Origin of the sequence: Gordonia sp. YY1, from assembly GCF_009872315.1 — a bacterium.
GTDB lineage: Bacteria > Actinomycetota > Actinomycetes > Mycobacteriales > Mycobacteriaceae > Gordonia > Gordonia amicalis.
The window spans coordinates 147,743-204,675 of the sequence record NZ_WXYI01000007.1 but is presented as its reverse complement, the minus strand read 5'-3'; the positions used below and the strand labels follow the sequence as shown (position 1 = coordinate 204,675).

55 protein-coding genes (1 of these 55 cut by a window edge) are annotated in these 56,933 nt (G+C 67.6%); 23 read left to right on the top strand and 32 right to left on the bottom strand.

All coding sequences use genetic code 11. The features are described from left to right. The 8 genes from BPODLACK_RS12130 to BPODLACK_RS12095 form a co-directional block, all read right to left on the bottom strand. Window positions 1-742: the 5' portion of a vitamin-B12 independent methionine synthase gene (locus BPODLACK_RS12130; protein WP_024500537.1), read on the bottom strand. The gene continues 275 nt to the left of window position 1, outside the view; the window shows 742 of its 1,017 coding nt (coding positions 1-742); its start codon is at window positions 740-742; its stop codon lies off the left edge, out of view. After that, the gene (mnmA, locus tag BPODLACK_RS12125) at window positions 739-1,857 is read right to left on the bottom strand and encodes a tRNA 2-thiouridine(34) synthase MnmA (RefSeq protein ID WP_024500538.1); all 1,119 of its coding nucleotides are present in this window, start codon (window positions 1,855-1,857) and stop codon (window positions 739-741) included. Before mnmA ends, BPODLACK_RS12130 begins: the two co-directional genes overlap by 4 nt. Continuing rightward, window positions 1,857-3,077, bottom strand: coding sequence for a cysteine desulfurase family protein (locus BPODLACK_RS12120; protein ID WP_051349694.1), 1,221 nt, complete (start codon window positions 3,075-3,077; stop codon window positions 1,857-1,859). The genes mnmA and BPODLACK_RS12120 overlap by 1 nt, the downstream gene beginning before the upstream one ends. Before the next feature lie 58 nt (window positions 3,078-3,135). Beyond that, entirely contained in the window at window positions 3,136-3,615 is a 480-nt protein-coding gene (locus BPODLACK_RS12115; RefSeq protein WP_024500540.1) for a DUF4334 domain-containing protein, read from the bottom strand. A gap of 62 nt (window positions 3,616-3,677) precedes the next feature. Beyond that, a complete protein-coding gene (locus BPODLACK_RS12110; RefSeq protein ID WP_024500541.1) occupies window positions 3,678-4,541 on the bottom strand; it encodes a lysophospholipid acyltransferase family protein in 864 nt (287 codons plus the stop codon). Next, window positions 4,538-5,470 carry a GNAT family N-acetyltransferase gene (locus BPODLACK_RS12105; RefSeq protein ID WP_096274975.1) on the bottom strand — a complete coding sequence of 311 codons (933 nt, stop codon included), beginning with the start codon at window positions 5,468-5,470 and terminating at the stop codon, window positions 4,538-4,540. The genes BPODLACK_RS12110 and BPODLACK_RS12105 overlap by 4 nt, the downstream gene beginning before the upstream one ends. Window positions 5,471-5,556: 86 nt before the next feature. Further along, window positions 5,557-6,513, bottom strand: coding sequence for an electron transfer flavoprotein subunit alpha/FixB family protein (locus BPODLACK_RS12100; protein ID WP_006438818.1), 957 nt, complete (start codon window positions 6,511-6,513; stop codon window positions 5,557-5,559). 52 nt (window positions 6,514-6,565) lie between these two features. Further along, a complete protein-coding gene (locus BPODLACK_RS12095) occupies window positions 6,566-7,351 on the bottom strand; it encodes an electron transfer flavoprotein subunit beta/FixA family protein (RefSeq protein ID WP_024500543.1) in 786 nt (261 codons plus the stop codon). A gap of 231 nt (window positions 7,352-7,582) precedes the next feature. Here BPODLACK_RS12095 and BPODLACK_RS12090 point away from each other — a divergent pair, with 231 nt between their 5' ends. The 8 genes from BPODLACK_RS12090 to BPODLACK_RS12055 all read left to right on the top strand — a co-directional run bounded on the left by BPODLACK_RS12090 (window position 7,583) and on the right by BPODLACK_RS12055 (window position 15,249). Further along, window positions 7,583-8,401 carry a class I SAM-dependent methyltransferase gene (locus tag BPODLACK_RS12090; protein WP_024500544.1) on the top strand — a complete coding sequence of 273 codons (819 nt, stop codon included), beginning with the start codon at window positions 7,583-7,585 and terminating at the stop codon, window positions 8,399-8,401. A 3-nt stretch (window positions 8,402-8,404) separates the two neighbouring features. After that, window positions 8,405-9,964 (top strand): 1,4-alpha-glucan branching protein domain-containing protein, encoded by a 1,560-nt coding sequence (locus BPODLACK_RS12085; RefSeq protein WP_024500545.1) that lies wholly within the window; start codon window positions 8,405-8,407, stop codon window positions 9,962-9,964. After that, window positions 9,964-11,247 (top strand): glycosyltransferase family 4 protein, encoded by a 1,284-nt coding sequence (locus tag BPODLACK_RS12080; RefSeq protein WP_024500546.1) that lies wholly within the window; start codon window positions 9,964-9,966, stop codon window positions 11,245-11,247. Before BPODLACK_RS12085 ends, BPODLACK_RS12080 begins: the two co-directional genes overlap by 1 nt. Window positions 11,248-11,392: 145 nt before the next feature. Beyond that, on the top strand, window positions 11,393-11,914 hold the full coding sequence (locus BPODLACK_RS12075) for an alternate-type signal peptide domain-containing protein (RefSeq protein ID WP_024500547.1): 522 nt from the start codon (window positions 11,393-11,395) through the stop codon (window positions 11,912-11,914). 11 nt (window positions 11,915-11,925) lie between these two features. Beyond that, a complete protein-coding gene (locus BPODLACK_RS12070) occupies window positions 11,926-12,498 on the top strand; it encodes a hypothetical protein (RefSeq protein WP_024500548.1) in 573 nt (190 codons plus the stop codon). After that, window positions 12,495-13,163, top strand: a complete 669-nt coding sequence (locus BPODLACK_RS12065) for a signal peptidase I (protein WP_024500549.1) — start codon at window positions 12,495-12,497, stop codon at window positions 13,161-13,163. Before BPODLACK_RS12070 ends, BPODLACK_RS12065 begins: the two co-directional genes overlap by 4 nt. Further along, entirely contained in the window at window positions 13,160-13,717 is a 558-nt protein-coding gene (locus BPODLACK_RS12060; RefSeq protein ID WP_024500550.1) for a hypothetical protein, read from the top strand. The genes BPODLACK_RS12065 and BPODLACK_RS12060 overlap by 4 nt, the downstream gene beginning before the upstream one ends. After that, entirely contained in the window at window positions 13,717-15,249 is a 1,533-nt protein-coding gene (locus BPODLACK_RS12055) for a S24/S26 family peptidase (protein WP_024500551.1), read from the top strand. Before BPODLACK_RS12060 ends, BPODLACK_RS12055 begins: the two co-directional genes overlap by 1 nt. 13 nt (window positions 15,250-15,262) lie before the next feature. Here the strand turns inward: BPODLACK_RS12055 and BPODLACK_RS12050 are convergent, their stop codons facing one another. Beyond that, entirely contained in the window at window positions 15,263-16,030 is a 768-nt protein-coding gene (locus BPODLACK_RS12050; protein ID WP_159405388.1) for an acyltransferase, read from the bottom strand. A 90-nt stretch (window positions 16,031-16,120) separates the two neighbouring features. Here BPODLACK_RS12050 and BPODLACK_RS12045 point away from each other — a divergent pair, with 90 nt between their 5' ends. Next, window positions 16,121-17,458, top strand: coding sequence for an outer membrane protein assembly factor BamB family protein (locus BPODLACK_RS12045; protein ID WP_159405387.1), 1,338 nt, complete (start codon window positions 16,121-16,123; stop codon window positions 17,456-17,458). A 72-nt stretch (window positions 17,459-17,530) separates the two neighbouring features. On the opposite strand, the gene BPODLACK_RS12040 is transcribed toward BPODLACK_RS12045, so the two are convergent. The 4 genes from BPODLACK_RS12040 to BPODLACK_RS12025 form a co-directional block, all read right to left on the bottom strand. Then, the gene (locus BPODLACK_RS12040; RefSeq protein ID WP_159405386.1) at window positions 17,531-18,730 is read right to left on the bottom strand and encodes a THUMP-like domain-containing protein; all 1,200 of its coding nucleotides are present in this window, start codon (window positions 18,728-18,730) and stop codon (window positions 17,531-17,533) included. A 55-nt stretch (window positions 18,731-18,785) separates the two neighbouring features. Continuing rightward, complete coding sequence (locus BPODLACK_RS12035) at window positions 18,786-19,043, bottom strand: hypothetical protein (RefSeq protein ID WP_006436043.1); 258 nt, start codon at window positions 19,041-19,043, stop codon at window positions 18,786-18,788. A gap of 79 nt (window positions 19,044-19,122) precedes the next feature. Next, complete coding sequence (locus BPODLACK_RS12030) at window positions 19,123-20,097, bottom strand: class I SAM-dependent methyltransferase (protein ID WP_040004688.1); 975 nt, start codon at window positions 20,095-20,097, stop codon at window positions 19,123-19,125. 134 nt (window positions 20,098-20,231) lie between these two features. Continuing rightward, window positions 20,232-21,020, bottom strand: a complete 789-nt coding sequence (locus BPODLACK_RS12025; RefSeq protein ID WP_006436041.1) for an enoyl-CoA hydratase-related protein — start codon at window positions 21,018-21,020, stop codon at window positions 20,232-20,234. An 86-nt stretch (window positions 21,021-21,106) separates the two neighbouring features. On the opposite strand from BPODLACK_RS12025, the gene ligD reads away from it, so the two are divergent. After that, window positions 21,107-22,093, top strand: a complete 987-nt coding sequence (gene ligD, locus BPODLACK_RS12020; RefSeq protein WP_159405385.1) for a non-homologous end-joining DNA ligase — start codon at window positions 21,107-21,109, stop codon at window positions 22,091-22,093. A 4-nt stretch (window positions 22,094-22,097) separates the two neighbouring features. Here ligD and BPODLACK_RS12015 read toward each other — a convergent pair whose 3' ends face one another. Both BPODLACK_RS12015 and BPODLACK_RS12010 read right to left on the bottom strand, forming a co-directional pair. Then, entirely contained in the window at window positions 22,098-22,922 is an 825-nt protein-coding gene (locus BPODLACK_RS12015) for an NUDIX hydrolase (RefSeq protein WP_159405384.1), read from the bottom strand. Beyond that, window positions 22,919-23,755, bottom strand: a complete 837-nt coding sequence (locus BPODLACK_RS12010; protein WP_006436038.1) for an ABC transporter ATP-binding protein — start codon at window positions 23,753-23,755, stop codon at window positions 22,919-22,921. Before BPODLACK_RS12010 ends, BPODLACK_RS12015 begins: the two co-directional genes overlap by 4 nt. 103 nt (window positions 23,756-23,858) lie before the next feature. On the opposite strand from BPODLACK_RS12010, the gene BPODLACK_RS12005 reads away from it, so the two are divergent. Both BPODLACK_RS12005 and BPODLACK_RS12000 read left to right on the top strand, forming a co-directional pair. Then, entirely contained in the window at window positions 23,859-24,863 is a 1,005-nt protein-coding gene (locus tag BPODLACK_RS12005) for an LLM class flavin-dependent oxidoreductase (RefSeq protein WP_159405383.1), read from the top strand. 92 nt (window positions 24,864-24,955) lie between these two features. Then, a complete protein-coding gene (locus BPODLACK_RS12000) occupies window positions 24,956-25,843 on the top strand; it encodes a tyrosine-protein phosphatase (RefSeq protein ID WP_159405382.1) in 888 nt (295 codons plus the stop codon). 60 nt (window positions 25,844-25,903) lie between these two features. Here BPODLACK_RS12000 and BPODLACK_RS11995 read toward each other — a convergent pair whose 3' ends face one another. The 6 genes from BPODLACK_RS11995 to ctaD form a co-directional block, all read right to left on the bottom strand. Then, window positions 25,904-27,070 carry a hypothetical protein gene (locus tag BPODLACK_RS11995; RefSeq protein ID WP_159405381.1) on the bottom strand — a complete coding sequence of 389 codons (1,167 nt, stop codon included), beginning with the start codon at window positions 27,068-27,070 and terminating at the stop codon, window positions 25,904-25,906. A 216-nt stretch (window positions 27,071-27,286) separates the two neighbouring features. Continuing rightward, window positions 27,287-27,736 (bottom strand): cupin domain-containing protein, encoded by a 450-nt coding sequence (locus BPODLACK_RS11990; protein WP_159405380.1) that lies wholly within the window; start codon window positions 27,734-27,736, stop codon window positions 27,287-27,289. Beyond that, window positions 27,733-28,566: an aminoacyl-tRNA hydrolase gene (locus BPODLACK_RS11985; protein WP_024500562.1), complete on the bottom strand. Its 834-nt coding sequence runs from the start codon at window positions 28,564-28,566 to the stop codon at window positions 27,733-27,735. The genes BPODLACK_RS11990 and BPODLACK_RS11985 overlap by 4 nt, the downstream gene beginning before the upstream one ends. 3 nt (window positions 28,567-28,569) lie before the next feature. Beyond that, a complete protein-coding gene (locus BPODLACK_RS11980; protein ID WP_006436033.1) occupies window positions 28,570-28,950 on the bottom strand; it encodes a VOC family protein in 381 nt (126 codons plus the stop codon). A gap of 104 nt (window positions 28,951-29,054) precedes the next feature. Continuing rightward, window positions 29,055-30,296 carry a phosphoserine phosphatase SerB gene (gene serB / locus BPODLACK_RS11975; RefSeq protein ID WP_159405379.1) on the bottom strand — a complete coding sequence of 414 codons (1,242 nt, stop codon included), beginning with the start codon at window positions 30,294-30,296 and terminating at the stop codon, window positions 29,055-29,057. A gap of 3 nt (window positions 30,297-30,299) precedes the next feature. After that, complete coding sequence (gene ctaD / locus BPODLACK_RS11970) at window positions 30,300-32,084, bottom strand: aa3-type cytochrome oxidase subunit I (RefSeq protein WP_024500564.1); 1,785 nt, start codon at window positions 32,082-32,084, stop codon at window positions 30,300-30,302. Between the two features lie 334 nt (window positions 32,085-32,418). Between ctaD and BPODLACK_RS11965 the strand changes: the two genes are divergently transcribed. Beyond that, window positions 32,419-33,393, top strand: a complete 975-nt coding sequence (locus BPODLACK_RS11965) for an ABC transporter substrate-binding protein (protein WP_159405407.1) — start codon at window positions 32,419-32,421, stop codon at window positions 33,391-33,393. Window positions 33,394-33,544: 151 nt separating this feature from the next. Then, window positions 33,545-34,033 (top strand): beta-class carbonic anhydrase, encoded by a 489-nt coding sequence (locus BPODLACK_RS11960; RefSeq protein ID WP_159405378.1) that lies wholly within the window; start codon window positions 33,545-33,547, stop codon window positions 34,031-34,033. Window positions 34,034-34,094: 61 nt separating this feature from the next. On the opposite strand, the gene BPODLACK_RS23325 is transcribed toward BPODLACK_RS11960, so the two are convergent. Further along, window positions 34,095-34,259 (bottom strand): hypothetical protein, encoded by a 165-nt coding sequence (locus BPODLACK_RS23325; RefSeq protein ID WP_191834455.1) that lies wholly within the window; start codon window positions 34,257-34,259, stop codon window positions 34,095-34,097. A 126-nt stretch (window positions 34,260-34,385) separates the two neighbouring features. Here BPODLACK_RS23325 and BPODLACK_RS11955 point away from each other — a divergent pair, with 126 nt between their 5' ends. Next, complete coding sequence (locus BPODLACK_RS11955) at window positions 34,386-37,382, top strand: DEAD/DEAH box helicase (protein ID WP_159405377.1); 2,997 nt, start codon at window positions 34,386-34,388, stop codon at window positions 37,380-37,382. Further along, window positions 37,379-38,191 (top strand): SWIM zinc finger family protein, encoded by an 813-nt coding sequence (locus BPODLACK_RS11950; RefSeq protein WP_159405376.1) that lies wholly within the window; start codon window positions 37,379-37,381, stop codon window positions 38,189-38,191. Before BPODLACK_RS11955 ends, BPODLACK_RS11950 begins: the two co-directional genes overlap by 4 nt. Before the next feature lie 47 nt (window positions 38,192-38,238). On the opposite strand, the gene nrdF is transcribed toward BPODLACK_RS11950, so the two are convergent. The 5 genes from nrdF to BPODLACK_RS11925 form a co-directional block, all read right to left on the bottom strand. Next, window positions 38,239-39,243 carry a class 1b ribonucleoside-diphosphate reductase subunit beta gene (gene nrdF, locus BPODLACK_RS11945; RefSeq protein ID WP_024500569.1) on the bottom strand — a complete coding sequence of 335 codons (1,005 nt, stop codon included), beginning with the start codon at window positions 39,241-39,243 and terminating at the stop codon, window positions 38,239-38,241. Between the two features lie 68 nt (window positions 39,244-39,311). Continuing rightward, window positions 39,312-41,504 carry a class 1b ribonucleoside-diphosphate reductase subunit alpha gene (gene nrdE, locus BPODLACK_RS11940; protein ID WP_024500570.1) on the bottom strand — a complete coding sequence of 731 codons (2,193 nt, stop codon included), beginning with the start codon at window positions 41,502-41,504 and terminating at the stop codon, window positions 39,312-39,314. A gap of 100 nt (window positions 41,505-41,604) precedes the next feature. Beyond that, complete coding sequence (gene nrdI, locus BPODLACK_RS11935) at window positions 41,605-42,069, bottom strand: class Ib ribonucleoside-diphosphate reductase assembly flavoprotein NrdI (RefSeq protein WP_024500571.1); 465 nt, start codon at window positions 42,067-42,069, stop codon at window positions 41,605-41,607. Between the two features lie 230 nt (window positions 42,070-42,299). After that, the gene (locus BPODLACK_RS11930) at window positions 42,300-42,536 is read right to left on the bottom strand and encodes a redoxin NrdH (protein WP_006436022.1); all 237 of its coding nucleotides are present in this window, start codon (window positions 42,534-42,536) and stop codon (window positions 42,300-42,302) included. Window positions 42,537-42,929: 393 nt separating this feature from the next. Beyond that, window positions 42,930-43,487 carry an NAD(P)H-dependent oxidoreductase gene (locus BPODLACK_RS11925; protein ID WP_159405375.1) on the bottom strand — a complete coding sequence of 186 codons (558 nt, stop codon included), beginning with the start codon at window positions 43,485-43,487 and terminating at the stop codon, window positions 42,930-42,932. Window positions 43,488-43,598: 111 nt separating this feature from the next. Between BPODLACK_RS11925 and BPODLACK_RS11920 the strand changes: the two genes are divergently transcribed. Further along, entirely contained in the window at window positions 43,599-44,225 is a 627-nt protein-coding gene (locus BPODLACK_RS11920) for a TetR/AcrR family transcriptional regulator (protein WP_159405374.1), read from the top strand. Between the two features lie 132 nt (window positions 44,226-44,357). Next, window positions 44,358-45,518, top strand: coding sequence for an FAD-dependent urate hydroxylase HpxO (gene hpxO / locus BPODLACK_RS11915; protein WP_159405406.1), 1,161 nt, complete (start codon window positions 44,358-44,360; stop codon window positions 45,516-45,518). A 19-nt stretch (window positions 45,519-45,537) separates the two neighbouring features. Here the strand turns inward: hpxO and eccB are convergent, their stop codons facing one another. Next, entirely contained in the window at window positions 45,538-47,016 is a 1,479-nt protein-coding gene (gene eccB / locus BPODLACK_RS11910) for a type VII secretion protein EccB (RefSeq protein WP_159405373.1), read from the bottom strand. A 201-nt stretch (window positions 47,017-47,217) separates the two neighbouring features. Here eccB and eccE point away from each other — a divergent pair, with 201 nt between their 5' ends. Then, window positions 47,218-48,951, top strand: coding sequence for a type VII secretion protein EccE (gene eccE, locus BPODLACK_RS11905; RefSeq protein ID WP_024500576.1), 1,734 nt, complete (start codon window positions 47,218-47,220; stop codon window positions 48,949-48,951). 31 nt (window positions 48,952-48,982) lie between these two features. Here eccE and manA read toward each other — a convergent pair whose 3' ends face one another. The 3 genes from manA to BPODLACK_RS11890 form a co-directional block, all read right to left on the bottom strand. Further along, window positions 48,983-50,278 (bottom strand): mannose-6-phosphate isomerase, class I, encoded by a 1,296-nt coding sequence (manA, locus tag BPODLACK_RS11900; protein WP_024500577.1) that lies wholly within the window; start codon window positions 50,276-50,278, stop codon window positions 48,983-48,985. Next, a complete protein-coding gene (locus tag BPODLACK_RS11895; protein ID WP_024500578.1) occupies window positions 50,275-51,423 on the bottom strand; it encodes a hypothetical protein in 1,149 nt (382 codons plus the stop codon). The genes manA and BPODLACK_RS11895 overlap by 4 nt, the downstream gene beginning before the upstream one ends. A gap of 170 nt (window positions 51,424-51,593) precedes the next feature. Continuing rightward, window positions 51,594-52,154: a DUF3499 domain-containing protein gene (locus BPODLACK_RS11890; RefSeq protein ID WP_191834456.1), complete on the bottom strand. Its 561-nt coding sequence runs from the start codon at window positions 52,152-52,154 to the stop codon at window positions 51,594-51,596. A 103-nt stretch (window positions 52,155-52,257) separates the two neighbouring features. Between BPODLACK_RS11890 and BPODLACK_RS11885 the strand changes: the two genes are divergently transcribed. Next, window positions 52,258-52,779, top strand: a complete 522-nt coding sequence (locus BPODLACK_RS11885; RefSeq protein WP_024500580.1) for a metallopeptidase family protein — start codon at window positions 52,258-52,260, stop codon at window positions 52,777-52,779. 96 nt (window positions 52,780-52,875) lie between these two features. Here the strand turns inward: BPODLACK_RS11885 and BPODLACK_RS11880 are convergent, their stop codons facing one another. Then, window positions 52,876-53,139, bottom strand: a complete 264-nt coding sequence (locus BPODLACK_RS11880; protein WP_232513138.1) for a WhiB family transcriptional regulator — start codon at window positions 53,137-53,139, stop codon at window positions 52,876-52,878. A 716-nt stretch (window positions 53,140-53,855) separates the two neighbouring features. On the opposite strand from BPODLACK_RS11880, the gene cofD reads away from it, so the two are divergent. The 3 genes from cofD to BPODLACK_RS11865 are packed head-to-tail and all read left to right on the top strand — an operon-like array spanning window position 53,856 to window position 56,817. Continuing rightward, the gene (cofD, locus tag BPODLACK_RS11875; protein ID WP_024500581.1) at window positions 53,856-54,890 is read left to right on the top strand and encodes a 2-phospho-L-lactate transferase; all 1,035 of its coding nucleotides are present in this window, start codon (window positions 53,856-53,858) and stop codon (window positions 54,888-54,890) included. Then, window positions 54,887-56,236 carry a coenzyme F420-0:L-glutamate ligase gene (locus BPODLACK_RS11870; protein ID WP_024500582.1) on the top strand — a complete coding sequence of 450 codons (1,350 nt, stop codon included), beginning with the start codon at window positions 54,887-54,889 and terminating at the stop codon, window positions 56,234-56,236. The genes cofD and BPODLACK_RS11870 overlap by 4 nt, the downstream gene beginning before the upstream one ends. Beyond that, window positions 56,233-56,817, top strand: coding sequence for an NUDIX hydrolase (locus BPODLACK_RS11865; protein ID WP_159405372.1), 585 nt, complete (start codon window positions 56,233-56,235; stop codon window positions 56,815-56,817). Before BPODLACK_RS11870 ends, BPODLACK_RS11865 begins: the two co-directional genes overlap by 4 nt. The last annotated feature ends 116 nt before the right edge of the window (window positions 56,818-56,933 follow it).

The window sequence follows — 56,933 nt, the reverse complement described above, 5'->3', positions numbered from 1 at the left end:
CGAGGTCGGCGTCGCCGGGTGCGGTGACGTCTATCGAATACGCCACGCCCCGAAGGTGTTCGAGGAGATCCCAACGGGGACGGCTGCAGTCGTGGAGCACCACCGGGGCGTCGACGTGATCGATCAGCTCGGTGAGGGCCCGCGCCACCTCGACCGCCGGGATCGCCCGGATCGGGTCGAATCGGGTGAGGGGTGTGACGGTTCCGTCGATGACCCGGCCGATCATCGGTTCGTCGATCTGGACCACGACCTGTGCGCCCAGGCGCCGGGTGACCTCGCCGACGTGTTCGCGGATTCCTTCGGCGGTGGACGCGACGATGTCGCGGACCGCGCCCGGATCCTTCAGCACACGATGACCGTTGGGCAGTTCGACCGACGCCGACGTCGTGAACGGACCGGCGACCTGGACCTTGTAGGCTCGGCCGGTACCGACGAATCCCGCTGTCTCCCACAGCTCCTCGGCGACGTCGAGATCCTCTTTGAGGTAGTCACGCGCTCGCCGGGTCAGTTGCGACTCCCGTTGCGCCAACCGGTATCCCCAGGTCGCGGTGTCCATCGGGAGGTCGACGAGGATCGCGGCCATCCGGCCGATCAGGTCCGAGCCCGCTCCGCGACCGGGGAGTTCGACGAGGTGCGCGAGGTCGAGTTCACCGTTGACGACGGCAGCGGCCGCGCGCGGATCGGTGCCGGGCATCGAGCCCACGCCGGTGCCGATACCGGTGGGCAGATCGGGTGTGGTCACCGAGCCGCGACAGCGGTCGGTCGCGACGTGGTCGACGCGATGCGTCCGCATCCGACGACCTGATCGCCGCGCTCCGCGTCGGGCAGGTACAGCACGGCGGCCTGGCCGCGTGCGACGCCGGTCAGCGGTTCGTGCAGGACGATGTCGATCGCGGGTTCGCCGTCGACGGTGGTCGGCGTCGCGGTCACCGGCGCGAGCCCGCCGTGGGCGCGGACCTGGACCACGGCCTCGAACGGCTCGTCGGGGGTGATGCCCGACGTCCACACCGCGCGGGTGGCGGTGATGCCCCAGACCTGCAGATCCTCCGCGGTGCCGACCGTGACGGTGCCCGAGTCCGGGTCGATCTCGGTGACGTAGCGGGGCTTGCCGTCCGCGGCGGGGGCGTCGATGCCGAGCCCCTTGCGCTGTCCGATGGTGAAACCGTGGACACCCTCGTGGTCGGCGAGGCGCTCACCGGACGAGGCGTCGACGACCGCGCCCGGACGGATCCCGATCTTGGCGCCGAGGAAGGCGCGGGTGTCACCGCTGGGGATGAAGCAGATGTCATGCGAGTCGGGCTTGTCGGCGACCGCGAGACCGCGGCGCGCGGCCTCCGCCCGGATCTCGGCCTTCGGGGTGTCCCCGACCGGGAACAGCGCACGGGAGAGCTGCTCGCGGGTGAGGACGGCGAGCACGTAGGACTGGTCCTTGTCGTCGTCGACGGCCCGGCGCAGCTCACCGTCGACGAGCTGGGCGTAGTGACCGGTGGCCAGCGCGTCGAAGCCGAGGGCGATCGCCTTGTCGGCGAGCGCGGCGAACTTGATCTTCTCGTTGCACGTCAGGCACGGGTTGGGGGTGCGTCCGGCGGCGTAGGCCTCGACGAACTCGTCGATGACGTCGTCCTTGAACCGGTCGGCGAAATCCCAGACGTAGAACGGGATTCCGAGCACGTCCGCGGCACGGCGCGCATCCGAGGCGTCCTCCCGGGAGCAGCAGCCGCGGGAGCCGGTACGCAGTGCTCCCGGTGCGGTCGAGAGAGCGAGGTGGACGCCGACGACCTCGTGTCCGGCGTCGACGGCACGCGCGGCCGCGACCGCCGAGTCGACGCCGCCACTCATCGCTGCGAGTACGCGCATCAGGAGACCTTTCCGCCGGGTGCGGAGACGAGGCCGGCGGCGCGAGCACGATCCACGACCTCGTCGATGACCTGGGCCACCGCGTCGATGTCGGCGTCGGTGGTCGTGTGGGAGAGCGAGAACCGCAGCGACGAGCGGGCGTCGGCCATGTCGAGTCCCATCGCGAGCAACACGTGGCTCGCCTGCGCGACACCCGCGGTGCAGGCGGAACCGGTGGAGCACTCGATGCCCTTGGCGTCGAGCAGCATCAGCAGGGAGTCTCCTTCGCAGCCGGCGAAGGAGACATGCACGTTTCCGGGCAGGCGTGCGTCCACATCGGCCCCGTTGCGCACCGTGCCCTCGACGCCGAGCAGGACGTCGGTGAGCCGCGACGCGAGGGCGCGTACGCGGGTCGTGTTCTCCTCCATGTGCTCGACACACCAGGTCAGCGCAGCGGCCATGCCGGCGGCCCCGGCGACGTCCTGGGTGCCCGACCGCACGTCACGTTCGTGGCCTCCACCGTGCTGTAGCGGGACGCAGGCGACCTCACGACCCAGCAGCAACGCACCGACGCCCTGCGGTCCGCCGAACTTGTGGGCGGCGAGGCTCAGCGCGGACAGTCCGCTGGCGGTGAAGTCGATCGGCAGGTGGCCGACGGCCTGGACGGCGTCGGAGTGCACCGGCACGCCGAACTCGGCGCCGAGCGCCACGATCTCGGCGATGGGCTGAATGGAACCGACCTCGTTGTTGGCCCACATGACCGAGATGAGGGCGGTCTGGTCGGCGTGTGCCTCCAGTTCGGCACGGAGATCGGCGGGTGAGACCACGCCGTCGGCGTCGACCGGCAGCACCACCAGCTCGGCTCCGGCGTCGGCCGCGAGCCACTGCGCGGGGTCGAGGACCGCGTGGTGCTCGACCCCCGACACGATGATGCGGCGACGCTGCTCATCGGCCCGGCGACGGGCCCAGTAGATCCCCTTGACCGCGAGATTGTCAGATTCGGTACCGCCCCCGGTGAAGATGACCTCCGACGGCCGCGCACCGACCGCCGCGGCGATCGCCTCGCGCGCCTCCTCGAGGCGGCGTCGGGCGGTGCGGCCGGATCCGTGCAGGGAGGAGGCGTTACCCGGCGTGCTGAAGACAGCGGTCATCGCCTCGACGGCTTCGGGCAGCATCTGCGTCGAAGCGGCGTGGTCGAGGTAGACGGACGTGCGCGGAGGCACTCGGGTTGGCAGGGGCATCGCTAGCAAGGATAAACGCGCGGCCGACGTCGACAAATTCCGCGACCGCGTGCCTGCCTCAGACGCGTTCGAGATAGAAGTACAGGTGGCGTCCGTCGATGACGCCGCCCTTGCCGTTCATGATGCCCATGACGGTGGTGTCGTCGACGCGCTTGAAGTGATCGATGACCGGCTGGCCGTCGTAAACCATCGACGCGGTGATCTCGCCGCGGAACTCGATCGCCCACAGGCTCGCCTCGCCCTTGCCGAGTGCGACGTTGGAGAACAGCTTGCCGTTCTCGTCGCGACAGACCAGCGGCTGCACATCACTGCGCGAGGTGAAGGTCTTGCCGAACCAATTGGCCTTCCCCAGCACCCCGTTGATGGCGTGGCCGGTGGTGAACTCGCCACCCTTCCACGCCCCCAGCATCTCTTCGGGACGCAGCGTCGCGAGCCCCGCCCAGACGGTGTCGAGGACCGCGTCGTCGACGAGCCCTTCCGCTTCCCGCAGCTCGAAGAACTTGGCGCGGGCCGCTTCCCGGGTCAGGGTGGACGTCATCGTCGGACTCCTTCGACATACGGCGATCTTCTCGGCCGCGTGCGCGGCCGCTCCGAAGGAACCTATATCAGAGAACAGTCGATGTCACTTTCCGCCGAACTCAGGACGCGTTCGCAGCGACGCGCCAACTCGCGACGGTCGGTTCCCGGCGCTTCGGCGGGCTCGAGACGGACGACCACGGTCAGTCCGCGGGCCCGCAGCACTCTCCGGAGGGTGTCCAGGGGAGAGTCGTCGCCGATGAAACTCGGGTCGGTCGCGGCGTGTCCGTCCGGCCCGAGAAACCTCAGACGGACCGGGAGCACCGGCACCGCGGCGTCGATCGCGGCCTGGAAGAACGCCGGACGGAACTCACCGCCGGTGCGGCCGCAGAAGGTGGTCCCCTCCGGGAACACGATCACCGAGGAGTCGGCGGCCAGGCGCGCGCAGACCCCGCCCACCGCCGCCGGGAGTCCGCGCAGCGTTCCACGGTCGACGGCGATCACGCCGAATCTGCGCGCGATCCCCGCGACGACCGGCATGTCGACGACGTCCGATTTCGCCACCACATGCGCCGAGCTCACCAGGGCCAGCGCGAGGACGTCGAGGAACGAGATGTGATTGGCGACGATGAGCCCGGTCGCGCGCGGGTCGCGTCGCCGGTCGTCGACGACGACCCGGATACCGAGCGCGGCGAGCAGCGGGCCCGAGGCCCGCGCCCGAAGCGCTCGCCGTGGCCGATGCCGCAGGCGCGCCACCGCCTCGTCGGCGACGAGCATCCCGACGATCCAGCAGACGACGGCGGCGAGGCGGCACAGTCGCTGACCCACGACCACCGCGTCGACGAGCAGTGCGACACGCCTCGTGCCCCGGGGACCGAGGCAACTGTCTCCGCAGGTGCTGACCGGGAACCACGGGTGCCGCGCCGGTTCCGCCGACAGCGGGATCATCGCGACGGGGCGGCCGAGCCGAGGCGCTGGGCGCTCGATCGCAGGCGTTCGAGGTAGCGCCGGTTGGTACCTTCCCGATCGAGCACCGTGAGGAAGTCCGCGACATCGAAGACGTCGTCGACGGCGGGTTCGCCGCAGATACGGGCACCCATCCGCAGGTATCCGCGCATCAGGGGCGGCATGCCGACGGTGTCCGACGGCGTGATGTCCTCGAGCAACCGCCCGCCGATGCGTGGGGGCGTCAGTGGAGAGACATGCAGGACGGGGTCGGTGTAGTCCTCACGCAGCCGGTCACGGACCGCGCGCAAGACCGACCCGGGCATCCACTCCCCCGGGCTGTGCAGGGGCACCGATACACAACCCATCAGATAGCGGTAGCCGGCCTGATCCATGTACTGCAGCAGGGCCGCCCACATGAGCGCGGTGACCGACCCGTCACGATGCTCGGAGTGGACGCAGGCACGACCCAGTTCGACTGTCTCCGCGAAGATGTCGGCCACGGCTCCGAGGTCGAACTCGGTGGACGAATACCAGCCGCCGGCGGCGATCGCGCGTGGCGGGGCCAGCAGCCGTGCGCATCCGATGACGCCGTGGTCGTCGTGCCGCACGACGAGGTGTTCACAGAACTCGTCGAAACGATCGGCGTCGCGTCCGGTGACGGCGTCGCCGATGCGATCGGAGAACCCGGGCTCGTCGGCGAAGACCCGGTAGCGGAGTTGTTGGACGGCAACGATGTCGGCCGGGTCTTCGGACACGAGCACCCGGACCGGGCCGGCGGTCAACAAGGTGGTCGAGACGGCGGAAGCGGTTGCAGCGGACGAGGCGATGGACTGCAGAGCGTTCATGCCCCGAATGAAAGCCAGCGTCTGCGTCGCCACGGCCACGTCGGCGTGACGTGTCGGGGCGAACCGGGTGAACACGAGACGCACCGGGATTCCGGGTGAACGGAACGCGAACGCACGGTGGCCCCCGACGCGAACGTCGGGGGCCACCGGAGTTCTGCGTGATCAGCAGATCACTTGCGCTTCTTGACCTCTTCGGTCAGCTGCGGTGCGACGTTGAACAGGTCGCCCACGACGCCGTAATCGGCGATCTCGAAGATCGGCGCCTCTTCGTCCTTGTTGACCGCGACGATGGTCTTCGAGGTCTGCATACCGGCCCGGTGCTGGATCGCACCCGAGATACCCAGGGCGACGTAGAGCTGCGGCGACACGGTCTTACCGGTCTGACCGACCTGGAACTGACCCGGGTAGTACCCGGAGTCGACCGCGGCACGCGAAGCACCCACGGCGGCACCGAGGGCGTCGGCGAGCTCCTCGACGACCGAGAACTTCTCGGCGCTACCGACACCGCGACCACCGGAGACCACGATCGAGGCCTCGGTGAGCTCGGGACGATCGCCACCGATGTTCGGCTCGACCTTGGTGATCTTGACGGCGTTCTCGGCCGCAGCCGGGACCTCGACATCGACACGCTCGCCGGCACCGGCCTGCGGAGCGGCCTCCACACCACCCGGGCGGATCGAGATGACCGGGGTGTCGCCCTTGGCCTGCGCCTCGACGGTGAACGCACCACCGAAGATGGAGTGGATGCCCACCCCGCCTTCCTTGACGTCGACGACGTCGGCGAGGACACCCGAGCCGAGACGCACGGCGAGACGGCCGGCGATCTCCTTGCCGTCGGCGGTGGCCGCGACCAGGATCGCTGCCGGAGCAGCACTCTCGGCGATCGAGGACAGCACGTCGACCTGCGGGTTGATCAGGTAGGTGGCCGCGTCGTCGGACTCGGCGACGTAGACCTTCTCAGCGCCGGCTTCCTTGAGGCCGTCGATGATCGCATCGGCCGAGCCGGGCTTGCCGACGACGACAGCCGACGGGGTACCGAGGGCGCGGGCGGCGGTGATGAGCTCGCTGGTGACCTTCTTCAGGGCGCCTTCGGCGTCCTGCTCCACGAGCACGAGTACTTCTGCCATGTTGGTTTTCTCCTGAATGTCTGGGGTTCGCCGGATTGTCTGGTGGGGAAGATCAGATGATCTTCTGACCGACCAGGTACTCGGCGACCTTCGTGCCGCCGTCGCCTTCGTCGGTGACGCGCTCGCCGGCGGTCTTCGGCGGCTTCGGGGTCGAGGAGTTCACGACGCTGCCGGCGTTGGCCAGGCCCACATCGGTCGGCTCGACATCGATCTCGGCCAGCGAGACGACGGTGACTTCCTTCTTCTTCGCGGCCATAATGCCCTTGAAGGACGGGAAGCGGGGCTCGTTGATCTTCTCGTTGACGCTGACGATCGCCGGGAGCTGCGCCTCGACGTGGAAGATGCCCTCGTCGGTCTCACGCTCGCCCTTGAGGGTCTCGCCCTCCAGGGTCAGCTTGCGCAGATGCGTCAGGTGCGGCAGTTCGAGGTACTCGGCGATCATCGCCGGGATCGCGCCGACACGGCCGTCGGTGGCCTCGTTACCGGCGATGACGAGCTCGACACCCTCGACCGTGCCCAGCGCGCGGGCCAGTACATAGGCGGTCTGAACCGCATCCGAACCGTGCAGCAGATCGTCCTTGATGTGGATCGCCTTGTCCGCACCCATCGACAGTGCCTTACGGATGGCGTCGGTGGCCCGGTCGGGACCAGCAGTCAGGATGGTGACCTCACCGCCGTCGGCCTCCTTGATCTTCAGCGCTTCTTCGACGGCGCGCTCGTTGATCTCGTCCAGCACGGCGTCAGCTGCCTCACGGTCCAGGGTGTAGTCGTCGTCGGACAACTTGCGCTCGGACCACGTGTCGGGAACCTGCTTGATCAGTACGACAATGTTTGTCATGGGTCTACGTCGACCTCCTGCGTCGGGTTCGGCAACTTACCGGCGGGTAAGGCCATGGGTCTCCCCCACTTTAGCGTTTCCTATGTTCTCACTAAACACCGACTACCTCACACTATGGAGCGGCACCGGACCTGCGGGTGAGCCCAGCGGCGACGACGGCCGATCGCTTGTTCGGTCATCGGCGCCGGGACGAACCGGGAGGCCGCGACCCCATGCCCTACGCTCGTGCAGATGACTGACGCAGACCTCGGTTCTCCGCCGACCGCCGGGACGACCGGTCTGGAGGCCCTCGACACCGACCGGCAACTGGCACTGACCGGTGAACGGACGGTTCCGGGCATCCCCGCGGAGAACTACTGGTTTCGCCGCCACGAGATCGCGTACCGCCACATCCTGGACCGCTGCACGGGCCGCGAGATCCTCGAGGCGGGCTCGGGCGAGGGTTACGGCGCCGCGATGATGGCCGACGCCGGGGCGTCGTCTGTGGTCTGCGTCGACTACGACACCGCTGCGGTCGAACACACGCGTCGCCGTTACCCCGGACTCGTCGTGCACCAGGGCAATCTGATCGACCTCCCGCTGGCCGACGCATCGGTGGATCTCGTGGTGAACTTCCAGGTGATAGAGCACCTCTGGGACCAGGCCGCGTTCATCGCCGAGTGCCGCCGGGTGCTGCGTCCGGGTGGCGAGCTGCTGATCTCGACCCCCAACCGGATCACCTTCTCCCCCGGTCGCGACACACCGCTCAACCCGTTCCACACCCGTGAGCTGAACGCCGCCGAACTCACCGAACTCATCGTCGAGGGCGGGTTCACCCTCGAGGCGATGCTCGGCGTGCACCACGGCCCCCGCCTGGCCGCACTCGACGACAAGTGGGGCGGATCGCTGATCGACGCCCAGATCGAGCGGGCCCTCGCCGGCCAACCATGGCCCGCCGACCTGGTCGACGACGTCGCCGCCGTCGTCGCGGAGGACTTCGCGGTACTCGACGCGCGCGACTCCGACATCGACGCCTCGCTCGACCTGTTCGTGGTGGCGATCCGGGACTGAGGAATGACCATCAGCACCACAGAGGTTCCGGGACAGTTCACCTTCGTCCTGCACTCACACCTCCCCTGGCTGGCCAATCACGGTCGCTGGCCGGTCGGCGAGGAATGGCTCTACCAGTCGTGGGCGTCGTCGTATCTGCCGTTGTTCGATGTGCTCGAGCGGCTGGCCGCCGACGGCTTCACCGACCAGTTGACCCTCGGCCTCACCCCGGTCCTGGTCGCGCAGCTCGACGACCCGCACTGTGCGTCGTCGATGTACGAGTGGCTCGCCGACTGGCAGCTGCGGGCCATCCAGGCCGCGACGTCGAGCGATACCGACCGCGCCGACGCCGGCCGCCGCGAGTACCTCGCCGCCCAGCGTGCGCTGGACACCTTCGAGACCAAGTGGCGCCACGGGGCCTCGCCGCTGATCCGCCACGTCGCCTCGAGCGGGGTCGCCGAGATCCTCGGCGGACCGCTCGCGCATCCTTTCGCCCCGCTCCTCGATCCTCGCCTACGGATGTTCTTCCTCCGAGAGGGACTTGCGGACGCCCGCGCGCGTTGGGGTTTCGACCCGGTCGGGATCTGGGCCCCCGAGTGCGCCTTCGCTCCGGGCATGGAATTCGAGTACGCCCGCGCCGGCGTCGGGCATTTCATGGTCGACGGCCCGACCCTGCACGGCGACACCGCTCTCGGGCGGCCCGTCGGCGACAGCGGCGTCATCGCCTACGGGCGTGACCTGACCGTGAGTTACCGGGTGTGGTCGCCGAAGTCGGGCTACCCCGGCCATGCCGCCTACCGCGACTTCCACACCTACGACCACGAATCGGGACTCAAGCGGTTCCGCGTCACCGGACGCTCGGTACCCGGCGACGAGAAGAAGCCTTACGACCCCGCGCGCGTCGACGCCGTGATCGACCGCCACGTCGAGGATTTCGTCGGACACGTCCGCGACCGCCTCATCGAGGAATCCGCGCGCATCGGCCGGGACGCACTCGTCGTCGCAGCCTTCGACACCGAACTGTTCGGACACTGGTGGCATGAAGGTCCGGTGTGGCTCGAACGGGTCCTACGCCGTCTTCCGGAGGTCGGGGTGAAGGTCGGAACCCTCGCCGGCGCAACCCGATCCGGACTCGTCGGCGAGCCGGTCGATCTCCCGGCGTCGTCGTGGGGATCGGGCAAGGACTGGCGGGTGTGGAACGGCCCGCAGGTTCAGCATCTCGTCACGCTCAACGCGGAGGTCACCGAGACCGCTCTCGATGCCGTCGCCAAACTCCTCGCCCACGGAGGCGAACGGAGCCGCGTTGCCGATCAGATCGTGCGGGAGGCACTGCTGACGTTGTCCTCGGACTGGCCGTTCATGGTGTCGAAGGACACCGCCGCGCAGTACGCTGTCTCCCGAGCGCACACCCACGCACACGCCACGCGGGAGATCAGCGATGCCGCGATGCGCGGTCGCGACGACGCGGCGGCGACGCTCGCGCAGAACTGGGCGCGGGCCGACAATCTCTTTCCCGGACTCGACGCGCGCCGGTTGCACGCGATCATGACCGCAGATGGGTGTAGTGCCGAGGGGGGCATCTGATGAGAGTGCTGTTCGTGTCGTGGGAGTACCCACCCGTGGTGGTCGGTGGCCTCGGCCGGCATGTGCATCACCTCGCCACCGAGATGGCCGCCGCCGGACACGATGTGGTGGTCCTGACCCGCCGCCCGTCGGGGACCGATGCGGTGAGCCATCCGACGACCGACACCGTCGTCGAGGGTGTACGCGTGATCGCGGTCGCCGAGGATCCGCCGGAGTTCGAGTTCGGGCAGGACATGATGGCCTGGACTCTCGCCATGGGGCACTCGTTCATCCGAGCCGGTCTCAAGATCCTGGCCGGTGAAAGGGCATTCGCGGATTCTTCGACTCGATGGATTCCCGAAGTCGTGCACGCACACGACTGGCTGGTGGCCCACCCGTCGATTGCTCTTGCCGAATTCTTCGACGTGCCATTGGTTTCCACGATCCATGCCACCGAGGCCGGCCGGCACAGCGGCTGGGTCAGCGGCCGGACGAACCGGCAGGTGCACTCGGTCGAGTGGTGGCTCGTCGCCGAATCCGATGCTCTCATCACATGTTCGGCGTCCATGCGCGACGAGGTGAATCGTCTCTTCGGCTACGACGCAGCCGACATCGCGGTGATCCACAACGGGATCGACATCCGCACATGGCCGTTCGCGCCACGAACGCGGACGACCGGTCCCGCGGAACTGCTGTTCGCGGGGCGACTCGAGTACGAGAAGGGCGTGCAGGATCTGCTGGCCGCACTCCCCCGCATCCGGCGCAGCCATCCGGGCACCACGCTGACCATCGCCGGTGACGGTACACAGCGAGACTGGCTGATGGAACAGGCTCGCAAGCACCGGGTGAGCAAGGCGGTACGGTTCATCGGCGCCGTCGACCACGACGAACTGGTGACCCACATGCATCGGTGCGACGCGATCGTGTTGCCGAGTCGGTACGAGCCGTTCGGCATCGTCGCCCTCGAGGCGGCGGCCACCGGTATCCCGCTGATCGTCTCGACCGCCGGCGGTCTGGGTGAAGCGGTGCAGGAACCGGATACCGGCCTCACTTTCGAACCGGCTGACGTGGCAGGTCTTGCCACCGCGGTGCGGGCGACGCTGTCGGATCCGGATGCGGCAGCGCAACGTGCCTTACGTGCGCGGGCCCGGCTCACGGCCGAATTCTCCTGGGCCGAGGTGGCCGAACGCACGGAGTCGGTGCATCTGGCCGCCAAACGGCGAGTGCGTCATCCGGTTGGGCGCCCGGATATTCCGATGCGACCGTTACCGGAACGCGACCCCGGGAAACCGGTCGAGCACTAATTTGCACTTTCCGTAACAAAAGTGTCACCAGTCACAGGAATAACATCCGTTTCAAGTACGGCCCCTTTTTTTATTCGTTAGCGTGACGTTCGTTCCTCATCTCCAAGGTGATGGGGTATGACATTTCCCTCGGAGGGGCACGATCATGAATCGGAAAACCAAAGGCGCAATATCGGTCGGTGCGGGGGCGATCCTACTCCTCGGGGGGATGGGATCGTATGCGTTGTGGAGTGATGAAGAGGACGTGGCCGGCGATGCGATCACCACGGGCGACTTCGGGCTCAACTGTCCCGCAGGCACGTGGACCGATGTTTCCGGGGACGTACCTGTGGTCGCGATCGACACGACCACCGATCTGATGGTGCCGGGCGATACCTGGGAATACAGCGCCAACTGCACCGTGACGGCCACTGGCAAGAACATGAAAGCCGAATTGTCGGTCACCGGGGTCGGCACCGGTTCCACCACCCCGTCGACGACTTATGTGACCACGACGACTCAGGTGGCCGGCGGTACTCCTAATACGCCCGTGGTCGTCACAAACGGTCAGGTTCTCGCGGTGACCGTGACCGTCGCATTCTCGTCGACGACACCAGACACCGAATTCACCAACGGCACGATCAATGTCAGCGGAATGAAGATCGCACTGAATCAGGTGCGGCCCTAACGGCTGATTCGATGTCCGAAGCCCGAAAGCGGCGGGGCGTCCTCTACGCCGCCCTGGCGATCCTGGTGGCCGTACTGCTCTTCGGATCGGTGCGGACCACCGGGGCGCTGTGGGCCGAGCAGGCAGATGTCTCTGACACCGACATCACCACCGGGACAATCGGTTTGGCACCGGGTACCGGCGGCGGTTCGTCGTTCACATTTCCTGCGCTGAACGGCACCAATGTGATTCCGGGCCAGGCCCAGCAGGCCGTCCTGACCATCACCAACGCCGGCTCGACGCCGTTGCGGTTCCGGCTCGCGTCTGCCGGACCGTCGGTGTCGACGCCCGGCGCGACGGTCACGGTGAACCTCTCAGGTGCCCCGGGGGCGAGTTGTCCCGGGACCGGAACTCCGCTGACCGGTGCGTTCACCGCGCAGGACACGTCGAGTCCCGGTACCGGTTTCACCTCGCCGTGGACGCCTCTCGCCAAGAGTGCCTCCACCTCCTGGTGCGTCCGCGCCGAGCTCGTCTCGGTGACCGGAACACAACCGGCGACGTTCACCATCAACTTCAGTTTCGCAGCGGAGCAGACCCGGCCATGAACGAACCCACAGCACCCGCTGTCGACGAGAGTCCTACCGTCAAGTTCGGCCGGGATGAATCTCTCGAAGCCACAGACAGTTCTGCCGAGCAACCGGCCGAGCGACGCAGCGTCCTCCACCACCTCTGGCAGGTTCTGTCCTGGCTGCTGCTCATCGGGGCCGTCGCGATCATGTGCCTGACGATCCTCATCCCGAAGATCGCCGGAGCACAGCCCTATACGGTTCTCACCGGCTCGATGGAGCCGGACTATCCCCCGGGCACGCTCATCGTCGTGAAACCCCGCCCGGCGGATGAGATCGGTGTCGGCGATGTGATCACGTATCAGATCCGTTCGGGTTCACCGGAAGTCATCACGCACCGGGTCATCGAGGTGACACGGGATGACGACGGCGAGCCACGATTCATCACCCAGGGTGATGCCAACGGCGGCGCCGACGAAGACCCGGTCCGCCCCGTCCAGGTGCGTGGCACGCTCTGGTACTCGGCGCCCTACTTCGGTTGGGTCAACAACTGGTTCATCGGGCAGCGTCGCACGGTGCTGATATTCGTACTGGCGGGCACGCTGTTCGTCTACGGCGCATGGCAATTCATCGCCGATCGGCGCGAGCGCCAGGACGAGGAAGAATGCGGCACGGCACCATCCGGTCCGGAGACGATTGCATGAATCGTCCGAGGTGGTCACCGGGCACGTCACGCCGAGTGCGTGCGCTGCTGACGTGCGGAGTCCTGCTGACGACCGGCGCTATCGGTACCACGGCACTGTGGTCGACAACTGCAGCGACCACGTCGGGCACATTCACCACCGCGAACCTCGAGATCAAGGCCAACGGTTCGGTCGCACACACTTTCGCGTTCCCCGGAGCCCTCCTTCCCGGGAACACGACCGCCTATGTGGTGAACGTTCAGAACACCGGGTCGGTGCAGTTCCGCTACGACGCCAAGGTCTCCAGTTCCACCGTGTTGGGGCGGGCCATGAGACTGCGCGTGGTCAGCGGCGGCACCGTCAGCGGATCGACCTGTTCGGGCGGTACCCAGATCGCGTCCGATCTCGCGATCACCGCCGGCGCCGTCGCCTTCGCCACGAGCCGTGGTCCCTTGGCCGCCACGACCGGCACCGAGGCGCTCTGCATGCAGCTCACCCTGCCGTCCACGGCAGCCGGATCTCTCGCCGGCACGAGCGGGTCCGTCACCTTCACCTTCGATGCGACGGGCCCGTGATGGACAGCACCGGATCGGAGAACTTCCCGACCGCCGAGTTCGCGGCGCAGCAGCAGCGCCGTCGGGGTGACCGCTTGCTGACCGTCGGCGCGATCCTGGGCGGCATCTGTCTGGCCGCAACAGCTCTCGCGCTGATCCTCGGGGTGCGCCCGGTGATCTTCGAGACCGGTTCGATGGCGCCCACGATTCCCACCGGATCACTGGGACTCAGCCGCACGGTGCCCGCCACGTCGGTGCATCCGGGCGACGTGGTCAGTGTCATCCGCGACGATGGCGTCCGGGTGACCCACCGCGTCACCGCAACCGGCGAGCCAGTCGGCAACTCCGTCTCGCTGACCTTGCGCGGCGATGCGAACAGCGCCCCCGACCCGCAGACGTACGTGATCACCGAGGTACAGCGGATCGTCGGCACCACGCCGATTCTCGGCTATGTGGCGGCCTGGCTGAAGAATCCGTACACCCTGACACTGCAGGCTGTCGCGGTCGTGTTCCTGCTCGCGGTCGCGTTCGCACCTCGACGGGGATGGCGCAATTCGCCTGCCGGGCAACGAATCGTAGCCGGGACCGCCGCCGCAACCGTTGTCGCACTGAGCGTATCGAACGTCCACGGCACGGGCGAGGCGAGCGCGCTCACCGGTCAGGCCACCGCCACCGGTTCGGTGACCACCGGACGACCGTCGAACCCATCGTTCACCTGTACCAACACGGTTCGGCCGCTCATCTCCGACACGGTCACCCTCAGCTGGCCGAACCCACCGGCGAACGTGACCGCGGGGTACATCTACGAACTCCGGTTCCCGTCCCTCCCCACGATCAATCCCATCTCCGTGCCGGCGACTTCGGGACTAGGGGATCCAGCACACTATGAGTTCTCGTCGACCCTGATCGGAGCACTCCTTGCCCTCCTGGCGGGTGATACCACCGTGACCCTGACCGTCAAGGCCGGGAACTTCCCGTCGGCAGTCAGCCTCAGTCACCAGATCGGCGCTGATCTGGGGCTCCCCGTCGGTATCGAATGCAAACCCCCGGGCACCGTCACCGCACCTGCGGGCGCGGTGGCATTCCTCGCCGCACCGGAGGCGTCGGTAGCCGAAGAGACGACCTCGACAACGGCCGATGAGTCGCCCGTCCCGAGCGTCACCGAGGACTCCGCCGACCCGACGGCCAGTTCCTCGACCGTCTCCGAGCTGCCGGCCGGCGGGACCCTCAGCGGCTCCGGAGAGTTCGCTTTCTACTACGACGACACCGAGGTGACGATCCGGGACGTGGAGACCACCGATGTCGAGTACCGGGCGCAGTTCTCGTCCGACAGCCTGGTCCGCTGGCTTCCCGACACGTCGACGCTGGAGATCAGCGAACCCGATGGCACGGTCACGCTCGTCGACCGGAGCGGCTCGCGATGGACGGAGACCGTCGACGAGCCCGACGCGACCGAGACGACGACCCCGGCCGGCGAACTCGGGTCGGCAGAGACCACGTCGGCAACGATTGCGTCCCCGGTGCCCGCGGCAGTCGAGCCGACCGAACCGTGACGTGCCGACAGATCTACTTGTCGGCTTTCTGCGCGGCAGCCTTCTCCGCCGCCGCCTTCTTGCGTTCGATGTCGGCCAGGGCGCGTTCGAGTTCGGCACGCTGCTCGGCGTTCTTCGCCCAGTCGTCCATGCGGTTCTTGACCACGCGGGCCGGGGCCCCGACCGCGATCGAGTAGTCGGGGATCACCCCCTTGACCACCGCGTGCGAACCGAGGACACAGCCTCGGCCGACGATGGTGTTCCGCAGCACCGACACCTTGGCGGCGACCCAGGTGTCCGGCCCGATCCGAACCGGACCCTTGACGATGCCCTGGTCCTTGATGGGCAGCGTGATGTCGTCCATCTTGTGGTCGAAGTCGCAGATGTAGCACCAGTCGGCGATGAGCGTCGAACCGCCGATCTCGAGGTCGAGGTAGGAGTTCACGACGTTGTTGCAGCCGAAGACGGTCTTGTCGCCGATCTTGAGGCTGCCCTCGTGGCAGCGGATCGAGTTGCCGTCGCCGATGTGCACCCAGCGCCCGATCTCCATCCGGGCGAGCTCGGGCGTGCAGTGGATTTCCACGTTGCGCCCGAGGAAGACCATGCCCCGCAGTACGACATGCGGGTTGGCCAGGCGGAACTTCGCGAGGCGGTAGTAGCGGACCAGGTACCACGGCGTGTACGCCCGGTTGCGTTTCACCCAGCGCAGCGAATCGAGAGTGAGGAATCGTGCCTGCTCCGGATCGCGGCGACGGCCCGCGCGGCGCCGGGACCGGTAGGAGGCGTTCCACATGGTGGTCATGGGACAAACCCTAAACGACCCGTTTTTCGCACACGATAGGCTCACTGCTGGCACGTGCAGTGCCCGTGAGGACCGACGATGAGGAGCGCGATGGCCTTGGCACGACCGCAGGTGTCCCGACACCGCAGATCCGCGGTGACCCGCCTGTTCGTCGCCGTCACCGCCGCGTGCTCGCTGGTGCTCGCCGGCTGCTCCGACGGACACATCGACGTCCGATCGATCCCGAGCGTCGGCTGGCCCAGCTACGGCGGCGCCGCCGGCAATGCGAACTTCGCCTACGCCGACGTCCCCGACGACCTCGCCCTGAGTTGGACGCGTCCCACCGGCGGACCGGTCACCGCGCCCGTCACCATCTCGGGCAAGGGCAATGTCGGCGTCACGTCGAATGCCGCCCAGGGCTGCAACGTGCTGGTGCTCGACGGCCGGTCGGGCCGCAAGAACTTCTGCAAGGACATGCGCGCAGGGGTCGAGATCAACGCGATGCTCGTCGACCAGTACGACCAGCCGTACCTCGGCGAGGAGACCACTTTCCTGGCGTTCAACGCCGGTGGCGCGATCCGCTGGCGTGCCGGCGTGATCGGCGTCCCGCTGTCGGCGAAGTTCGCCGCGCCGAATGAAGTGCTGGTGACCACGACCCAGGGCCAGATCCTGCTGATCGACACCCAGCGCAACGAACTCGTCGCCCCCGAGGTGAAGCTGCGCGACGACGCCGATCCGGAGCAGCCGCTGCTCGGCTTCGGCGACTGTGTGCGCAACGGACCGCAGTGCGCGATTCCCGCGCCCGCCGCCGTCGACACCGGCCGAGAACGCTTCTACCTCAACTTCTTTCCCGAGGGCGCCGCGTCGTCGCAGATCCGGTCGATGAAGTACAACAAGGTGGGCGGCAAGCGCGAGGTGCGGACCGCCTGGACGGCCGATGTCCCGAGCGGAGTCGTCGGTACGCCGACCCTGTCCGCCGACGGCTCGACCCTCTATGCGTTCTCGCGCGACGGCAAGATCGTCGCGCTGAACACCGAGGACGGGTCGACCAAGTGGACGCAGGACATCGGCGGTCACGGCTTCGCGACGATGACCGTGTCACCCGACGGCCTGATCATCCCCACCGGTTCGCTCGGCGCCCCGCTCACCCTTTACCGCGACGCCGGTGACCGTGCCGAACGCCTCTGGCAGCGCACCGATCTCGCCACGGTGAGCCTGTCGGCGCTCACCCAGCAGAAGACCGCGTGGACCGTTGTCCGCGACGCCGGCAAGGACACGCTGTCGCTGGTGGAGGTCTCCACCGCGGACGGTACGACCAAACGGTCTCTGCCGCTACCGAACTCCGCGGGCTTCGCGACCGGTGTCTCGATCTCCTACTCGGGTCAGATCGCCACCGCGACCAATCTCGGTGAGGTGTACTTCTTCGACAGCAAGGCGAACCTGGGATAAGCGTCCGAACAAGAATGCGGGCTGAGTGCCGGAAACCGACACTCAGCCCGCATTCTGTTTGTGCGTGGTCGCTCAGAAGCGCACCCCCGGTTCGCAGATGAACGCGGTCCCCTTGCGTCCGATCCGGGTGAGCACCACCGACAGTGGGCGATCGCCCTTGGGTTTGAGCTTCTTGCGGAGCTGGTCCGGGTCGACGTCCAACCCGCGGACAAGGATCTCGAGCGGTCCGCAATCATGGACGGCCAGAGCCTTGCGAAGGATCTTCTCGGTCACCCCGACCTGTTCGATCACTCGGAAGCCACGTGCCCCGGCCGGCACCGAACCGCCGGTCAGATAGGCGATCTGCGGGTCGAGCTGCCAGAGACCGAAACGGTGCGCGTAATGCTTGACGAGTCCGGCGCGCACGATGGCGCCGTCCGGATCGACGATCCACTCCCCCGCCTCGCCGGCCGGCACCTCGTCGTCCTCGTGGTCGGTGATCTCGAACTGCGACACCGACCCGTCGGGTCGCGTGCGCAGCACGGTTGCCCGGCGTCGGGTCTCGATCCCCGGCCCCGACCACAGGCAGGCTTCCCGGACGCCGCCGTCGAGCGAGGTCACCTGGACCTCACCGTCGAAACCGAACCTGTTGCGCAGCATCTGATGATCCAGTCCGGGAGCACATTTCACGATGAGCACGCGACCGGCATAGGTGGCGAGCAGTTCGAGGAGCGGCGGGGTCAGCTGGTCGAGCCGGAAGATCCGGCCGGCGTCGGAGCGGCGGGCCGGGTCGGCGAGCAGGACGTCGGCACTCGAGGTCGGGGTCAGCGCATCGGCGACCAGGAGCGTCGCGTCGGGTACGTTGTGGCGTGCCATCGCGAGCCGGACCCGGTCGAGGTCGCTGCCGATAGCTCCCGAGATCCCGCTGGCGCGCACCAGTTCTCGGAGCTCGGCCCCGATCGAGCAGGTCATGTCGTGGACGACCGACGCCGGAAAACGGCCGGCGATCTCGGCGGCGCGGTGTTCGGCAACCACCGAGGCGGTCGCCTGTTGCAGTGCGTCGTCGGTGAGCAGCAGCTCGGCGGGATCCCGCAGTTTCGTCGTCGCCCGCCGACGACAGCGCACGGTTTCGATCAACGCGGCGTCGTGCGGTGCATACCGGCTGCGGACCTCGGTGATGTCGGACAGCATCGACGACGACGTGAGCGCGAGACCCGACACCGTTTCCAGCGCCTTCTCGCCGTGCCGCGACCGCAGGAAGCCGACGTCGTCGAGACTGAAGGAATAGCCCATGATCCTTGCAGGCTACCGTCGCCCGCACGGGTTCCCGCGCCGAGGTTCGTCGGCGCTACCCGCGCACTTCGGAGATCGCCAGCACCACCGTCTTGCCGTCATCGGTACCCAGCGACTCGTCGCCGGGATCCTGGTCGACCAGCGTGAAGTGTTTGACGTTGCCGAGATTCAGGAAGTGGGCCGTGCCCTCGACCTCGAGCGCGATCGGTTCCCGCTTGTCGACGACTTCCCGGAGGAACTTCTTCACCTCCGCCACCGGCTCGGCGAAGAGCAATCGGAGGTCGAACTCGTCGGATGTGAGGAGCGTGGCCATAGCCCATGGTGGCACGCGGCGACCCGATCGGTAGCGAGAATGCGCGCGATGGCCCCACGCTTTCTACATCATGGTCCGGTTACTCCGGCTTGGTGCCGGTGACCACCACGTTGTAGAAGAACTTCGGCGGCACGACCTTGCGCAGGACGTTCTCGTCGAGCCAGGTGAGACGCTTCCAGCCGCCGAAGGCGAACCGCGCCCAGCCCCAGCCGAGCTTCTCCGGCGGGACAGCGGCCTCGAAGGTGCGGACCGGCCAGCCGAGCATCGCCGCGGCCAGTTCTTCGGTGGCGGTGGAGACCTTGGCCGCGCCGGCAGAACGGGCGATGCCGGCCAGCTCGTCGGGATCGAAGGTGTGGATGTCGACGACGGCCTCGAGCGCCGCGGCGCGCGAGGACTCGTCCAGCTCCTCCTGCGGGCGCCGCCAGCTCTTGAGCGGACCGAACTTGGTGACGTTGGTGGTGGCGAACCACGTCGCGCGGCTCATCCAGCGTGCGTAGAAGTCGCCGATCGTCGACGGCTCACCGGCGAACACGAAACGGCCGCCCGGCTTGAGCACCCGGAGCACCTCGCGCAGCGCCTGCTCGACATCCGGGATGTGGTGCAGCACAGCATGTCCGACGACGAGGTCGAAGGTGTTGTCATCGTAGGGGATCTTCTCCGCGTCGGCGACCCGGCCGTCGACGTCGAGGCCCAGATTCTCGGCGTTGCGCAGCGCGACCTTGACCATGCCAGGCGACAGGTCGGTGACCGAACCCTTCTCGGCGACACCGGACTGCATGAGGTTCAGCAGGAAGAAGCCGGTCCCGCAACCGAGTTCCATCGCCCGCCCGTACGGCAGTGGCTCGTCGGCGGCGATGGCGTCGAAACGGCCACGCGCGTAATCGATGCAGCGTTCGTCGAAGCTGATCGACCACTTCTCGTCGTAGGTCTCGGCCTCCCAGTCGTGGTACAGCACCTGGGCGAGTTTGGTGTCCTTCAGTGCGGCCTGCACCTGCTCCTCGGTGGCATGCGGATTCGGCGCCGGATCGATACCCGGAGTGGCGTCGGTGGTCATGATCGCTTCCTTGTCGCGTGGGTCGGTCACTGCTGATGTCGTTGTGGGCCGGTGATCAGCCCCGGTGAGGTTCGCTTCGCTCAGCGCCCCGATGGAGTTCGCTCCGCTCAGCGCCCCGATGGAGTTCGCTCCGCTCAGCGCCCGGTGAACTTCGCCTTACCGGGGCCGTTCTCCACGAACGACTTCATGCCGATGGCACGGTCGTCGGTGGCGAACAGCGCGGCGAAGAGCTGTTCCTCGATCTTGAGGCCGGTGTCGAGGTCGACGCCGAGGCCCTGGTCGACGGCCTTCTTGGCGGCGGCGATGGCAACCGACGCGGCGTCGGTGAACTGTCCCGCCCAGGCGAGGGCGGCGTTGTACACCTCGTCGGGGGCGACGACCTCGTCGACGAGACCGATGGCGAGTGCTTCCTCGGCACCGACGAAACGGCCCGTGAAGATGAGGTCCTTGGCCTTGGCCGGGCCGATGAGCCGCGCGAGACGCTGCGTGCCGCCACCACCGGGGATGAGGCCCAGCAGGACCTCGGGCACACCGAGCTTCGCGTTGTCGCCGGCGATCCGGCGGTCGGCTCCGAGTGCGACTTCGAGGCCGCCGCCCAGTGCGTAACCGGTGATGGCCGCGACCGTCGGCTTCGGGATCGAGGCGATGGCGCCCAGGTCGCGTTGCAGACGACCCGCGACCTTGCTCATCTCGGCGTAGGTGAGGTCGTTCATCTCCTTGATGTCGGCGCCGGCCGCGAGGACCTTGGGGCCGCCGTAGACGACGACGGCCTTGATGTCGTCGCGCAGCGTCGCCTCCTCGGCGGCTGCGGCCAGTTCGGCCTGCACCTGGCGGCTCAACGCGTTCATCGGCGGGCGGGCCAGGAGGATGGTGCCCACGCCGGGATGGTCGTCGGACGTCTCGAGTGTCACGAACTCAGGCATCCTCGAAGGCTACCGTCTGGTAAGTCGGCCCGGTGTCCCAGGCCGGACAACCGCGCTCACGCGCGGTTGCGCCTTACAGTGGGCGCATGGCGAAGGGTGCGGGTTCCGCAGGTGAGCCGATCGAGCTGCAGGTGGGCGACCGAACGGTCCGCCTGTCGAGTCCGGACCGCATCTATTTCACCGAACGCGGCGAGACCAAACGCGACCTCGCGGAGTATTACCTGTCGGTGGGTGACGGCATCGTGCGGGCGCTGCGCGACCGCCCCTGCATGCTGCACCGCTTCCCCAAGGGCGTCAGCGGCAACAAGGTACATCAGAAGCGTGTCCCGGCCGGCGCACCCGACTGGCTGGAGACCACCGAGATCTACTTCCCCCGCTACGGACGGACCGCCGACGAACTGTGCGTGACCGAGCTGGCGTCGGTGATCTGGGCCGTGCAGATGTCGACGGTCGAGTTCCATCCCTGGAACTCGCGCCGCGCCGACCCCGAATCCCCCGACGAGTGGCGCATCGACCTCGATCCGATGCCCGACTGCCCGTTCTCGCGCATCCAGCGGGTGTCACACGTGGTCGCGGAGGTTCTCGACGAACTCGGCATGCGTGGTTTCCCGAAGACGTCGGGCGGGCGCGGTCTCCACATCTACGTGCGGATCGCACCGGAATGGGGCTTTCCGCAAGTCCGGCGCGCCGCCCTCGCTTTCGCCCGCGAGGTGGAACGCCGGGCCCCGAAGGACGTGACGACGAAGTGGTGGCGCAAAGACCGCGACCCGGCCGCCGTCTTCGTGGATTACAACCAGAACACGCGCGACCACACCATGGCCTCGGCCTATTCGGTACGCGGCAACCAGCGCGCGACGGTGTCGACGCCGGTGCGCTGGGACGAGATCGACGACATCGCACCCGACGACTTCACGATCGCCACCGTGCCCGCACGGTTCGCCGAACTCGGCGATCTACACGCCGAGATCGACGACGTCGCCCACCGTCTCGACACGCTGCTCGAATGGGCTGATCGCGAGGACATCGGCGAGGACGAGGACTCCGTCGAGGCAGTCGACCTCGACGAGCGGTGATCCGTCAGAGAGTGATGTCGGGCGGCGTCTGGTCGCCGAGCGTGCGGAAGTACTCGTCGGAGCCCGGGAAACCGAGGCCGGAGAGACCGGCACCCGGGGTGGTGTCGGGAAGTATGCATTCGATGGCCCGCTCGGCGGCCAGCAGTTCGTCGACGGTCGCGAAGCCACTGACGTAGTGCAGCTGCGCCCAGGTCGGCGGCATCAGGAAGTGCTTGCCGTCGGCCCACGAGTCGATCGCGACTCGGGCGTTGACCCAGCGCGCCACCTCGGCCTCGGTGGTCTCGGCATCGGCCTCCTGCCCTTCGGGCATGGCGGCGAGGAAGAAGCGGGTGTCGTAGCGGCGCTTTTCGTTGACCGGGGTGATCCAGTGCGCGAGCGGACTCAGCAGATCGGCGCGCAGGGTGAGGCCCCGCGCGGTGAGGAACTCCGCGAACGACAGCGACTTCTCGACGAGCCGCTGTCGATCCTCGGCGAGTGCTCCCGGATCGGCGAAGACACCGTCGGCGGTGGTCGCGAGCAGGACGCCGCATTCTTCGAAGGTCTCGCGGACGGCCGCACAGACGAGTGCCTGGGCCAGCTCGTCATCGGTGTTGAACCGGTCGGCCCACCACGCCGCGTCCGGACCGGTCCAGGCCACGTGGGCACCGGCGTCACGCTTGTCGACGCCGCCGCCCGGGAAGACGGTCATGCCGCCGGCGAACGCCATCTGCTTCACCCGACGCTGGAGGAACACCTCGATGCCGTCGGCGGAGTTCCGGACCAGGACCACCGTCGCGGCGTCGCGGATCGGTGCGGACACGACCTCGGGTCCCTGATCGGTGGATGTCATCGGTTGCCTCCTGCTCGACGGTGACCGCCCGCGCGGCGACGACGTCGAGCGAAGTACCGTCCGTCGACCTTGTCGAGGATGATCTGCTGCCGGAAGGCGGCCGTCAGGTTCTCGCTGGTCAGCACCTCTTCGAGCAGGCCCTGTGCGACGACGCCGCCCTCGGACAGGATCAGCGCGTGCGTGAACCCCTCCGGGATCTCCTCCACATGATGGGTGATCAGCACGATGGCCGGAGCGTCGGGGTCGGCGGCAAGCGTGGCGAGACGATCGACGAGTTCCTCGCGCCCGCCGAGGTCGAGACCGGCGGCCGGTTCGTCGAGCAGCAGCAGCTCGGGGTCGGTCATGAGCGCACGGGAGATGATCACACGTTTGCGTTCGCCCTCCGACAGGGTGCCGAAGGTGCGTTCGGCGAGATGCTCGGCGCCCATCGACTCCAGCGACTCGACCGCCTGGTCCCGATCCATCTCGTCGTAGGCCTCGCGCCAGCGACCCAGCACGGCGTAACCGGCCGAGATGACGACGTCGCTGACGACCTCGGAGTCGGGCACACGATCGACGAGCGCGGGACTGGCGACGCCGATCCGAGTCGCGAGTTCCCGGATCTCGATCCGGCCGAGCTTCTCGTTCAGCACGAAAGCCGTACCCGACGTCGGGTGGAGCTCCGCACCGGCGAGGCGCAGCAGGGTCGTCTTCCCGGCACCGTTCGGGCCGATGATGACCCAGCGTTCGTCCAGCTCGACCTGCCAGGACAGCGGGCCGACAAGCGTTTTGCCACCGCGGACTATCGCGACGTCGCGGAAGTCGATCAAGAGGTCGGGATCGGATTCGGTCACGCCCCCATCCTGCCTCACGCCCGCGCAGTCGACCGGCTCGGATCAGCCGTGTCGGAGACGGGCGCGGGAATACTCGGACCGGTTCGCCGGGTTGAGGGACTACGTGACCGCTCAACGCCTTCCCCTGTCCATCCTGGATCTCGCCACCGTCGGCCGCGACGAAACGGTCGCGCAAAGTCTCGCCGCCAGTGTCGATCTCGCGCAGCATGCGGAGAAGTGGGGATACAAGCGGATCTGGTACGCCGAACACCACAACATGTCGGCTATCGCGTCGTCGGCGCCGGCGGTGCTCATCGCGCACATCGCCGCCCACACCTCGTCCATCCGCCTGGGTGCCGGCGGCGTCATGCTGCCCAACCACGCCCCGCTCACCATCGCCGAGCAGTTCGGCACGCTCGCCGAACTCCACCCCGGCCGCATCGACCTCGGACTCGGCCGCGCGCCGGGCAGCGACCAGCAGACCTTCCAGGCTCTCCGTCGCACGCACGCGTCGGCGGAGCGGTTCCCGCATGACGTTCTCGAACTGCAGGCGTTCCTCGGCGACGAGTCACGTATCGAAGGTGTGCGCGCGACGCCGGGCGCCGGTACCCATGTGCCCCTCTACATCCTGGGCTCGTCCCTTTTCGGTGCGCAGCTCGCCGCCGCTCTGGGACTCCCCTACGCCTTCGCGTCGCACTTCGCTCCGCAGGCACTGACTCAGGCAGTTGAGTTGTACCGCCGCGAGTTCCGGCCGTCGGAGGTCCTCGCCGAACCGTACGTGATCGCCGGCGTCGGTGTGATCGCCGACGACGACCCGGACGTCGCTCAGGAGCAACTGCAGATCGCCCGACGCCAGCGTGTCTCGTTGCTCTACGGTCGCGGCCGGACCTTCACCGACGAGGAAGCCGACGCCGTGCTCTCGATGCCTCAGGGCCGGCAGATCGACGAGATGCTCACCTACGCCGGTGTCGGGACGCCCGACGAGGTGCGGAAGTACCTGACCTGGTTCGCCGGACACGCCGACGCCGATGAGCTGATCGTCGCCTCGCTGGCGCCCAGTCGCGCCGTGTCGCTGAGCACCCTCGGACACCTCGCCCCGGCGATTTCGCCGGTCGCCACGCTCGACTGAGCGCCCACGAGTCACCTGCTCGCCGCGGGCAGTTGGTTGTCCGTTCACCGCACAACAGTCCGCAGTCCATTCGGCCGATGAACGATCCGACCGTGAGAACAACACGAACGGTATGGAAGACCCTGGCCGCCATCGCAATCGCGGCCGGTCTCGTCGCCGGCTGCAGCGCGACACAGAGTCCGCCGCAGCATGACGCGCAGTCCGGCGTCGCTGCACCGGCTCCGGCTCCGCGGCTCGCCTCTGTCGACAACTTCCGTGATGTGGCAGGAGCGGGCGACGGCTATCCCGTCGACCGTGGCCACATGCGTCGCGGGGTCCTCTACCGATCGAACGCGCTGACACCCGACGACCACGACCTGGCCTCGCTGTCCGCACTCGGCATCCGCCGGGTCTACGACCTGCGGACCACCCTGGAGATCGAGGCCAAACCCGACGTCCTCCCGACCGGCGCGGCGTACGTGCGACACAACATCGTCGGCGACGACCAGGGATCTGCCGCGATGGGCCTGTCGAGTCTGCGGAGTGCCGACGAAGCCCGCGGTCTCCTGATCTTGGCGAACAAGAACTTCGTCACCGACCCCGACGACCGAGCCGAGATCGCCGCCACCATCCGCGACATCGCCGCCGGCCAAGGTCCTCAACTCTTCCACTGCACGTCGGGCAAGGACCGTACGGGCTGGATCTCCGCGGTTGTCCAGACCCTCGTCGGGGTGAACCGCGCCGACGTGATGCGTGACTACCTGCTCACCAACGAATACTCCGCCGCGTCGATCGACAAGGCGGCCTCGGCCGCGGCGGCGAAAGCCGGACCGGGGACCGGCGAGGCGGTACGGGTCGTGTCCGGGGTCTTCCCGGAGGCGCTGGGTGCCGGACTCGACGAGGTCGACCGACAATACGGATCGATGGAGGAGTACGCCCGCAGCGGGCTGGGCCTGTCCCCCGACACCATCGATGCCCTCAAGGCGGAACTCACGGCGTGAGCACACCACTGAAGTCGATTCATCGGCAGTAATGACCTATCGACATGAGGCTCCGTTGACCTATAGGCCAAGTGGCGCATAGGGGCCATCGAGGAACAGTTCGGTCTGACCCGCGCCCGACCACTCGCGCCCGTCCGGGGCAATTGTCCTGGTGCGCACCAGATATTCCTTCCCGATGAGAACCCGCTGGACGACGCCGTCATGGCGGACATGGTCGAACGGCTGGTCTCGTGCGTCCACGTCGTCCCACTCGAGCGAGACCCCCGGTCCGTGGTAGGTCCGCATCGAGCCTCCGTCCCTCCAGGAACCGGCCTGGTATCCGATCGTCGAGGTGATCCACGGCGGGCAAGCAGGTTCCACTTCCTGCACCCACTCGCCGTCGTCGGCGTCGTGCAGGATCACTCGACCTCGCCGCAGGAGCCGGGTACCCGGCACCAGCTCGAGTTCACAACGCCCGCTGACCAACTCGTAGGTCTCCTGGTCCCATCCGACGACGAGCCGGCCTTCGAAGGGGGTTCCGAAAGTGTCGTTCATGGGCACCTGACGCCCCCGGGCGTCCTCGTGGATGGCGTAGAAACCGGAGAGATCCTCCGACCCGAACAGCGTCCAGAACCGCAGCGATCGCGGAACACCTTCCGGCGCGGGAGGAGGAAGGAGCTGCGGATTCGGGGCGATGGGTGGGCGCTCGAAATAGACACCCCATGAGTGATCGCGGCTCCCATACCAATTCGGGCCACCCACCTCGATCCGTTCACCGTCGAGTTCGATCCACCCCTCCACCGTTCCCGGCTGCGAGTAGCGGGACTGGTCGGTGGTCGGGCGGCCCCGATTGGTCGCGAGGTGATGCGCCTCGAGATAGGCCGGCGACATACCGAACCAGTCGAGCGAACACGACAGACCGGATTCGTTCGGCGCGAGCTCCAACCGGATGTGGCGGTATGGCTCCACCACGGTGATGCGATACGGCCCGACCTCGAGTTCACACTTCTCCCGCCACGTGCGACTGAATCGCACGGTGCGCTGGAGGCCATCCCGGTTCAGACCGACATACCCCCCGATCAGATCCGTGTTCGGAGAGATGCGCAGACCCTGGAAACAGAAGGTCTTCGCCTCCGCGGAGAATGCACCGAAGTAGTACCCGTCGTCGAAGCCGGTGTTGGTGTCACTCACCACCGACAACGGTTGCGACGTCTGATGCACGGGCAGTTCGTCGTAGGGACTCAGCACGAATTTCCTCCTCGTCTGATGAACATCACCGGTCCATCAGAATAGTCTAGGCATGGATTTTTTATCCCTCACCTATTTCGAGGAGTTCGTGGTGACATGGACAGCCAGGCGGGGACCTGTCCCGTCGGCACGTTCGACGACCTGATGGGCCCGCATCCCGACATCGTCCGCTGCCCCTACGGCGCTGAAGCCACACTCACGGCGTGACAGTCTGTTTCAAGCCAGCCGGAAGTCCGCGAAGTCGAATCCGGGCACCACGATGCAGCTGACCAGCGCCGCCTCGTCCCCGATCGGCCGCGCCCGTTGCCACACGCCCGGAGGGACCAGCGCCTGCGGCTGATGTCCGGCGGCGATGTCGGGTCCGACCATGAGCGGGGTCGGATCACCCGGCGCATCGTCGTCTCCGCCGAGGTCGAGTTGCACGGGCGCCCCGCGGTGGTGCAGCCAGATCTCCGTCCCGCGAACGGTGTGCCACGCGGACTGTTCGCCGGGCATCAGGACGAAGTAGATGGCGGTCCCGGCGGCCCGGTCACCGGTGTAACCGGCCGGCAGCACCTCCTGCGGCAGGCCGACCTCGCTCCGCCAGGTCTGGCGATACCAGCCGCCCTCCGGGTGTGGCTGAAGGTCAAGGCTTTTCGCCCAGTCCGGCAGCTCCGTCGCGCTCATCTGCTCCCCTGTCTCGTGATCAGGTCTCCGATGACCTCGGCGATGACGGTGACCGAACCGGGCGCTATCTCGGTGAACCCGGCATCGCGGACCGCCACCGCGGTTCCGGCGGCATCGGCGTCGAGCAGTTCTCGCCATCGTTCGGGCGTGGCCCGACGCACCGCCAGCCGGCATTCGTCGAGCCGCCACCGGATCGCCTCGTCGGCGGTCAACAGCTTGGCGGCGAGCATCGACGCGTGCCCGACCTGCGCGGCGAGCTTGCCGACCGTCATGTCCAGGCCGGGGTTGGTCCACAGCACCACACCGTGTTCCGGCGCCTCGGTGGGGATGTCGCCGTCGACCTCGGTCCCGCCGATCTGCAGTTTCTTGACCCGGCGGTCGAGATCGCCGACACGACCGGGCACGAAAGCGCGCGCCTCGGCGTCGCCTTCGGTCGCGGTGACACCCCACACCTCTTGCGCCGCAGCCCATTGCGCTCCACGGGCGCGCCGGGCGATCTTGCGAATCCGGGCGTTGCACCAGTCGTCCATCGCCGATGCCCACGGTCCGTCGCCGGCGGCGCGGTGGTCCAGGCACAGCAGCGCGACGGCCCGCGCAGCTGCGGCCAGCAGATCGGTGCGATTCGGCGGGTCGTTCTTCTCGATGCGCAGCACCATCGCCATCGCCAGCACATCGGCGGGATCCTCGGGATCCTCACCGCCGCCGACGTACCCGACGAGACGTCGGTGGTCGGCGACGATCGCTTCCGGCACCACCGGGAGGGGCACCGGCCGATCGTCGACCTCCTCGGACGGCGACCGTTCGGCTGTCGGTGTCAGGTCATCGGTCACGCATCATCCCCAGTTCTCGGCTTTCGTCAGACAGAACGGATGTCCGGCGGGGTCGAGCAGCACACGCCACGTCTCCCCCGGTTGTTCCGACGGTACGGTGGCGCCGAGTTCCACGCAGCGCGTCTGGGCGGCGTCGAGATCGTCGACGGCAAGGTCGAAGTGGAACTGCTTGGAGCCGTGCTCATTCGGCCACGCCGGGGCAACATAGTCGGGCACCGTGCCGAAGCCGACGGCGGGACCGTCACCGACGATCATGGCGTACCCCTCGCCCGATGCGCCGATCTTCCAGCCGAGCACCTCGGACCAGAAGGCTGCCGACGCACCGGCATCGGCGCAGTCGAGGGAGATCATGGCGAGCTTCGCGACACTCGTCGAGATGGTCATCGGAGGTCCTTTCACGGCAGGAACGAATGGATCTCCATCGTCTCTCGCCATCTGGACCCCCGCCTTGAACGAACCCGACGGATCGGGCCCCTCGAGACCCGATCTCAGCCCAGCGGGACCCGTCGGTACACACCGTCGGCGGCGTCCGCGGCCTCGATCTCGTCGCGTGACACCCCGAGGATGAACAGCACGGCGTCGAGGAACGGGTGGTTGAGCGTCGCGTCGGCGACCTCTCGCAACGCGGGCTTGGCGTTGAAGGCGATGCCGAGTCCGGCGACGCTGAGCATGTCGATGTCGTTGGCACCGTCACCGACCGCGATCGTCTGCTCCATCGGCACGCCGACCTGGTCGGCGAACGAGCGCAGCGCCTGCGCCTTGCCCATCCGGTCGACGACCTCGCCGATCACGCGGCCGGTCAGTTTGCCGTCGACGATCTCCAACGTGTTGGCACGCACGAAGTCGAGCTCGAGTTCGTGTGCCAGACCGTCGATGACCTGCCGGAAGCCACCGGAGACGAGGCCACAATGGAACCCGAGACGATGCAACGTCCGGATCGTGGTCCGCGCGCCCGGGGTGAGCTCCAGCGATTTGGCAACGTCGTCGAGGACACTCGCGTCGAGACCGGCCAATGCCTTGACCCGTTCGTGGAGCGACTGAGCGAAGTCCAGTTCACCGCGCATCGCAGCTTCGGTCACCGCGGCGACCTCGGGCTCGCGGCCGGCATGTGCGGCCAGCATTTCGATGACCTCGCCCTGGATGAGCGTGGAGTCGACGTCGAAGACGATGAGGCGCTTGGCGCGTCGGGCGAGACCGCCCCGTTCGACGGCGATGTCCACCGAGTGCCTGGCCGCGACTTCGGCCAGTCCCTTACGCAGCGCGGCGTCGGCAGCGACCCCGCCCCGGCCCGCGACGCTGACCATCAGTTCGAGGCCGGTGAGCGGGTAGTCGGCGATGCCACGGATCGAATCGATGTTGCCACCCTGGCTCGCCAGTTTCGCGGCGACCGCGCTGAACGCGGTGGCCGTGACCGGGCTGCCCAGGATGACGACCGCGTGCGAAGACGGCGAGCTCTTGCCGGCTCCGACACCGATCTCCACGCGGACATCGAACCCGATGGAGGCCATGGCCTGTTCGACGACCTCTTGGAGACCTTCAGGGTCCCTGGTTGCCGAGACGAGAACGCCGAGCGTCAGCTGACCGCGGATGACCACCTGCTCGACGTCGAGCAGTGCTACGGCCTGACCGGCCAGGGCACCCATCAGAACGGAGGTGACACCTGGCCGGTCGGGACCGGTGACAGTGAAGAGAACGGTCGTGCCGGTACTGCCTGTTGAGTCTTTGCTCACCGGTCAGCGCGGATCGGGATCCGGCGACCCCTCGTGCGATCCGACGGTGAACGGCTCGCGACGAGCCTCCTCCATCTGGCGATCCTTGCCCGCGTCGTGACCCGGACCGACGTGAGCCTCGGCACGCATCCGCTCGATCATGTGCGGGTAGTGCAGCTCGAAGGCCGGACGCTCCGAACGGATGCGGGGCAGCTCGGTGAAGTTGTGGCGCGGCGGCGGCGACGAGGTCGCCCACTCCAGCGAGTTGCCGAAGCCCCACGGATCGTCGACGGTCACGACCTCGCCGTAGCGGTAGCTGCGGAACACGTTCCACAGGAACGGCAGGGTCGACAGGCCGAGGATGAACGCGCCCACGGTCGAGATGGCGTTCAGCGTCGTGAAGCCATCCGACGGCAGGTAGTCGGCGTAACGACGCGGCATGCCCTCGTTGCCCAGCCAGTGCTGCACCAGGAACGTCATGTGGAAACCGATGAACGTCAGCCAGAAGTGGATCTTGCCCAGGCGCTCGTCGAGCATGCGTCCGGTCATCTTCGGGAACCAGAAGTAGATACCCGAGTAGGTGGCGAACACGATGGTGCCGAAGAGCACGTAGTGGAAGTGGGCGACCACGAAGTAGGTGTCGGAGAGGTGGAAGTCCAGCGGCGGGCTCGCGAGCAGAACACCGGTCAGACCACCGAAGAGGAAGGTCACGATGAAGCCGACCGCGAACAGCATCGGCGCTTCGAACGTTATGTGACCTCGCCACATCGTTCCCACCCAGTTGAAGAACTTCACGCCGGTCGGAACCGCGATCAAGAACGTCATGAAGGAGAAGAACGGCAGCAGCACGGCGCCGGTGACGTACATGTGGTGCGCCCACACGGCCGCCGACAGGGCGGCGATGGCCAGGGTCGCGTAGATCAGGCCCGAGTAACCGAAGATCGGCTTACGCGAGAAGACCGGGAAGACCTCCGAGACGATGCCGAAGAACGGCAGCGCGATGACGTACACCTCGGGGTGTCCGAAGAACCAGAACAGGTGCTGCCACAGGATCACGCCGCCGTTGGCCGGGTCGTAGATGTGGGCACCGAACTGGCGGTCGACCTCGAGGCCCATCAGGGCGGCGGTCAGCAGCGGGAAGATCAGCAGGATGAGCACGCTGGTCACCAGGATGTTCCAGGTGAAGATCGGCATCCGGAACATGGTCATACCGGGGGCACGGAGACAGACCACCGTGGTGATCATGTTGACGGCACCGAGGATGGTACCCAGACCGGACACACCCAGACCCATGATCCACAGGTCGGCGCCGAGGCCCGGGCTGTGGACCGCGTCGGTCAGCGGGGTGTACGCCGTCCAACCGAAGTCGGCAGCACCACCCGGGGTGATGAAGCCGGCAAGGGCGATGGTCGAACCGAACACGAACAGCCAGAACCCGAGCGCGTTGAGTCGCGGGAAGGCGACGTCAGGCGAACCGATCTGCAGCGGCAACACGAAGTTGGCGAAGCCGATGACGATCGGGGTCGCATACATCAGCAGCATCACGGTGCCGTGCATCGTGAAGAGCTGGTTGAACTGCTCTGTCGACAAGAACTGCATGCCCGGCTGTGCGAGCTCGCCACGCATCAGCAGCGCCATGAGGCCACCGATGAGGAAGAACGCAAAACATGCAGAGATGTACATCATGCCGATCAACTTGTGATCGGTCGTGGTCAGCAGCTTGTAGATGAACGAACCCTTGGGCTGATAGCGCTCCGGGAACGGACGCACTGGAGCCACTTGCGTGGTGGGTTGGTCTACCGCGGTCACAGATCCTCCTCTTGCCCGAGCGCGACGCCGAACCCCTTCGGACGTCGGTCGGCACATGAACAAACCGAGCGCTGAATACTGATCCTAAACCCTCACCGGCGCCCGAGCCGAGCGGGTCCTACGATCTGTCGTATTCGACGCCCGACACACCACATCGGCCGTGCTCAAACCCATTTCCGTACGACGCGCCAGGCGTTCCGGACAGCCTGGGCGGCGTCGGCGGCCGACGGTCTCGCGGCCCCATCCGAGCCTACGCTCGACCCGAGTGGGCCGATGCTAGGTTGGGCGGGTGCAGAGCAGGGGTAACGGTGCCACGGATGTACGTGTTCGTCGTATTCGGGGTCGCCGACCGGTCTGGGCAGCCCTTCTCGGTGTGGTCGCCCTCGCGTCGGCCGCCTGTTCCGGCGACGAACCGCTGACCACTCCCGACGGCTCCCCCATCTCGACCACCGTGACACGCGTCGCGGAGGTCAACATCGTCTCCGCCGACCGCGACTTCTCGAAGACATGTCTCGCCCCCACGGCGGCCGACGCCGGGACGACCGACGCCGCCCGCATCGTCGTGACCGATCCGGCGCTCCTGGACGCGCTGTGCGCGCTCGGTATCGGCGACAAGGTGACGGCGGTGACCGCGGCACCCGGTTCGGTGCCCGCCTATCTGGGACCGCAGCTGACGTCCGTGCCGGCGATCGGGACAACCCCGGACGCCGCAGCGGTGTCGAAGGCCGACGCCGACCTCGTCCTCACCACTCCCGGGACCGCCCCGTCGTCGAAACCCTTCGGTGCAGTGCGTTCCGTGACGATCCCGGCCGGCGACTGGCAGGAGCAGTTCCGAGCAGTCGCCGACGCGGTGAACCGCAGCGAGGCGGGCCGTCAGCGGCTCGCCGAGTTCACCACCGAGGCCACCAAGACCGGCCGGCGCATGGACGCCTCGCACACCCAGGTGTCGCTGGTCCGGTTCGGCGACGACTCCGAGACCATCGCCGGCATGGACACCTTCGCCGGGCAGATCCTCGGCGAGATCGGTGTCCAGCGACCCGGCCCGCAGCGCGTCCCCGATTCGTTCCCCGTCGACGACGCGAACTTCCGCGCGGCCGAGGGCGACCTCATCTATGTGAGCTTCGAGGGCGAGCAGGGTCGGAAGCACGGCGAAGAGGTCCTGCTGAGCGACGAGTGGCTGAATCTGGGCGCCTCCATGTGGAAGCGCGTCCTGGCCGTCGACGACGCCGTCTGGTACGACTCGTCGGGCCTGGCCGCCGCGTGGCTGGTCCTCAACGACGTGAAGGGTTCGCTCGACGGGAACTCGTGAGTCACGCCCGGCCGCGAGAGTGCGTCGTGAGTGCCCTTTTCCGGCACTGACCACGCATTCTGCGACGAGGACACTGTCGACCGAGTCCACCGTTTCGATCAGGCCAGGTGAAACCCTCGCCCGTGGCGCCGCAACCCATCACTGTTGACGCATGAGTGTCACCGATCAGTACCTGGCGAACAACGCCGAATACGCCAAGACCTTCACCGGGCCCCTGCCGCTGCCGCCGAGCAAGCACGTCGCGGTGGTCGCCTGCATGGATGCCCGCCTCGACGTCTACCGCGTCCTCGGCATCAACGAAGGCGAAGCCCACGTCATCCGCAACGCCGGCGGCGTCATCACCCACGACGAGATCCGCTCCCTCGCGATCAGTCAGCGACTGCTCGGCACCACCGAGATCATCCTCATCCACCACACCGACTGCGGCATGCTGACCTTTACCGACGACGAGTTCAAGCGGGAGATCCAGACCGAGATCGGCCAGAAGCCGGAGTGGGCCGCCGAGTCGTTCACCGACATCGACGAGGACGTCCGCCAGTCACTCACCCGTATCAAGAACAGCCCGTTCATCACCAAGACGAGTTCGCTGCGCGGATTCGTCTTCGACGTCGCGACGGGTCTGCTGCGCGAGGTTTCCTGACCTTCTGACACAACTGACCGGGTACGCGCTCGAGCCGCATACCCGGTCAGTTCGTCTGCGATCAGTCCTCCGCGGAGTCGTCCGAGCGCTGAACCGCGTCCGGGGCGTTCTCCCTGGTCGCCATACCGCCCTCGCGTCCGTGGTCCTTCGGCCCCGGCGGGTCCTGGCGCACCTCGGCGGTGCCCGCCTCGTGTTCGGACTTCCTGCTGTCCTTCGACTGCCCCATCGCGTCCTCCTCGTGCCACGGCCGGATACCTCTGCGCCGGATCTCCAGTTCTCGTCCATACCCCCGCCGAACGATGCGGAAACCGGCACTGTCGTGGGTCGTCGTTAGACTGGCGGGCGATCCTCGATGCCATCAGAACCGCAGCTCAGTGGGCCGACTCCGCCGGACTCCGCCTCGTCCCCCCGTTCCCTCGCACCCCTCCACGTCCTGTGGCGGCCCGGTGTCGGTATGGCCGTGTGGATCGATGGCGAACCGGCCGACCTTCCCGAGTCGCTTCGCGACGCCGTGTCCGGCCGCCGGTTCCGCAGCGAGATCCCGATCGTCGACGACGGCAACCGGCGACGATTCGTCCGGGCGGCGACACTCGGTCTGACCTCGGCGGTGTCACTGCTCGATGCGTCGAGGTCGGTGACGGTCCCGGGCGACGTCCGGTGGTACCGATACCTCTTGGACGGCGTGCGCACCTTCGTCACCGCGGGTGCGGTCGCGCCGTCGGCCGAGCAGGTCGCCGGGGAATGGTTGCTCCGCTGGGTCGCCATCCCGACGCCCACGTGGCGCAGCTGGCACGCCGTCGTGCTCGGTAGCGCGCCGGATGCACTGCTGCACAACGGCTCCCACGCCGCGCTCGACGATTTCCTCGCCGAGCTCGTCGATCACGAGTGCCGTACCACGATCGCCCGCTCGATCCCCCGGCTCGGTGAACCTCGTCCGGCGTCGCCGGTCGTCCGTGCACTCCTACCCGGGACCGACGTCGGTCCGCCCTGCTCCCCCGAACGACTCTCGGCCGCCGCCGGGAGCTGGTCCCGATGGAATGCCGGCGTGCCACGGGACGACCAGTCACTCATCTTCCGTCTCCACGAGCCCGAGTACGACGACCTCACCGACAGTCACTGGGACGATGCGTGGGAGGACGAGACGTTCGACCTGCCGACCCGCGACGAGGTCGCCGACGCCTCGCGATGGCGGCTGGAGGTCTGCCGCCGCAGCATCGACGGTCAGATCGAGCCGGTCGCACCCCATCGCCTGGACGCCCACGAACTCGACGAGCTGACCACGGCACTGGCCGCCGCGGTACGGGAGTTCCCCGAACTCGATCGAGCCGACCCGGACCGCGGCTCCCTCGACTTCCTGTTGCCCACCGACGTCGCCGCCGAACTGTTCGCCACCGGCGCTGCAGCCCTGGGCGCCGCCGGGATTCCGGTGCTGCTTCCCCGCACCATCGCCGAGGTCCGGCCGAGCCTCACGCTGCGTGCACTGGCGCCGCCCGGCGGTGGCGCACCGGCGGCGATGGTCGGACTCCGCGAGATCCGCGAATTCGAATGGCGACTGGCACTGGGAGATTCGCCCGACGCCATCACCCTGACCGATGCGGATCTCGACGACTTGTCCGGCCAGAAGGGTGATCTGGTGCGGGTCCGCGGCGTGTGGGTCCGCGCGGAGGGTTCGGCGTTGACGCGTGCCGCCGCCTTCGTCGCGACCCAGCGTGCGCTCGCCGCATCTGCGCCACCTGCCGACTTCGGCGAACTGTTCGGACTCGTGACCGGCGAGTCCGACAGACTCCCGGTGCCCGTCACCCGGGTCGAAGGACTCTCGTGGCTCGACGATGTCGCCGAGGGCGGTGTCATCCGACCCGAACCCGTCACGCCCCCAGCCGATCTGGAAGCGATCCTGCGTCCCTACCAGCAGCGCGGCCTGGACTGGTTGGCGCACCTGTCGGACCTCGGCGTCGGAGGTGTGCTCGCCGACGACATGGGTCTGGGCAAGACCCTGCAGGTGATCGCGCTCGAGTGTCACGAACGCAGCGTCGTCGCCGACGATGCCGAGACACCCGGGCCGACCCTCGTGGTCTGCCCGATGTCATTGGTCGGCAACTGGTCTCGTGAGTTCGCGCGCTTCGCGCCGACCCTTCGGGTGGCCATCCATCACGGTCCTTCGCGGGCATCGGGCGCCACCTTCACCGGCATCCGCGACTCCGTCGACGTGGTCATCACGACGTTCGCGATCGCGGGCCGCGACCTCGAGCTGCTCTCTGCACATCCGTGGCACCGCATCGTCGTCGACGAGGCCCAGCACCTCAAGAACGTGAACACCATTGCCTCCAAGGCGATACGGACGATCCCGGCCGACCGTCGCCTCGCGCTCACCGGTACTCCTGTGGAGAACCGGCTCGAGGATCTGCGCGCGGTGATCGACCTGGTTAACCCCGGCCTCCTGGGGTCCGCGTCGGTGTTCCGGGCCCGTTACGCCGAACCCATCGAGCGGGACCGCGACCCCGGCGCCCTCCGACGCCTGTCCGCGATCACGCGGCCGTTCATCCTGCGGCGCGAGAAAACCGATCCGGCCATCGCCGCCGACCTGCCGGAGAAAGCGGATTTCGCGGTGCGCGCCAACCTCACCGTCGAACAGGCCGCGCTCTACCGTGCCGTCATCGACGAACTCATGGAGGCACTGCGCGACAAACAACAGCGAACGCTGCGCCGCCGCAACGTGCTGGCCGCACTCACCCGGCTCAAGCAGGTGTGCAACCACCCTGCGCACTACCTCGCCGACGGCACCGACCTCGTCCGCGACGGCGAACACCGCTCGGGCAAGGTCGAATTGCTGGCCGACATCGTCTCCACCGTCGCCGACGAGGGCGACCGCGCACTCGTCTTCACCCAGTTCGCGGCCTTCGGCGAGATGCTGTCGGGCTGGCTCGGCGAACAGTTCGGCACCGAGATCCCGCTGCTGCACGGTGGTCTCGGCCGCACCGAACGCGATCGTCTGGTCGCCGACTTCCAGTCCGACGACGGCGCCCCGGTGATGCTTGCGACCCTCAAGGCCGGCGGCACCGGTCTCAATCTGACCGCTGCCAACCACGTCATCCACGTGGACCGCTGGTGGAATCCCGCGGTCGAGGATCAGGCCACCGACCGCGCGTACCGCATCGGCCAGAACCAGAAGGTCTCGGTGCACCGCTTCGTCTGCGTCGGCACCATCGAGGAACGGATCGACGACATGATCGCCAAGAAGCGCGAACTGTCCCGGCTGACCGTCGCGGCCGGCGAGAACTGGGTGTCCGATCTCGCCGATGACGAACTCTTCGAACTGTTCCGGCTCCGCGACGAGGCGGTGAGCGAATGACCGTGCGCAAGAAGGGCACTCAGCGTAAAGGCGAACGGGGCACCATCGCGGTCCGCGGGTACGGCCTCACCCCGTGGTCGCGAGCGTTCGTCGACGTGGTCGAGGGCCGTGGCGCCGACGGTGAAGCGGTCGCCGACAGCCGACATGTCACCAAGGCGCGCAGGTACTTCCGCGACCGGCATGTACGTGGTCTGCGGATCGGGGCAGGCCAGGTGACGGCATCGGTGGAGGGCACCCAACTCGAACCGTTCGACGTCATCATCACCACCCGGACCGTCGACACCCCGACTCTCGCCGGTCTGCTCCGTGACCGCGGCGGCGTCGAAGAACTCATGCGACTCACCCGCGGTGAGCAGCCACCGATCCTCGGTGAGCTGCTCGTCCCCACCGAATCGGCGGACGTCGCGACCGACTGCACCTGTCCGGACGAGGCGCCGAGGTGCGTCCATGCCCTGGTGACCAGTTATGAGATCGCCGCCGAGATCGACAGGTCGCCGCTGACGCTGTTGACCGTGATGGGTACCGACCTGCGCGACCTGCTCACCGAGATCGACTCGCGCCCCGCGCCCTCCCCCGTCGCCGCCGACGACGACTCATCGTCGGGAACGCTGCGGCCCGACGACTTCTACGGCACCGCGTCGACGCGGCCGCCGCTGCCCTCGGTCCCACCGATGAATCCCCTCATCGCGCTCGACGGCTCGGACCTGCGCGCCGCGCTGCGTGCCACCGGCGTGGCGCCGGCCGACATCGCCGAGGCGATCGACGAACTCGGCGATCTCTACGACCGCCTGACCGCCACAGATTCATAGCCCGAAACCGCGCTGAGCGCGGCTCCGGGCCATAGATCGGGTGGGATCTAGAAGTCCCAGTCCTCGTCTTCGGTGTTGACGGCCTTGCCGATGACGTACGAGCTACCCGACCCCGAGAAGAAGTCGTGGTTCTCGTCGGCGTTCGGCGACAGTGCCGACAGGATCGCCGGGTTCACATCGGTCTCGTCCTTCGGGAACATCGCCTCGTAGCCGAGGTTCATCAGCGCCTTGTTGGCGTTGTAGCGCAGGAACTTCTTGACGTCCTCGGTGAGCCCGACCTCGTCGTAGAGCGTCTCGGTGTAGTCGCTCTCGTTGTCGTACAGCTCGAACAGCAACTCGAAGGTGTAGTCCTTGAGTTCCTGACGACGCTCCGGCGACTGCGTCTCCAGACCGCGCTGGTACTTGTACCCGATGTAGTAACCGTGGACGGCCTCGTCGCGGATGATGAGGCGGATCAGGTCGGCGGTGTTGGTGAGCTTGGCGCGGCTCGACCAGTACATCGGCAGGTAGAAGCCCGAGTAGAACAGGAACGACTCGAGCAGCGTCGAGGCGACCTTGCGCTTGAGCGGGTCCTCGCCACGGTAGTAGTCCATGACGATGCGCGCCTTGCGCTGCAGCTGCTCGTTCTCCTCCGACCAGCGGAAGGCCTCGTCGATCTCCTTGGTGGAGCACAGGGTCGAGAAGATCGAGCTGTAGGACTTGGCGTGCACCGACTCCATGAACGCGATGTTGGTGAGCACCGCCTCCTCGTGCGGAGTGGTGGCGTCCGGGATCAGCGACACTGCGCCGACGGTGCCCTGGATGGTGTCGAGCAGCGTCAGGCCGGTGAAGACCCGCATGGTGAGCTGCTTCTCGTACTCGGTCAGCGTCCCCCACGATGGGATGTCATTGGACACCGGCACCTTCTCCGGCAGCCAGAAGTTGCCGGTGAGGCGATCCCACACCTCGGCGTCCTTGTCGTCGGGGACACGGTTCCAGTTGATCGCCGAGACCCGGCTGACCAGCTTGATGGGCGCGCCGTCGGCGGGGCTGTGGCTTTCGGTGGAGGTCATGTGACTGTTCCTCGTCTAACGGGTCGTGTGGGGGCCGGGATTGCTGAAAGGCATTGCGGAGCAGGGGGTCACAGCATGCATGACACGCAGCCCTCCACCTCGGTCCCCTCGAGGGCGATCTGGCGCAGACGGATGTAGTACAGCGTCTTGATCCCCTTGCGCCATGCGTAGATCTGCGCCCTGTTGACGTCGCGCGTGGTGGCGGTGTCCTTGAAGAACAGGGTCAGGCTCAGGCCCTGGTCGACGTGCTGGGTCGCCGCCGCGTAGGTGTCGATGATCTTCTCGTACCCGATCTCGTACGCGTCCTGGTAGTACTCCAGGTTGTCGTTGGTCATGTACGGCGCCGGGTAGTAGACGCGACCGATCTTGCCTTCCTTGCGGATCTCGATCTTCGCCGCGACCGGGTGGATCGAGCTGGTCGAGTGGTTGATGTAGCTGATCGAACCGGTCGGCGGAACCGCCTGCAGGTTCTGGTTGTAGATGCCGTCGCGCTGCACGGCTTCCTTCAGCTCGCGCCAGTCGTCCTGGGTCGGGATGTGGATGCCCGCCTGTCCGAAGATGTCCCGGACCTTCTGGGTCTCCGGCTCCCATGCCTTGTTGGTGTACTTGTCGAAGAACTCACCCGACGCGTACTTCGACTTCTCGAAGCCGGTGAACGCCTGGCCGCGCTCGCGAGCGATCCGGTTCGACGCGCGCAGTGCGTGGAAGAGCACCGTGTAGAAGTAGATGTTCGTGAAGTCGATGCCCTCTTCGCTGCCATAGAAGATGCGCTCGCGGGCCAGGTAGCCGTGCAGGTTCATCTGGCCGAGACCGATGGCGTGAGAGTTGTTGTTGCCGTGCTCGATCGAGGGCACCGAGGTGATCGAGGTCTGATCGCTCACCGCGGTGAGTCCGCGGATCGCGGTCTCGATGGTCTGGCCGATGTCCGGCGAGTCCATCGTCTTGGCGATGTTGAGCGACCCCAGGTTGCACGAGATGTCCTTGCCCACATGGGAGTAGGACAGATCGTCGTTGAAGGTCGACGCCGTCGAGACCTGCAGGATCTCCGAGCACAGGTTGGAGTGGGTGATCTTGCCGTCGATGGGGTTCGACCGGTTCACCGTGTCCTCGAACATGATGTACGGGTAACCCGACTCGAACTGCAGCTCGGCGAGGGTCTGGAAGAACTCGCGGGCCTTGATCTTGGTCTTGCGGATTCGACGATCCTCGACCATCTCGTGGTAGCGGTCGGTGACGTTGATGTCGGCGAACGGCACGCCGTAGACGCGTTCGACGTCGTACGGGCTGAACAGGTACATGTCGTCGTTGGCCTTGGCCAGCTGGAACGTGATGTCCGGGATGACCACGCCGAGCGACAGCGTCTTGATGCGGATCTTCTCGTCCGCGTTCTCGCGCTTGGTGTCGAGGAAGCGGTAGATGTCGGGGTGGTGGGCGTGTAGGTAGACCGCACCCGCGCCCTGACGCGCACCGAGCTGGTTGGCGTAGGAGAAGGAGTCCTCGAGCAGCTTCATGATCGGGATGACCCCCGAGCTCTGGTTCTCGATCTTCTTGATCGGAGCGCCGTGCTCACGAATGTTGGAGAGCAGCAACGCAACTCCGCCACCGCGCTTGGACAGCTGCAGGGCCGAGTTGATCGAGCGGCCGATCGACTCCATGTTGTCCTCGATGCGGAGCAGGAAGCACGAGACCGGCTCGCCGCGCTGCTTCTTGCCCGAGTTGAGGAAGGTCGGCGTGGCCGGCTGGAAGCGGCCGGAGATGATCTCGTCGACCAGGTCGCGGGCAAGTGCCGTGTCGCCGTCGGCCAGCGTCAGCGCCACCATGCAGACACGATCCTCGAAGCGCTCCAGGTAGCGCTTGCCGTCGAAGGTCTTGAGCGTGTAGCTCGTGTAGTACTTGAACGCCCCGAGGAACGTCGGGAACCGGAACTTCTTGTCGTAGGCGTGCTTGAACAGGCCCTTCACGAACTCGCGGTCGTACTTGGCGAGGACCTCGGGCTCGTAGTAGTTCTCCTCGACGAGGTAGTCGAGCTTCTCGTCGAGGTCGTGGAAGAACACGGTGTTCTGGTTGACGTGCTGCAGGAAGTACTGGCGCGCGGCCTCACGATCCTTGTCGAACTGGATCTTCCCGTCGGCGTCGTACAGGTTGAGCATCGCGTTGAGCGCGTGGAAGTCCAGCTCGCCGGGCTCATGGCCCGACGGGCCGGCATGCACGCCCGACTTACTTGCTGAAGAGGTGTCCGAGACGGCGGCGGTGGGCGACACGACAGATGACTCCTGCGGATAGTGGTGGGCTTACCAAGTGCCTCATGGGCAGAGTATGGGCGGGGTGTGACAGTCCGGTGGCGGCGCGCCCGGCCGACTGTCAGGCGGGTGCGGCGTGGAGCGAACCGGTTGCCGCGAACGCGGGACTCTGGGCGAAGTCGGCCAGTCCCGCACGCACGCGGTCGACGTCGTCGGTGGTGCCCATCAATTCGAATCGGTACAGGTAGGGCACGCGACACTTGCGCGAGATGATGTCGCCGGCGTAGCAGAACTCCTCACCGAAGTTCGTGTTGCCGGCCGCGATCACCCCCGTGATGAGGGATCGGTTGTGTTCGTCGTTGAGAAAGCGGATGACCTGCTTGGGGACGAAACCGCCGGGCTTGCCCGTCGCCTTGCCTCCCCCGTAGGTCGGGCAGATCAGCACGTAGGGCTCATCGACACGGAATTCACCGGCCGCTCCGGTCAGCGGGATACGCACCGAGCGCATATCCAGCTTCTCGACGAATCGGTGGGTGTTCTCGGAGACCGAGGAGAAGTAGACGATCAACGGCGACGTGGCCGACATGTCTCCCTCCAACCCTGCTGACGATGACCGTGTGGAACGTCTGTTCGTTTGCGTTCTGATCGACGGCGCCGATCACCGACGCCATCTGGTTCCAACACCGGAACCCTCGTGACCATTTCCCGATCCGAGACCGGGGTCACTCTCGGCTGTCACATCCCGACGCGGCGGATCCGGCTTCCCCTTCGGATCGCACCCGCGCCCGGGTCGACGGTGACAGCAGACTGCGGAGATCAGGCAGCAGCAGTGGCGAGCGCCTTGATGCGGTCGGGACGGAAGCCCGACCAGTGCTCGTCGCCGGCGACGACGACCGGGGCCTGGAGGTAACCGAGCGCCATCACATAGTCGCGGGCTTCCGGGTCCTGGCTGATGTCGACGACCTCATAGGACAGACCCTGCTTGTCCAGGGCCTTGTAGGTGGCGTTGCACTGGACACATGCCGGCTTCGTGTAGACGGTGATGGAAGACATCGAGAGGTTCTCCTCGGTCGTAGGAATCGCCAGTGACGTGCAGTTTCCCAGCGTGAAGATGGTGACCTACGTCACCGTCTCCCTGGCGTTTCCGGAGGAGTGGATCCACTTCCTCTTGTCCGCCTGACTGGTACCGCAAACACTACACCTAGTGGCTGACATTTCTGGTCACCACAAGGGGTTGTGAATAACATCGGTGGAAGACATGCAGGTCGGAGGGGTGCAGGATTCGAAATTCCGGCGTGTCACGGGCCCGTACGGCGTGTCGCTCACAGGTTGTCCAGGACTGCTCCACAACATGTGCACCGGCAGTCCACAATCCCCAGCTCGTCGACAAGACGACGCCGCACCGGGCGTGGGCCCGGTGCGGCGTCGAAGAAACCAGAGAACAGGTCAGGCGCTGACGGCGACCTCGTCGACGAGGCGGGCGACCGACGCGACGACCTTCGCCACGATCGTGGGATCGGTGAGGCCACCCTCCGGGAGCGCGGGGATCTGCAGACCGAGGTCGGCCTCCTCGATCGCGCGACCGCCGGCGATGCCGACCGACTTACGGGTGTCCTCACGGGTCCACTGTCCGCCGTACTGGCCGAGGCCCGCACTCAGCACCGCCACCGGCTTGCCGCCCAGCGCCCCGGCGCCGTAGGGACGCGACAGCCAGTCGATGGCGTTCTTGAGCGCGGCCGGAATGGTGCCGTTGTACTCGGGGGTGGCGATGAGCACTCCGTCCGCCTTGGCCACGGACTCACGGAGGGCGACCACACCGTCGTGGAGGGCGCCCTCGACGTCGATGTCCTCGCTGTAGAACGGCAGCGCACCGAGATCGTCGACGACCGTGATGTCGACCCCGGCGGGAGCATTGTCGGCAGCGACCTGGGCCAGCTGCCGGTTGACGGAGGCAGCACGAAGGCTTCCGACGAGCGCAACCAATTCGACAGTTCGATCCGACATGTCATTCCTTTCGACGAGGGCATCGGCCCGGAGGGGACCGTGAATACGCATCAAGTAACCGGACCCGGGTCCGATTGATTCCAGGCCGAGGTAAAGAGTTACCCTCATCACGTGCCGAACGGGCCAGACCACTCCCCGCTCCATATCTCCTTCAACAACTCGGGGACCGAACGTGCCGACGCCGCACGAAATCGGCGTCTGTTGCTGGCTGCCGCCAAAAACCTGATCGATCACCACGGCGCGGCGGCGGTCACCATGGAAGCGGTCGCCCGCGAGGCAGGTGTGGGCAAGGGCACGGTGTTCCGACGCTTCGGCAACCGCACCGGATTGATGCTCGCACTGCTCGACCATTCCGAATCCGAGATGCAGCAGGCCTACCTGTCCGGACCCGAACCCCTGGGTCCCGGCGCGCCCCCGCTCGACCGGTTGCTGGCCTACGGCCGCGCCCGGCTCAAACTCACCTGCGACCACCTCGACATCCTGCTGGAGGCCGGGGCGGCCGCCGACGACTTCATGACCCACCCGGTGGGTCGCGCGTCGACCCAGCACGTACAGATCTTGCTGCGGCAGTTGGGTTTCGCGGACGAGCTCGACTTCATGTCGCTGGCCGTGCAGGCACCGTTGGCCGCCGGGTCGGTCCGGTATCTGATGGTCGAGGTCGGCCTCGATCTCGAGACCATCACCACACAGTGGCAGGAGATGGTCACCGCTCTCGTGGCCTCCCGCCGTTCGCAGTGATCCCCACCCCCACTGTCCTCTCGTAGGCCGGACGAGATGTTTGGTCGCGCACCAGCGTCGGTCGCGTCTTAGCCTTGTGTCGTGTCGGTGAGAAGCGGCCGGCGGGTGACATCGGAGAAAGCGGTGGTGAGCGTGAAGGCAGTGATCGTCGGCGCAGGTATGGGCGGTATGTCGGCGGCCATCGCTCTCAGACAGCTGGGAATCGAGGTCGAGGTCTACGAGCAGGTCACCGAGAACAAGCCCGTCGGTGCCGCGATCTCGGTGTGGTCCAACGGGGTCAAGTGCCTCAACCACCTCGGGCTGGAGAAGGAGACCGCCGAGATCGGCGGGATCCTCCACTCGATGAGCTACGTCGACGGCTTCACCGGTGACACCATGTGCCGCTTCAGCATGCAGCCACTCATCGACGAGGTGGGTCAGCGTCCGTACCCGATCGCGCGGGCCGAACTGCAGCAGATGTTGATGGACGCGTATGGATTCGACGACATCCACTTCGGCAAGGAGATGGTGGCGGTCCGCAGCGACGAGAATCGTGCCACCGTCGAATTCGCCGACGGGACCACCGATTCCGGCGACATCGTGATCGGCGCCGACGGCGCGAGGTCACTGGCCCGCGAATACGTCCTGGGCGGCCCGGTTGCGCGCCGCTACGCGGGGTACGTCAACTTCAACGGACTCGTCGAGGTCGACGAGAAGATCGGCCCGGCCACCGAATGGACCACCTATGTGGGTGATTCACGGCGTGTGTCGGTGATGCCGGTGGCGGGCAACCGCTTCTACTTCTTCTTCGACGTCCCGATGCCCGAGGGCGTTCCGTTCGAACGCGGCAGCGCGCGCGAGGTGCTCGCCGCGGAGTTCGCCGACTGGGCGCCCGGCGTCCAGACCCTCATCGCGGAACTCGATCCCGCGACCACCAATCGGGTCGAGATCCTCGACCTCGACCCGTTCGACACCTGGGTCAAGGGACGCGTCGCCGTGCTCGGCGACGCCGCGCACAACACCACGCCCGACATCGGACAGGGTGGATGCTCGGCGATGGAGGACGCGGTCGCACTGCAGTTCGCCTTCCGCGACCACCCCGACGATCCGATCGCCGCCCTGGACGCCTACCAGGCTGCGCGCACCGAACGCGCCGGCGATCTGGTGCTCCGCGCCCGCAAGCGCAGCGACGTCACCCATGGCAAGGACCCGGAGAAGACCGCCGCCTGGTACGACGAACTGCGCAGCGAGGACGGCACCAACATCATCCGCGGCATCGTCGGCAACATCGTCGGCGGTCCGCTCACGTCCTGAGGCTCCGCCCGAATGCGAACTACTCGCCGTCCCGGCCGATCTCGGCCGTCTTCAATCCGTCGTGAGCGACCAGCGCGGCCTCCCGGGAGAGCGTCGGACCGGGCGCGAGCAGGGACACCACCGACCACGGTGCACGCGCCGGCGAGTCACCGAGCCCGAGGATCCCACCGGTCTCGAGGTCGGGAATCCCGAACCGTACACCCGAATCGTTCACGTAGAACAGCGATTCGGTGCGGGCACTGTCGGCCTCGTTACCGGTCACCTGCAGATACTCCCCCGACCCCTGCGGCAGATAGACCTCGTCGAGACCGGGTCCGACACCGTCGGCCGAGGTGAGGCGTACCGGCACCGCATCGGACGCGAGCGGAAGGGCACGCCCGGCCAGCAATGCGGTCTCGGCCCGAGGCTCGTCGGTGCCACGAGACCAGCTGCGGCACAGCGTCGGATCGGCAGCGAGACCGAGCAACGACGGGTCGGCCTGCGGGAAGTCGCCGATCGGCAACTCCTCCACCACCTTCAGCGTCGCGAGCTCGCCGGGCGCCACCGTTCTGACGGGCGCGGCGCCGTCGCGGTCGGCCAGACGCAGGATCTCGGCGGTCGGGGCACTGATCTCCTGGACACCGCCGCGGAGCACGACGTGATAGGTCGTCTCGTCGTCGACGCCGACCGACTTCACGACCGAGCCGACGGTCGCCGAGTCCACCGCGCCCGGCTGTCCGGCGCCCGGAATGGCGGGCACCGTCAGCGGATCGACGAGCGGAAAGCTGTTGAGCAGGCCGGGGGTCATCCGCCGCGGCGTCACTCCGTCGAGTCCGAGACCCCGCATGACCGGGGCGCTGCCGGTGTCGACCTCCGCGCGAACCGGGCTCCATGCACCGTCCCGGAACAGCTGATAGACCAGGAAGATCTCGTCGCCGGCACGGACGAGCACCGCGTCGGCCGGGCGCGCGGTCTCGACGGTCGACGAACCCAACGCGGGCTTCTCACCGATGACCGTCTGCCGGATCGACTCACTCGACGAATCCGACGCGACGGTCGACGAATCGCACACCGTCCACACGGAGTTGCCCTGGTGCGCCGAACCCGGCAGGGACGCGGGTGCACCCGGGATTCCCAGCAGAGGGCCACGCGGATAGGACTTGAGTTTGGTGTCCGCCACCGACGTCGGCTTCTCGGAACTCCCGGTGATCAGCCGGGCCGAGGCGAGATTGAGCACGGGGTGCAGCGTGTCCTCGACGAGGACATGGGTGCTGCCGCTGTTCTTGCTGACGATGATGGTCGCGTCCCCGACCGAACCCTGCGGCCGGACGAGACCGTACACCCCGCAACCGCCGAGAACGAGCAGGCCCAGAATCGTGCCGACCACCAGCGCCTGCAACTGGGATCGCATCGGGTCGTGCAGCATTCGCACATCGCGGCGCACGAGCGCGTGCTCGAGCCGCTTGATCAGGAAACGATAGCCGTTGACCTGCGCCTTGGTCGTGAGCTGACGTGCCACGACTCCCCCTGTCCGCACCGATCCCAGCCGCCCGCGAACGGGCGCCGCTGTGGACCGGTTGTGATCTCCTGCGGCATACCCCCTGCCGCGCGGTAGTAGCCTAACCGACAATCAGGCCCCTCACGTGCGGGGCTCAGCCGCCTGTGGACACACCGACGGGCGGCGCCGCATTCGACGCGGCACCGGGATCGAGGGGGGATCGTGGATCGGAACACGCGTGCGACGGGGCTTCGCACACTCCTGGTGATCGAGGTGATCGTGGCTCTCGGCCTCGTCGTGTGGGCGTTGTCCGGCAGCGTGTGGGGTTCGTCGGCACTGATCGTGGCCGTGGTGGTCGCAGCCGGACTGGTCAGCGTCGGCGGCCGGTCTCTGTTCGGGCGGATCGGCGCACGGATGTCGTTCTCCTGGTTGCGGATGCGCCGGAGCCCCGCCGACCTCAACCCGGCCCCCTTCGACGTCCCGCTGTCCGGATCGTCGACTCGTCCATCAGCACGCCGCTCGTCGGCACCCACGACCATCGGCGCCCGCTGGGTGGGCGACACCCTGGTCACCGTGGTCCGGGTCGACCCCGGCGGCCCCGCGGTCACCTACCTGACCCCCGGCAACAGCACGCTCGCCGGCGAGACGGGCCAACTGGTTCCGCTCGACGTCCTCGCCGAATGCATCGACCGCTACGACATCGCGCTCAGTTCCATCGAGGTCATCAGTCACGGTGTGCGCGTGTGGGGTTCCGGTGTGGCACCAGCGACCTATGACCGCACCCTCGGACCGCTGTCGGCGACCGCCCAGCGCTCGGTGTTCGTCGTGCTCCGGCTCGATCCACTCGAGTGCCCCGACGCCGTGGCGCGGCGCGGCGGCGGCGCGACCGGTGCCCTGCGCACCGCGACGGTCACCACGCGCCGCGTCGCCAAACGCCTCGCCGAGCACGGGCTGACCACCACCATCCTGTCCGCCGCACAGATCACCTCGGTCACCACCCAGCTGACCGAGGGAGCCGGCCTCGACTCCCTGGCCGAGGAGTGGGAATCGGTCGGGGTGTCGGGGCTCCGCATCCGGAGTGCCGCAGTCGAATCGGAAGCGCTGCCCGCCGTCGTCCGCGACGTCTGGGTCAACTCGGCCGTCTCGACGACACTCACCATCCGACTCCGGCACATCACCGCCGACCGCCGTCACCGCAAGGGACGACGGGAGGTCGAGGTGTCCGCGTTCGTCCGGTTCAACGAGTTCCCGGATGCGCGCCGGTCGGTGCCGTCGTGGCCGGCCGGCCTGCAACCGCTCGACGGACGCCAGTTCGACGCCCTCGCGGTCAGCCTTCCGATCGCGACGCCCACCCGCCTCGACCGGGCCCTGCCGACCCTCACCGGCGACGCGGCCCAGGCTTTCCTGGGATCGGTTCGCCTCCCCGCCGGAGGGTGCGGTCAGCTCATCGGAGCCGACCACGCGGGCCGCGCCGTCGCCACCCGACTCGTCGGCCCCGGCATCGCCACCGTCTCCGTTGCCGCCGGAATCCACGTCGTCGCGCAGATGGCACTGCGCGCGGTGGCTGTGGGTGCCTCGGTCCGTGTCCACACCGACCGACCGCATCGCTGGGCGCCACTGGTCACCGCGGTCGCCGATCCGAGCGCACTGTCACTGGCCGGCGACCGCACACCGGCCCGTCCGGGACCGGCGCTGGTCATCGTCGACGGCGTCAGTCCTCCATCCCCCCAACCGGATACGACGCGGATGATCGTGTCCGCACCGGGCGTCGACGACCCGGCCGGCGGGCACACCGTCGCTCTGATGCAGAATCCGCGTGCGCCACAGGACCTCTCACTCGACACCGGCGGAGAACCGATCCTGGTGACGATGGTCGCGACCCCGGACGAGTGGAACCTGATCGGCGGCTACCCCGAACCCGCGGCCCACACACCCGCCGGACCCGTTCGGCGCTAAGCCCGTATCACTGAGCGCTGTCGCCGCGGTATCACTCAGCGGCTGTCGCCGCGGCCGGCGCGGACGCGGACACCCCGTCGGCAGCCGACACCGCAACCGGCACGAGCGCCCGGTAGAACACCGCGCGCGCCGAGGCGGCCCGCACGATCACGTCCGGGTCGTCGTCGGTGATCCACAGGGCACGACCGGACTGCACTGTCAGCGGCGCGCCACCCGCGGGACGAACCTCGATCGCACCACTGAGCACCGCGAGGATCTGAGGCCCCGGCATGTCGAAACAGATCGACGACGAATGATGCAGCCCGGTGCCGTCCAGCTCGACCCGGGACAGCCGGAACTCCGGCGCGGGGGTGAGGTACACACGTTCCGCGCCGATCATGCGCACCGGCGGTGCCAGCTGGGCGGAGTCGACCGGGGTGAAATCGAGGACGCGCAACAGCTCGGGCACATCGATGTGCTTGGGCGTGAGGCCGCCGCGCAAGACGTTGTCGGAGTTGGCCATGATCTCCACGCCGGTGCCACGGAGGTACGCGTGCAGATTGCCGGCCGGCAGGTACAGACCCTGCCCCGGCTCGAGGTGCACGTGATTGAGCAGCAACGAGGCGAGCACACCGGGATCGTTCGGATAGTCCTCACCGAGTTCACACACCGTGCGCAGTTCGGCGGCGAACTCCGTGCGCCCCGCGCTCAGCACCTCGATCGCGCCGTGCAGTACCGCGGGCACGAGCTGACGTATCAGCGACTCCGGCAGTGTCAGCCAGGTGGTGAACACCGCCCGGAGCCCCTCTGAATCAGGTTGCCCGACAAGCATTCCCAGATAATGGTCGAGTTCGCTGACCTGAAGTTCGCGAAGCAGGGCGATGGTCTCGTGCGGATCGCGGAAACCGGCCAGCGCATCGAAGGGCGTGGTGGCGACCATCAGCTCCGGCTTGTGCCACGGATCGCGGTAGTTGCGGTCGCGGGCGTCGATGGCGAGGCCACGCGCGTTCTCCCGTTCGAACCCCTCTCGCGCCTGTTCCGCGGAGGGGTGCGCCTGCAGCGACAGGGCCTCTTCGGCGGCGAGGACTTTCAGCAGAAACGGGAGCCGATTGCCGAACTCGGCCGCACTGGCCGTGCCGAGTGTCGCCACCGGATCGGCGTCGATCACCTCGCCGAGGTCCTGCTCGGGACCGGAGGGGTCGACACATCGCGCCGAACCTGCCGGGTGCGAACCGAACCACAGCTCGGCTTCCGGATGGGCCGACGGGACAGGCCTGCCCTGAATCGACGCGATGGCCGTCCGTGAACCCCACGCGTAGGGGCGCACCACTCCGTCGAGAATCCTCATTGCACCGTGTTCCCAATCAGGCGGAGATACACCGCCGCCATCTCGACCCGCAACGCCACGACCAACAAACCGAGAACGTCCCCCGGGCCGTCGGCCACCGGGTCCTCACCCGGTGCCGGACGCCGGTCGTCCCACGGTTGGCCGCCACCCGGCGGCACCCCGCCTGCCTCGTCGGCACCGACAACCAGATCGACGTCGCCCAATCCCATCACTCGCTGCCGGGTGTACCACTCGCGCCGGGGAGTCGACACCACCATGATGCGGGGAGCCGGCTCCTGTGCCGGACCGTCGAACTCCGGGTCGTAGAAGATCGTGTCGGCGGCCGGCGCTCCGCCCGGCCGCGACTCCAGGAGCCGGGACATCCTCGCCACGTCGCCGAGTTCGGCGACTGCGCTGATGATCCCGGCGAACCCGACGAAGCTGGAGGCGGCGTGAGCGGCCAGGACCGAACCCGCCGGCGAATCCGACGTCCAGACGGCGGGACGGCCCTGCACGCGGACCGCCAGCGACTTGGCGCGATTGTGGAAGGTCTCGCGGGAAGGATGCGATCCGGAGGCCTCGGCGTCGAGCGCGTCGGCCAGGTCGTCGAGGACGGGCGTCGGGCCGGTGACACGGACCTGCGTCAGTGCGCCGAACACCGCCAGCAGTGCCGCGACGAAACCGACGAAACGGAAGCGCGGTTCGACGTCGAACCGCGGAGAGAGGTCGATTCCGTTGCCGCCCAGGGCATCCCGCAAGGGGCCGGCGATCGGCGCGGCCACGACCACCTCCGCCCGACGACGCTGGGCGCGCGCGGCGGCATCCGCCAGCGCCATGTCTCCGGCATCCTCGCCGGCCACGATCACGACGTCGAGAGGACCGACCCAGCCAGGCAGGACGGGACCACTCACGACCGGGACGTCGACACGCGCTGCGAGGGTGGCGACACTCAGCTCGGCCGCCCGATGCGAGACCTCGCTGGAACCGTGGACGACCACGATGCTACGTGGTCGGAGGTCCGCGAGAGGGGCGAGGACACCCTCACGAACGGCCTCGGCGGTGGCACGGACCTGCGCTCCGGCGAGCGCGACGGCCCGCAGCAGTCCGTCGACGTCCGCGGAGAACAACTCCTCGGCATCGTCGAGGTCGGGTGTACCGGTACGCATGGAACCAGCGTAGCCAGGTGCGGGGACACACGCCCGGGTACGCGACACAGTCACCCGTTCGATTCTCGGACCGGGTTCGGACGGGCGGGCGGGTCCGGGCCGGAGCACGAATGATCCGCGGCCCCCGACGGCGACAACGGGTTCCACGCCCCCCGCGTGGTGGTGTCCGCTCAGTCGACCGGATCCGGGAGTACGCGGAGATGACCGCGGCGGCCCGGACGTGGCCGCGTCTGGTGGCGCGGCACTCCCGGAACGGCCGGCGGCTGCGACGGCGAGTCGACCGGCCCGGCGCGATGGCGGCCGCTCCGGCGATCCGCGAGGGCGGCCTCGTAGGCGGCATCGGCCGCGCGTGCCTCGTCCCGAGCCCGCGAGTCGAAGGCGTCGAGGGAGTCCACCGGCATCCGATCCGAACCACGACCGAGGGGCCCGCGATCGACGAAGCCCGGGCGCGCACCCCCGGCGACGGCGCCGGCCTCGCGGACGGCCTCGGCGAGGGCGGTCAGTTCGTGGTCCTCGGCAGGTGCCGAGAATCCCCGCTCACTGCGCAACATCTCCCACCCCCGCGGCACGGTGATCCGCCGGGCGTGATCGTCGCACAGATCCCAGGAATGCGGCTCCTCCGAGGTCGCCAGTGGACCGATCACCGCAGTCGATTCGGCGTAGACGAAGGTCAGGGTAGCCACCGCGGATCGGGCGCAGCCGGGTCGGCAGCACAGACGGGGAAGCTTCACGTGACGAGATTAGCCCGCCCTGTCCGCAACCACAGATTCGACACGCTCACAACGGGCCGAGGCGGGGGCGACACGAGCCACTGCGACCTCTTAGACTCGCGCCATGCGCATCCACCCGAAGCCGACGCAGCGCGGCTCATACGGCCAGCCGGGACTTCGTCGTGGCCGACGACGGGTCGAACGGTACCGAGACCGGCGAGGACGCGGCCTGCGTTCCCCGCTGCTGCCGCAGAACGTCCCCGCCTACAACACCCGATCCGATGAGTTCGACGCCGTCGCGCTGGAGGCCTTCGCCGAGATCGACGCGCAGTGGCACGATCAGCTCTCCGGACTCGACATCGCCGTCGACGAGATCCCGCGCCTGCTCCCCCGAGATCCCGAGACCGTCGAGTGGCCCGACGAGGTGACCGCCGACGGTGCGGTTCCGCTTGCACGGCTGATCCCGGCGGGGATGGACGTCCACGGGGTTCCGACGCGGGCTCAGATCATCCTGTTCCGCCGGCCGCTGGAGTCCCGCGCGAAGAAGGGGACAGATCTTCTCGAGTTGGTACACGAGGTTCTCGTCCAGCAGGTCGCGACCCACCTGGGCGTCGACGAAGACACGATCGACCGCGGACCTGAATGATCCGCGGTCGATGATCGCGTTCGACGATGACCGTCGAGCGTCCAGCTGTCGCTGGTCTATTCGTCTGTTCTGACGACGCCGTTCCGGCGACGTCGGTCAGATGATGCCGCGCTTGATGCGACGGCGCTCGCGCTCCGACAGCCCGCCCCAGATACCGAAGCGTTCGTCGTTGTGGAGCGCATACTCCAGGCATTCCGCCTTGACCTCGCAGCCCTGGCAGATGCGTTTGGCCTCACGTGTCGATCCACCCTTTTCCGGGAAGAACGCCTCGGGATCGGTCTGCGCACACAGTGCGCGGTCCTGCCACTGCTCCTCGACCGCGTCGAACAGGTCGTCGAAGTCGTTGGGCACCAGGGCCAGATGACGACGACCCGCCGACTCGTCCGCGTCGGCACCGGCGAGACCGGTTGCGTCGGCGGCGAATTCGACTGAGGCCGCACGCGCGGTGCCGCCGATCATCGAATCGTCAACGGGGCCAAGGGTACGGAATTCTGGGGTACCGATCTCCGGGGCGGATGTCATCACGGGAGACTCTGCGATGAATTGCGGGCGATCATGTGGTTCAAGCGGATTGCCGATCGGGTTGTTCAAAGCCATCGTCGGCGCCTCCTAGCTCGGGATGTTGGTCGTAATCTGTCCTTTGCGAACACGACGTGCTGCCGTACCCACCACTGCTGCCACACCACTTGTACTCCGGGTGCGCGAACTCCCTGCATCCGTTGTACACAGCGCCCGAGCGACGGCACTCGATGCCGGCACCGACCCTCTGCCGAGTTCGAACACATGATCGAATCCCTTGGAGGCCAGTAGTTCTCGACTTCGAATGTTCTCGATCTCAAACTCGGAATGACACTGATGTGATTAGACACGCCGAGGGCGGTCCCGGTCAAGTTGAATCGAAGAATTCCCTTTACCATCGCGTGCCGACAAATCTGTGACTCGACACGACGATGACGCGAAGGCGAAGCGAAGATCACACTCACGAGCCCTCCTCCCAGCCCGCCGGACGGGCATGACAGCGGCGTACGAACCCTCGCGGCCGACCACTAGAGTGGCGGTGTGAAGGAGTACCTGCTGTGAAGGTGACCGTACTCGTCGGCGGCGTGGGGGGTGCCCGTTTCCTCCTCGGACTGCGCGAATTGCTGGGTGTCACCCCGTTCCCGCCGCATCCGGACGACCCCACTCTCGGTGTCGGCGAACATCAGATCACCGCGATCGTGAACGTCGGCGACGACGCGTGGATGCACGGCGTGCGCATCTGCCCCGACCTCGACACGTGCATGTACACCCTGGGCGGTGGCATCGACCCCGAACGTGGGTGGGGCCGGCGCGGTGAAACCTGGCACGCGAAAGAGGAACTCGCCGCCTACGGGGCGGACCCGGACTGGTTCGGCCTCGGCGACCGTGATCTCGCCACCCATCTGATCCGCACCCAGATGCTCGACGCCGGGTACCGGTTGTCCGATGTGACCGCCGCCCTGAGCCGCCGATGGAACCCGGGGGTGCGCCTGCTGCCGGTGACCGACGACCGGCACGAGACCCACGTGGTGATCGCGAAACCGGACGGCGACGAGGGCGAGCGGGTCGCGATCCACTTCCAGGAATGGTGGGTGCGCCACCGGGCGCAGGTCCCGACCTTCGGCTTCGCGCAGGTGGGCTCGGACGACACCACGCCCGCACCCGGTGTCCTCGACGCGATCGCCGACGCCGACGTCATCGTGCTCGCGCCGTCGAATCCGGTGGTGAGCATCGGTGCGATCGTGAGTGTTCCGGGAATGCGCAGCGCACTGCGGACCACGACGGCCCCGGTGGTCGGCGTCTCCCCGGTCATCGACAACCGACCGCTGCGCGGTATGGCCGACGAATGCCTGTCGGTGATCGGCGTGGAATCGTCGGCCGAGGCCATCGCCGCCCATTACGGGGCCCGCAGCGGCAACGGCATCCTCGACGGCTGGCTGATCGCCGAGGGCGACCACGCACGCGTCGACGGCATCTCGATCGGTTCGGCCCCGCTGCTGATGACCGACCCGCAGGCCACCGCGCAGATGATCCGTGCGGCCTGCGCGCTCGTCGACGTGGCGCTGCCGGACCAGAACGTGGGCACCGCGTGAGCGAGCTCGCCGATCATCGCGCCCCGGACGGCCTGGAGATCCGGCCCGTCACCGGGCTCCCCGAATTCACCGACGAATCCGACGTCGCCGCCGAGGTCCTCGCCGCCGCACCGTGGCTGGAATCCGGCGATGTCCTGGTGGTGACGAGCAAGATCATCTCCAAGGCCGAGGGCCGCATGGTCGACGCACCCGCCGACCCGGAGGAACGTGATGCGCTGCGGCGCAAGCTCGTCGAGGCCGAGTCGGTGCGCGTGCTCGCCCGCAAGAACCGCACGCTCATCACCGAGAGCCGTCTGGGTCTGGTCCAGGCCGCAGCCGGGATCGACGGTTCCAACGTGCGCTCCGACCAGCTGGCCCTGCTCCCCGAGGATCCGGACGGCAGCGCGGCACGGTTGCGGGCCGCCATCGCCGAGCGAACGGGCCTCGAGGTCGCGGTGATCATCACCGACACGATGGGCCGTGCGTGGCGCACCGGGCAGACCGATGTCGCGATCGGCTCGGCGGGCATCGCCGTCACCCACCCGTATGACGGTGGCACCGACGACTACGGGAATCCGTTGGTGGTGACCGACATCGCGGTCGCCGACGAACTGGCCGCGGCCGCCGACCTGGTCAAGGGCAAGCTCGCGGCTGTCCCGGTGGCCGTCGTCCGCGGGTTCGCACCCGTCGACAACGGTTCGACCGCCGCCGATCTGATCCGGCCCGCCGAAGAGGACCTGTTCCGGCTCGGCACGGAGGAGGCCATCGCCCTGGGGCGGCGTCAGGCCATCCGCACACGACGTTCGGTGCGCGCCTTCGACGACCGACCGGTCGATCCCGACGACATGCGGACCGCACTCGGGGAAGCCCTGACGGCGCCCGCGCCCCACCACACCCATCCGGTGCGGTTCGTGTGGGTGCGGTCGGTCGAGCGGCGTCGTGCGTTGCTCGATGCGATGAACGCCGAATGGCGCGCCGACCTCGAATCCGATGCCAAGACACCCGAATCGATCGAGAAGCGGCTCCGTCGCGGTCGGATTCTGTACGACGCACCCGAATTGGTGATCCCGTTCCTCGTGCCCGACGGTGTGCACGAGTACCCCGACGAGCGACGCAACGCGGCCGAGCACACCATGTTCACGGTGGCCGCGGGCGGCGCCGTGGCGAGCCTGCTCATCGCGCTGTCGGTCCGCGGGATCGGCAGCTGCTGGGTCGGATCTACGATCTTCGCCGCGCCGACGGTGCGACGCGTCCTCGAACTCGACTCGTCGTGGGAGCCGTTGGGCGCCGTCGCCATCGGGCACCCGCTCGAGGCCGCCCCGCTGCGCGACGCCGCGCCGACCGACGAGTGGGTGGTCGAGCTGTGACCGCGGAGTCGCTGCACGCCTCGGCGGTCGAGGCCCTGACCGCCTGGCAGGCGCCGGACTCGGCGCAGGACAGCCTGCGGCACGCCTACCTCGCGCTCCTCGCCGCCACTCCCGACGCCTGCCTGCGCGCCTGTGCGGCAGGTCATCTCACCGGGTCGGCCATCGTCTTCGACGCCGATCGAAGCCATGTGCTGCTGACTCTGCATCCGCGCGTGGGCAGATGGATTCAGCTCGGCGGACACTGTGAGCCGACCGACGAGACCCTGGCCGACGCCGCATTGCGGGAAGCCCGTGAAGAATCCGGCATCCCGGGTCTCGACCTCGATCGCGTCGGCGGCAGTGGTGGCATCGTGCACCTGCACACCCACCCGATCACCTGTTCACTCGGCGTGCCGACCAGGCATCTCGACGTGCGCTACCGGGTGGTCGCCGCCCCGACTGCCGACGGCAGCCTCCCGGCGTTCGAACGCAGTGAGGAATCGGTGGACCTGCAGTGGTGGCCGATCGACGATCTGCCGGCGGACACCGACGCCGACATCCCGGAGCTCATCCGGGCCGCGCTGGCCACGAAGACCTGGTGAGTCGACCTCGCGAGCCCTTCGTGACGCGTCCTCCGCAAGCTCCGGACGCTCCTCAGGGAGCGGGGGTTCTGCGTCCTCCGCAAGCTCCGGACGCTCCTCAGGGAGCGGGGGTTCTG

What these genes read in the sequence shown, in the direction of transcription:
- BPODLACK_RS12075 (WP_024500547.1), top strand. Translation starts at nt 11,393, where the DNA reads ATGAATCGGAAAACCAAAGGCGCAATATCGGTCGGTGCGGGGGCGATC.
- BPODLACK_RS11955 (WP_159405377.1), top strand. Translation starts at nt 34,386, where the DNA reads ATGCCATCAGAACCGCAGCTCAGTGGGCCGACTCCGCCGGACTCCGCC.
- BPODLACK_RS12035 (WP_006436043.1), bottom strand. Translation starts at nt 19,043, where the DNA reads ATGGCCACGCTCCTCACATCCGACGAGTTCGACCTCCGATTGCTCTTC.
- BPODLACK_RS12055 (WP_024500551.1), top strand. Translation starts at nt 13,717, where the DNA reads ATGGACAGCACCGGATCGGAGAACTTCCCGACCGCCGAGTTCGCGGCG.
- BPODLACK_RS12080 (WP_024500546.1), top strand. Translation starts at nt 9,964, where the DNA reads ATGAGAGTGCTGTTCGTGTCGTGGGAGTACCCACCCGTGGTGGTCGGT.
- BPODLACK_RS23325 (WP_191834455.1), bottom strand. Translation starts at nt 34,259, where the DNA reads ATGGGGCAGTCGAAGGACAGCAGGAAGTCCGAACACGAGGCGGGCACC.
- BPODLACK_RS12110 (WP_024500541.1), bottom strand. Translation starts at nt 4,541, where the DNA reads ATGATCCCGCTGTCGGCGGAACCGGCGCGGCACCCGTGGTTCCCGGTC.
- BPODLACK_RS12050 (WP_159405388.1), bottom strand. Translation starts at nt 16,030, where the DNA reads ATGACCACCATGTGGAACGCCTCCTACCGGTCCCGGCGCCGCGCGGGC.
- BPODLACK_RS12015 (WP_159405384.1), bottom strand. Translation starts at nt 22,922, where the DNA reads ATGACATCCACCGATCAGGGACCCGAGGTCGTGTCCGCACCGATCCGC.
- BPODLACK_RS12095 (WP_024500543.1), bottom strand. Translation starts at nt 7,351, where the DNA reads ATGACAAACATTGTCGTACTGATCAAGCAGGTTCCCGACACGTGGTCC.
- BPODLACK_RS12040 (WP_159405386.1), bottom strand. Translation starts at nt 18,730, where the DNA reads ATGGGCTATTCCTTCAGTCTCGACGACGTCGGCTTCCTGCGGTCGCGG.
- BPODLACK_RS12025 (WP_006436041.1), bottom strand. Translation starts at nt 21,020, where the DNA reads ATGCCTGAGTTCGTGACACTCGAGACGTCCGACGACCATCCCGGCGTG.
- BPODLACK_RS11925 (WP_159405375.1), bottom strand. Translation starts at nt 43,487, where the DNA reads ATGTCGGATCGAACTGTCGAATTGGTTGCGCTCGTCGGAAGCCTTCGT.
- BPODLACK_RS11895 (WP_024500578.1), bottom strand. Translation starts at nt 51,423, where the DNA reads ATGCGTACCGGTACACCCGACCTCGACGATGCCGAGGAGTTGTTCTCC.
- BPODLACK_RS11990 (WP_159405380.1), bottom strand. Translation starts at nt 27,736, where the DNA reads ATGAGCGCGACGGAGCTGCCGGACTGGGCGAAAAGCCTTGACCTTCAG.
- BPODLACK_RS12115 (WP_024500540.1), bottom strand. Translation starts at nt 3,615, where the DNA reads ATGACGTCCACCCTGACCCGGGAAGCGGCCCGCGCCAAGTTCTTCGAG.
- ligD (WP_159405385.1), top strand. Translation starts at nt 21,107, where the DNA reads ATGGCGAAGGGTGCGGGTTCCGCAGGTGAGCCGATCGAGCTGCAGGTG.
- BPODLACK_RS12065 (WP_024500549.1), top strand. Translation starts at nt 12,495, where the DNA reads ATGAACGAACCCACAGCACCCGCTGTCGACGAGAGTCCTACCGTCAAG.
- BPODLACK_RS12070 (WP_024500548.1), top strand. Translation starts at nt 11,926, where the DNA reads ATGTCCGAAGCCCGAAAGCGGCGGGGCGTCCTCTACGCCGCCCTGGCG.
- BPODLACK_RS12030 (WP_040004688.1), bottom strand. Translation starts at nt 20,097, where the DNA reads ATGACCACCGACGCCACTCCGGGTATCGATCCGGCGCCGAATCCGCAT.
- BPODLACK_RS12045 (WP_159405387.1), top strand. Translation starts at nt 16,121, where the DNA reads ATGGCCTTGGCACGACCGCAGGTGTCCCGACACCGCAGATCCGCGGTG.
- BPODLACK_RS12060 (WP_024500550.1), top strand. Translation starts at nt 13,160, where the DNA reads ATGAATCGTCCGAGGTGGTCACCGGGCACGTCACGCCGAGTGCGTGCG.
- manA (WP_024500577.1), bottom strand. Translation starts at nt 50,278, where the DNA reads ATGAGGATTCTCGACGGAGTGGTGCGCCCCTACGCGTGGGGTTCACGG.
- mnmA (WP_024500538.1), bottom strand. Translation starts at nt 1,857, where the DNA reads ATGCGCGTACTCGCAGCGATGAGTGGCGGCGTCGACTCGGCGGTCGCG.
- nrdI (WP_024500571.1), bottom strand. Translation starts at nt 42,069, where the DNA reads ATGTCGGCCACGTCGCCGTTGATCGTCTACTTCTCCTCGGTCTCCGAG.
- BPODLACK_RS12090 (WP_024500544.1), top strand. Translation starts at nt 7,583, where the DNA reads ATGACTGACGCAGACCTCGGTTCTCCGCCGACCGCCGGGACGACCGGT.
- BPODLACK_RS12085 (WP_024500545.1), top strand. Translation starts at nt 8,405, where the DNA reads ATGACCATCAGCACCACAGAGGTTCCGGGACAGTTCACCTTCGTCCTG.
- BPODLACK_RS12120 (WP_051349694.1), bottom strand. Translation starts at nt 3,077, where the DNA reads ATGCCCCTGCCAACCCGAGTGCCTCCGCGCACGTCCGTCTACCTCGAC.
- BPODLACK_RS11885 (WP_024500580.1), top strand. Translation starts at nt 52,258, where the DNA reads ATGCGCATCCACCCGAAGCCGACGCAGCGCGGCTCATACGGCCAGCCG.
- BPODLACK_RS11960 (WP_159405378.1), top strand. Translation starts at nt 33,545, where the DNA reads ATGAGTGTCACCGATCAGTACCTGGCGAACAACGCCGAATACGCCAAG.
- nrdF (WP_024500569.1), bottom strand. Translation starts at nt 39,243, where the DNA reads ATGACCTCCACCGAAAGCCACAGCCCCGCCGACGGCGCGCCCATCAAG.
- BPODLACK_RS12100 (WP_006438818.1), bottom strand. Translation starts at nt 6,513, where the DNA reads ATGGCAGAAGTACTCGTGCTCGTGGAGCAGGACGCCGAAGGCGCCCTG.
- BPODLACK_RS11980 (WP_006436033.1), bottom strand. Translation starts at nt 28,950, where the DNA reads ATGACCATCTCGACGAGTGTCGCGAAGCTCGCCATGATCTCCCTCGAC.
- BPODLACK_RS11950 (WP_159405376.1), top strand. Translation starts at nt 37,379, where the DNA reads ATGACCGTGCGCAAGAAGGGCACTCAGCGTAAAGGCGAACGGGGCACC.
- BPODLACK_RS11930 (WP_006436022.1), bottom strand. Translation starts at nt 42,536, where the DNA reads ATGTCTTCCATCACCGTCTACACGAAGCCGGCATGTGTCCAGTGCAAC.